At 51.1% G+C, this 57671-nt stretch carries 51 protein-coding genes, 1 tRNA gene, 3 pseudogenes and 1 other annotated feature (1 of these 56 running past the window's edge); of the genes and pseudogenes, 20 read left to right on the plus strand and 35 right to left on the minus strand.

Features of this window, described 5'->3' with window-relative positions; all coding sequences use genetic code 11:
* Positions 1-445: 445 nt before the first annotated feature.
* Entirely contained in the window at positions 446-1291 is an 846-nt protein-coding gene (locus PsB1_RS08695; protein WP_284360497.1) for a class I SAM-dependent methyltransferase, read from the minus strand.
* A gap of 199 nt (positions 1292-1490) precedes the next feature.
* On the opposite strand from PsB1_RS08695, the gene PsB1_RS08700 reads away from it, so the two are divergent.
* From PsB1_RS08700 to PsB1_RS08710, 4 genes and pseudogenes are all read left to right on the plus strand, one after another.
* Positions 1491-1799, plus strand: a complete 309-nt coding sequence (locus tag PsB1_RS08700; RefSeq protein ID WP_284360499.1) for a hypothetical protein — start codon at positions 1491-1493, stop codon at positions 1797-1799.
* Positions 1754-1870 (plus strand) — a sequence feature (AL1L pseudoknot). It overlaps the preceding gene by 46 nt.
* Positions 1808-2068: a hypothetical protein gene (locus PsB1_RS12015; RefSeq protein WP_284360501.1), complete on the plus strand. Its 261-nt coding sequence runs from the start codon at positions 1808-1810 to the stop codon at positions 2066-2068. It overlaps the preceding feature by 63 nt.
* Positions 2050-2142: pseudogene (locus PsB1_RS12020) on the plus strand (hypothetical protein); the annotation flags it as partial. The gene PsB1_RS12015 and the pseudogene PsB1_RS12020, both read left to right, overlap by 19 nt.
* Positions 2111-2601, plus strand: a pseudogene (locus PsB1_RS08710) (integrase core domain-containing protein); the annotation flags it as partial. The pseudogenes PsB1_RS12020 and PsB1_RS08710, both read left to right, overlap by 32 nt.
* Before the next feature lie 657 nt (positions 2602-3258).
* On the opposite strand, the gene guaA reads toward PsB1_RS08710, so the two are convergent.
* From guaA to PsB1_RS08755, 8 genes and pseudogenes are all read right to left on the minus strand, one after another.
* Positions 3259-4824, minus strand: a complete 1566-nt coding sequence (gene guaA / locus PsB1_RS08715; RefSeq protein ID WP_284360502.1) for a glutamine-hydrolyzing GMP synthase — start codon at positions 4822-4824, stop codon at positions 3259-3261.
* A 59-nt stretch (positions 4825-4883) separates the two neighbouring features.
* Positions 4884-5288 (minus strand): annotated as a pseudogene (locus PsB1_RS08720) (SgcJ/EcaC family oxidoreductase); the annotation flags it as partial.
* A 178-nt stretch (positions 5289-5466) separates the two neighbouring features.
* The gene (locus tag PsB1_RS08725) at positions 5467-6357 is read right to left on the minus strand and encodes a helix-turn-helix domain-containing protein (RefSeq protein ID WP_284360503.1); all 891 of its coding nucleotides are present in this window, start codon (positions 6355-6357) and stop codon (positions 5467-5469) included.
* Between the two features lie 87 nt (positions 6358-6444).
* Positions 6445-7767, minus strand: coding sequence for an RsmB/NOP family class I SAM-dependent RNA methyltransferase (locus PsB1_RS08730; RefSeq protein ID WP_284360504.1), 1323 nt, complete (start codon positions 7765-7767; stop codon positions 6445-6447).
* An 80-nt stretch (positions 7768-7847) separates the two neighbouring features.
* Positions 7848-9356 carry an IMP dehydrogenase gene (gene guaB, locus PsB1_RS08735; protein ID WP_284360507.1) on the minus strand — a complete coding sequence of 503 codons (1509 nt, stop codon included), beginning with the start codon at positions 9354-9356 and terminating at the stop codon, positions 7848-7850.
* Between the two features lie 281 nt (positions 9357-9637).
* On the minus strand, positions 9638-9928 hold the full coding sequence (locus tag PsB1_RS08745) for a hypothetical protein (RefSeq protein ID WP_284360509.1): 291 nt from the start codon (positions 9926-9928) through the stop codon (positions 9638-9640).
* A gap of 112 nt (positions 9929-10040) precedes the next feature.
* The gene (locus PsB1_RS08750) at positions 10041-10190 is read right to left on the minus strand and encodes a hypothetical protein (protein WP_284360510.1); all 150 of its coding nucleotides are present in this window, start codon (positions 10188-10190) and stop codon (positions 10041-10043) included.
* Between the two features lie 169 nt (positions 10191-10359).
* A complete protein-coding gene (locus PsB1_RS08755) occupies positions 10360-11649 on the minus strand; it encodes a dicarboxylate/amino acid:cation symporter (protein WP_284360605.1) in 1290 nt (429 codons plus the stop codon).
* A 342-nt stretch (positions 11650-11991) separates the two neighbouring features.
* On the opposite strand from PsB1_RS08755, the gene PsB1_RS08760 reads away from it, so the two are divergent.
* Both PsB1_RS08760 and PsB1_RS08765 read left to right on the plus strand, forming a co-directional pair.
* The gene (locus tag PsB1_RS08760) at positions 11992-12249 is read left to right on the plus strand and encodes a hypothetical protein (RefSeq protein ID WP_284360511.1); all 258 of its coding nucleotides are present in this window, start codon (positions 11992-11994) and stop codon (positions 12247-12249) included.
* Between the two features lie 819 nt (positions 12250-13068).
* Positions 13069-13461, plus strand: a complete 393-nt coding sequence (locus PsB1_RS08765) for a sensor histidine kinase (protein WP_284360512.1) — start codon at positions 13069-13071, stop codon at positions 13459-13461.
* A 206-nt stretch (positions 13462-13667) separates the two neighbouring features.
* Here PsB1_RS08765 and trhO read toward each other — a convergent pair whose 3' ends face one another.
* The gene (gene trhO / locus PsB1_RS08770; RefSeq protein ID WP_284360513.1) at positions 13668-14384 is read right to left on the minus strand and encodes an oxygen-dependent tRNA uridine(34) hydroxylase TrhO; all 717 of its coding nucleotides are present in this window, start codon (positions 14382-14384) and stop codon (positions 13668-13670) included.
* Positions 14385-14930: 546 nt separating this feature from the next.
* On the opposite strand from trhO, the gene PsB1_RS08775 reads away from it, so the two are divergent.
* From PsB1_RS08775 to PsB1_RS08800, 6 genes are all read left to right on the plus strand, one after another.
* On the plus strand, positions 14931-15974 hold the full coding sequence (locus PsB1_RS08775; RefSeq protein ID WP_284360514.1) for a rod shape-determining protein: 1044 nt from the start codon (positions 14931-14933) through the stop codon (positions 15972-15974).
* Between the two features lie 42 nt (positions 15975-16016).
* On the plus strand, positions 16017-17156 hold the full coding sequence (mreC, locus tag PsB1_RS08780; protein ID WP_284360515.1) for a rod shape-determining protein MreC: 1140 nt from the start codon (positions 16017-16019) through the stop codon (positions 17154-17156).
* A 107-nt stretch (positions 17157-17263) separates the two neighbouring features.
* Positions 17264-17650, plus strand: a complete 387-nt coding sequence (locus PsB1_RS08785; RefSeq protein ID WP_284360516.1) for a hypothetical protein — start codon at positions 17264-17266, stop codon at positions 17648-17650.
* A complete protein-coding gene (gene mrdA / locus PsB1_RS08790; protein ID WP_284360518.1) occupies positions 17647-19563 on the plus strand; it encodes a penicillin-binding protein 2 in 1917 nt (638 codons plus the stop codon). The genes PsB1_RS08785 and mrdA overlap by 4 nt, the downstream gene beginning before the upstream one ends.
* On the plus strand, positions 19560-20720 hold the full coding sequence (rodA, locus tag PsB1_RS08795) for a rod shape-determining protein RodA (protein ID WP_284360519.1): 1161 nt from the start codon (positions 19560-19562) through the stop codon (positions 20718-20720). Before mrdA ends, rodA begins: the two co-directional genes overlap by 4 nt.
* A gap of 89 nt (positions 20721-20809) precedes the next feature.
* A tRNA-Arg gene (locus tag PsB1_RS08800) sits at positions 20810-20886 on the plus strand.
* Between the two features lie 646 nt (positions 20887-21532).
* Here PsB1_RS08800 and PsB1_RS08805 read toward each other — a convergent pair.
* Positions 21533-22258 (minus strand): hypothetical protein, encoded by a 726-nt coding sequence (locus PsB1_RS08805; protein WP_284360520.1) that lies wholly within the window; start codon positions 22256-22258, stop codon positions 21533-21535.
* A 145-nt stretch (positions 22259-22403) separates the two neighbouring features.
* Here PsB1_RS08805 and ubiA point away from each other — a divergent pair, with 145 nt between their 5' ends.
* Genes ubiA through PsB1_RS08820 form a run of 3 tightly spaced genes read left to right on the plus strand, consistent with a single transcriptional unit; the run spans position 22404 to position 24586 of the window.
* Positions 22404-23348, plus strand: coding sequence for a 4-hydroxybenzoate octaprenyltransferase (ubiA, locus tag PsB1_RS08810; protein ID WP_284360521.1), 945 nt, complete (start codon positions 22404-22406; stop codon positions 23346-23348).
* 24 nt (positions 23349-23372) lie between these two features.
* Complete coding sequence (locus PsB1_RS08815) at positions 23373-23987, plus strand: DNA-3-methyladenine glycosylase family protein (RefSeq protein ID WP_284360522.1); 615 nt, start codon at positions 23373-23375, stop codon at positions 23985-23987.
* Positions 23988-24025: 38 nt separating this feature from the next.
* Positions 24026-24586 carry an NnrU family protein gene (locus tag PsB1_RS08820; RefSeq protein WP_284360523.1) on the plus strand — a complete coding sequence of 187 codons (561 nt, stop codon included), beginning with the start codon at positions 24026-24028 and terminating at the stop codon, positions 24584-24586.
* 46 nt (positions 24587-24632) lie between these two features.
* Here the strand turns inward: PsB1_RS08820 and PsB1_RS08825 are convergent, their stop codons facing one another.
* The gene (locus PsB1_RS08825) at positions 24633-25052 is read right to left on the minus strand and encodes a PEGA domain-containing protein (protein WP_284360524.1); all 420 of its coding nucleotides are present in this window, start codon (positions 25050-25052) and stop codon (positions 24633-24635) included.
* Positions 25053-25246: 194 nt separating this feature from the next.
* Here PsB1_RS08825 and PsB1_RS08830 point away from each other — a divergent pair, with 194 nt between their 5' ends.
* The 4 genes from PsB1_RS08830 to PsB1_RS08845 are packed head-to-tail and all read left to right on the plus strand — an operon-like array spanning position 25247 to position 28792.
* Entirely contained in the window at positions 25247-25939 is a 693-nt protein-coding gene (locus PsB1_RS08830; RefSeq protein WP_320412731.1) for a class I SAM-dependent methyltransferase, read from the plus strand.
* Between the two features lie 36 nt (positions 25940-25975).
* Positions 25976-26854 (plus strand): alpha/beta hydrolase, encoded by an 879-nt coding sequence (locus tag PsB1_RS08835; RefSeq protein WP_284360525.1) that lies wholly within the window; start codon positions 25976-25978, stop codon positions 26852-26854.
* Positions 26841-27233, plus strand: a complete 393-nt coding sequence (locus tag PsB1_RS08840; protein WP_284360526.1) for a DUF2237 family protein — start codon at positions 26841-26843, stop codon at positions 27231-27233. The genes PsB1_RS08835 and PsB1_RS08840 overlap by 14 nt, the downstream gene beginning before the upstream one ends.
* Positions 27234-27250: 17 nt before the next feature.
* A complete protein-coding gene (locus tag PsB1_RS08845; protein ID WP_284360527.1) occupies positions 27251-28792 on the plus strand; it encodes a UbiD family decarboxylase in 1542 nt (513 codons plus the stop codon).
* A gap of 811 nt (positions 28793-29603) precedes the next feature.
* Here the strand turns inward: PsB1_RS08845 and PsB1_RS08850 are convergent.
* Complete coding sequence (locus PsB1_RS08850; protein WP_284360529.1) at positions 29604-29759, minus strand: hypothetical protein; 156 nt, start codon at positions 29757-29759, stop codon at positions 29604-29606.
* Between the two features lie 721 nt (positions 29760-30480).
* Between PsB1_RS08850 and PsB1_RS08855 the strand changes: the two genes are divergently transcribed.
* Complete coding sequence (locus tag PsB1_RS08855) at positions 30481-31032, plus strand: PAS domain-containing protein (protein ID WP_284360531.1); 552 nt, start codon at positions 30481-30483, stop codon at positions 31030-31032.
* On the opposite strand, the gene PsB1_RS08860 is transcribed toward PsB1_RS08855, so the two are convergent.
* The 22 genes from PsB1_RS08860 to PsB1_RS08965 form a co-directional block, all read right to left on the minus strand.
* Positions 31029-32843, minus strand: a complete 1815-nt coding sequence (locus PsB1_RS08860; RefSeq protein ID WP_284360532.1) for an ABC transporter ATP-binding protein — start codon at positions 32841-32843, stop codon at positions 31029-31031. The two genes, PsB1_RS08855 and PsB1_RS08860, sit on opposite strands and share 4 nt — an antisense overlap.
* Positions 32844-32859: 16 nt before the next feature.
* The gene (locus PsB1_RS08865) at positions 32860-33120 is read right to left on the minus strand and encodes a DUF4170 domain-containing protein (protein WP_284360533.1); all 261 of its coding nucleotides are present in this window, start codon (positions 33118-33120) and stop codon (positions 32860-32862) included.
* A gap of 7 nt (positions 33121-33127) precedes the next feature.
* Positions 33128-33916: an inositol monophosphatase family protein gene (locus tag PsB1_RS08870; protein ID WP_284360534.1), complete on the minus strand. Its 789-nt coding sequence runs from the start codon at positions 33914-33916 to the stop codon at positions 33128-33130.
* Between the two features lie 3 nt (positions 33917-33919).
* Positions 33920-35257 carry a TldD/PmbA family protein gene (locus tag PsB1_RS08875; protein ID WP_284360536.1) on the minus strand — a complete coding sequence of 446 codons (1338 nt, stop codon included), beginning with the start codon at positions 35255-35257 and terminating at the stop codon, positions 33920-33922.
* Positions 35258-35359: 102 nt separating this feature from the next.
* A complete protein-coding gene (locus PsB1_RS08880) occupies positions 35360-35659 on the minus strand; it encodes a hypothetical protein (RefSeq protein WP_284360537.1) in 300 nt (99 codons plus the stop codon).
* On the minus strand, positions 35656-36249 hold the full coding sequence (locus PsB1_RS08885) for a sigma-70 family RNA polymerase sigma factor (RefSeq protein WP_284360538.1): 594 nt from the start codon (positions 36247-36249) through the stop codon (positions 35656-35658). The genes PsB1_RS08880 and PsB1_RS08885 overlap by 4 nt, the downstream gene beginning before the upstream one ends.
* 17 nt (positions 36250-36266) lie before the next feature.
* A complete protein-coding gene (locus tag PsB1_RS08890; RefSeq protein WP_284360540.1) occupies positions 36267-37001 on the minus strand; it encodes an EF-hand domain-containing protein in 735 nt (244 codons plus the stop codon).
* A 92-nt stretch (positions 37002-37093) separates the two neighbouring features.
* Positions 37094-39892, minus strand: coding sequence for a bifunctional [glutamine synthetase] adenylyltransferase/[glutamine synthetase]-adenylyl-L-tyrosine phosphorylase (locus PsB1_RS08895; protein ID WP_478210049.1), 2799 nt, complete (start codon positions 39890-39892; stop codon positions 37094-37096).
* Complete coding sequence (locus PsB1_RS08900) at positions 39889-41319, minus strand: sensor histidine kinase (protein ID WP_284360542.1); 1431 nt, start codon at positions 41317-41319, stop codon at positions 39889-39891. Before PsB1_RS08900 ends, PsB1_RS08895 begins: the two co-directional genes overlap by 4 nt.
* A 41-nt stretch (positions 41320-41360) precedes the next feature.
* Positions 41361-42032, minus strand: coding sequence for a response regulator transcription factor (locus PsB1_RS08905; RefSeq protein ID WP_284360543.1), 672 nt, complete (start codon positions 42030-42032; stop codon positions 41361-41363).
* A gap of 24 nt (positions 42033-42056) precedes the next feature.
* Complete coding sequence (locus PsB1_RS08910; protein WP_284360545.1) at positions 42057-43697, minus strand: Do family serine endopeptidase; 1641 nt, start codon at positions 43695-43697, stop codon at positions 42057-42059.
* A 144-nt stretch (positions 43698-43841) separates the two neighbouring features.
* On the minus strand, positions 43842-44324 hold the full coding sequence (locus tag PsB1_RS08915) for a cytochrome c-type biogenesis protein (RefSeq protein WP_284360546.1): 483 nt from the start codon (positions 44322-44324) through the stop codon (positions 43842-43844).
* 23 nt (positions 44325-44347) lie between these two features.
* Positions 44348-46381: a heme lyase CcmF/NrfE family subunit gene (locus tag PsB1_RS08920; RefSeq protein ID WP_284360547.1), complete on the minus strand. Its 2034-nt coding sequence runs from the start codon at positions 46379-46381 to the stop codon at positions 44348-44350.
* A gap of 79 nt (positions 46382-46460) precedes the next feature.
* Positions 46461-46997 carry a cytochrome c maturation protein CcmE gene (gene ccmE, locus PsB1_RS08925; RefSeq protein WP_284360549.1) on the minus strand — a complete coding sequence of 179 codons (537 nt, stop codon included), beginning with the start codon at positions 46995-46997 and terminating at the stop codon, positions 46461-46463.
* A gap of 74 nt (positions 46998-47071) precedes the next feature.
* Complete coding sequence (gene ccmI / locus PsB1_RS08930; RefSeq protein WP_284360551.1) at positions 47072-48262, minus strand: c-type cytochrome biogenesis protein CcmI; 1191 nt, start codon at positions 48260-48262, stop codon at positions 47072-47074.
* A 94-nt stretch (positions 48263-48356) separates the two neighbouring features.
* Positions 48357-49793, minus strand: a complete 1437-nt coding sequence (locus tag PsB1_RS08935) for a hypothetical protein (protein WP_284360553.1) — start codon at positions 49791-49793, stop codon at positions 48357-48359.
* Positions 49794-49931: 138 nt separating this feature from the next.
* Entirely contained in the window at positions 49932-51314 is a 1383-nt protein-coding gene (locus PsB1_RS08940; RefSeq protein ID WP_284360554.1) for an ATP-binding protein, read from the minus strand.
* A 5-nt stretch (positions 51315-51319) separates the two neighbouring features.
* The gene (locus tag PsB1_RS08945; protein WP_284360556.1) at positions 51320-51997 is read right to left on the minus strand and encodes a response regulator transcription factor; all 678 of its coding nucleotides are present in this window, start codon (positions 51995-51997) and stop codon (positions 51320-51322) included.
* 28 nt (positions 51998-52025) lie between these two features.
* Positions 52026-52316: a PepSY domain-containing protein gene (locus tag PsB1_RS08950; RefSeq protein ID WP_284360558.1), complete on the minus strand. Its 291-nt coding sequence runs from the start codon at positions 52314-52316 to the stop codon at positions 52026-52028.
* 176 nt (positions 52317-52492) lie between these two features.
* The gene (locus PsB1_RS08955; RefSeq protein WP_284360559.1) at positions 52493-53212 is read right to left on the minus strand and encodes a gamma-glutamyl-gamma-aminobutyrate hydrolase family protein; all 720 of its coding nucleotides are present in this window, start codon (positions 53210-53212) and stop codon (positions 52493-52495) included.
* Positions 53213-53238: 26 nt separating this feature from the next.
* A complete protein-coding gene (locus PsB1_RS08960; protein WP_284360562.1) occupies positions 53239-54183 on the minus strand; it encodes a DnaJ C-terminal domain-containing protein in 945 nt (314 codons plus the stop codon).
* Between the two features lie 139 nt (positions 54184-54322).
* Positions 54323-57671, minus strand: the 3' portion of a protein-coding gene (locus PsB1_RS08965) for a baseplate multidomain protein megatron (protein ID WP_284360563.1). Its footprint extends 431 nt past the window's final position; only the last 3349 of its 3780 coding nucleotides appear in the window; the start codon falls outside the window, past its right edge; the stop codon is at positions 54323-54325.

Here is a 57671-nt window from a genome sequence, read left to right on the forward strand (position 1 = left end):
CAAACATTGACCTATTTTGGTTTGTTCAAAACCCATATCTGGATAGGATTTTCAGCGACATTTGGGCTAACTTTATTGCTAGCCCTCATATCTTGGCACTTGATTGAAAAAAAAGTGTTGAAGAAGTCTTCCCACTATATAGCGGCGACAAAGGGCTCAACATCAACAACCTAAACCATGTTAATGAGGTCTTGTTTTAGCTTTGATCAAGCCCGAACAATTTCTTGGTTGGCTTTTACTCCCACTCAGTAGTTACTCGACGAAAACAGTCAACAAAGTCAATAGCTTGCGTGCGTTGATTTTGTATGTGTAACTTTTGTGGGAATTTTTTCAAACAATTCTGATTCCTATCATTTTGCTTAAGATGCTTTGATTTCAGCGATTTAACGTAGGTTAACTTACACATCGCGCAAGGGCGTAAGACGCACAAAAAAACACAATTAACTCACTTCAGAGCTAAAAACTGTAGTTGTGGCGTAAAGTAACAAAACTCATTCGACCATCCCAGAATGCCAAAAGCATCACGAAAACCTAAACTTTTAAGATCTTCCAACATCTCCCAAGCAAAATGTTGATAGCATAAAATTCCTTCTCCATCTCCTACTGGATCACCGTGATACTCCGGTTCTAACAAATGGGTAATTTCACCAGATTGTCCAATTGTGGCTCGAATTATATTTTTATTTGAACTGGAGTTAAAGGGAACGCTGAACAACAATCTACCCCCTTTCTTTAACACCCTAAAGCATTCTTCAAATGCCTTATTAAAGTTGGAAATATGCTCAAATACATCGTAGCTCAATATAGCATCAAAAGATTCTTCCGCAAATGTTAAGGCGGTTGCGTCCTCGTTTCTAATGTTCAAGTTATTTACAGACCCAAGCGCTACCGAATTTCCCAAATACTCGCTTCCAACGCAGTTAGTGTAAGAATCACAAAGAAAGCGATACATCGGAGTTACTTGCTCCATAACGTAAATATTTGAAATAGAGTTAAGGTTAAGAAAGCTATCAATTAAATGAATTGAAAATCTCATTCTATTGTTAAACCCAGACTCTGGACAAACTAATCTCTCTCTCCAATTAACATTAGGAAATCCTGAGCAATACATAAAATCACACAAAAAATCAACCTGCTTTTTAGCTACATAAGAATAACCGTTGACATAGAATATTCTTTTGGTGCCTGGAATTTTCTGATTTATATATTGACTGTGAGCGTCAATTTTATGTTTTTCAATCTGTAAAAGGGCATCGAACTCATTTTTGTTGCGGACAAAATAAAACTTCACTTCAAGCTCCTTAGACAAAGCTAGATCGCCTTGACGGCACTTGCTTAGCCTTAGCGACGGGGTAGAATGTAAAAACTTCTAAAGATTATATCTTTAGATGACAACAACCATCAACCAAACGCAGCACGACTATGAGGTGGACCCCGTTTGAACCGCACTGGATTTGCCGGAGGCTCTAAAACCTGAGAAGGGTAGAGCCATGGATAAGCAACGGACAAGGCAGACATTTTCGCCTGAGGTGTGTGAACATCGCGGTGAGTATGGCGCGCAGTGGAACACGATTGTGTCTATAGCAGCTAAGATTGGCTGCTTGGCCCAGACCTTGAACGAATGGGTCAAGCGCAGCCAAGTCGACAGCGGCGAGCGGCCGGGTGTGAGCACGGATTTGCTGGAGAGGCTGAAAGCTCAAGATCGGGGGATCCGTGAGCTCAAACAAGCCAATGAGATCCTGCGCAAAGCCAGCGCGTATTTTGCCCAGGCGGAGCTCGACCGCCCGTTCAAGAGGTGATTGATTTCATGGAGGATCATCATGATAACTTTGGGATCGAGCCGATGTGCAAGGTTTTGCGCATTGCCCCATCAACTTGGTACGCTCGCAAAGCGCAGAAAGCGGACCCCAGAAAACGATCAAACCGCGCTAAAGCTGACGACGCCATGAGCCTCAAGATCAGACAGGTCTTTGAGGACAATTTTGGTGTCTATGGCGTGCGCATGTCTGGCACCAACTCAGGCGTCAAGGCGAAGATGTTGGGCGTGACACTGTGGCTCGCCTTATGAAAGCTATGGGATTGCAGGGCGTTATACGCGGTAAACCTGTACGGACAACAATCCGAACAGTGTCCGGTTGTTGACACGTTCACACGCTTCTCGCCCATCATCGACCCAAGATTCAGCTATCGATCAGAGGACGTCATAGAGGCTTTGGAACAGGCTTGCTCACAGATCGGCTATCCAAAAGCCATTCGCGTTGACCAAGGTTCTGAGTTTATCTCCCACAATCTGGACCTGTGGGCCTATGCCAAGGGTGTCACGCTGGACTTCTTGCGTCCCAGCAAACCACCGATAACGCGTTCATCGAAGCGTTCAACAGCAAGCTCCGGAGCGAATGTCTGAACGCTCACTGGTTCTTGTCCCTGCAAGATGCTTGCGAAAAGTTGGAGGACTGGCGTAGATACTACAACGAGGAAAGACCTCACAGCGCAATCGGGAATATCCCACCGATTATGTTGGCAATCTCAGCCGGTGACACCAGCCCACCGGACACGAGCAAGGCCAAAGACTCTAGGCCAAAGCGGCCCAACGATGGGTAGCAGTGCAAAAGGCGAACAGACTCTCCTTATAAATGGCTCGGATCAAGGGGCTAGGTCAGATCAGCTCAACTCGTCGCCTTTGGCAGCCTGATCCCGCCAGCCAAACTGGAAGCCAACTATTACCCCAGCCTTGCAACGCTAAAACTGGCAGCGTAACTATGATTAAGCAGCCTCCGACAATCCCAGTACGGTTCACTTTACAATTAAGCCAGCTTCAATATCCTTAGTACGTTGCTTAATGTACTCATCAACAGCTTGCTTAGCTGCCATAGAGAAGTAGGTTTTGCCAGCCAATTGCTGTGCCATTAGCTCGTGATAGCGTTTCTTAGCTTTTGCCTCAGCCGTATCTCTATTTCTCTTACGCAGACTAAAACGTGCGTACTTTTTTCCTCAGTTAGCCACATACGCATCTGCCATTATTCACCTCTTTGGTAAATTAAGGCTTCGTCGTATATGGCTATTTCATTGGAATCAATTGGCTGTTTGTTGAGAGGCATTTGGCGCGGATGTTACGTACGATTTTGAATAGCTACAGCTTTGTGAAGCTCTACGTGTAACTGTAATTCCAACACCTAATAAAATCAACGACTTATTTGATTTGTGAAAGTTTTGTGTAACTGCAAAATCCTTATAAATCAATGATTTAACTAAAGAAAACTACTCCCACTCGATGGTCCCCGGCGGCTTTGAGGTGATGTCATAGACCACCCGATTGATGCCCTTAACTTCATTGACGATGCGGGTGGCGACGCGGCCTATAAACGCCATGTCGAAGGGATAATAATCGGCTGTCATGCCATCGGTGGAGGTTACAGCACGTAATGCGCAAACATGGTCATAGGTGCGAAAATCCCCCATCACCCCAACCGTCTTGACGGGCAATAGGACGGCAAAGGCCTGCCAAATCTGGTCATAAAGGCCATTGCTACGCAATTCTTCGAGATAGATTGCGTCAGCCTTGCGCAAGATATCAGCTTTTTCTTGGGTGATTTCACCTGGAATGCGAATGGCAAGTCCGGGCCCTGGAAACGGATGGCGGCCAACAAAAGCCTCGTTTAAGCCAAGCTCGCGTCCAAGCGCGCGCACTTCATCTTTGAAAAGCTCACGCAAAGGCTCAACCAGTTTCAAATTCATCCGTTCGGGCAAACCGCCAACATTATGGTGGCTCTTGATGGTGACCGATGGACCACCGTCGAAGGAAACACTCTCAATCACATCTGGATAAAGCGTGCCTTGGGCAAGAAAAGCGGCCCCACCGACCATCCGCGCTTTTTCTTCAAAGACATTGATAAAGAGCTTGCCGATTGTCTTTCTTTTAGTTTCAGGATCGCTGATACCTGCGAGAGCACCTAAAAAGCGGGCGCTTTCATCGGCATGGATCAAGGGGATATTGTAATGGTCGCGGAAAAGCGAAACGACCTGCTCACTTTCACCCGATCGCATCAGGCCATGATCAACATAGACGCAGGTTAATTGATCGCCGATGGCTTCATGGATCAATACCGCTGCGACCGAACTATCAACCCCACCTGACAGCCCACAAATAACCTTAGCCGATCCCACCTGCGCCCGAATACGGGCAATCGCCTCTTCCTTGAAGGCTGCCATGGTCCAATCGCCGCGCAGCCCCGCGATTTTGCGGACAAAATTATGGATGAGGCGCGCGCCGTCAGGGGTATGAACCACTTCTGGATGGAACATGACGGTATAAAACCGGCGTGCTTCGTCGGTCGCGATGGCAAAGGGGGCATTCTCACTGGTGGCTTTAACGCTAAATCCATCCGGCAATTGGGTGACGCGGTCGCCGTGGCTCATCCAAACGGGATAGCGCTGATTAAGCGCCCAAACGCCGTCAAAAAGCGCACTTGGCGCTACGATTTCAACGTCTGCCCGGCCAAATTCGGCGGCGTGGCCACTTTCGACAATGCCGCCGAGCTGCACAGCCAAAGTCTGCTGCCCATAACAAATCGCTAAAACTGGAACGCCCAACTCAAAAACGCTTTGTGGCGCGCGGGGAGAACCTGCGTCGCACACACTCGCAGGCCCACCCGATAGGATCACCGCTTTGGGGTTAAAACCGCCGTCCAAAACGGCCTGGGCTCGATTATAGGGGTGAACTTCGCAATAAACCCCCGCTTCGCGGACCCGACGTGCGATCAATTGGGTCACTTGGGAGCCAAAGTCGATGATCAGGATTTGTTCGTGGGATGTCTGCGCCATCATCGCGGTTTAGCGAGATGCGCGCACAGGGGAAAGACCCAAGCCGTGCGCGCAAACAGTGGCTAGCTGGCCCGTCCCTTCATGGCCGTGCCGCGTATCGGATCAAATTGAGCTGCCAGTGGATCCACATCAATGTTTGCGCCATGCGCGATCTTCCATCCAGTTGCTGATTTCACATAGACAATGGTCATGCGGCTTTCATGTGGGGGGGCGACTTCGCCGCTCGGTGTTTTAAAGGCCTCCATGGCCCAATGGACAACGGCAATGGTAACATTTGGCGCGATTGGGGTGATCGATTCAACCTCCAACAGCTTTTGCTGCACACCCTTAAACATGATGTCAAAATAAACGCGGTGTGCACGGTCCACTTCTTCAAAGCCGCGCCAATGCATGCCCTTTACATTCACCCAATGCACATTGGGGGCATAGAGCCGGCCCATGGCGTCTAGATCGCTGATATTCCAAACCTGCTCATATTTTTTATTTCATCACGGATCGCTGCTTCATCGGAATTGGTCAATATTAGTTCTTGAGCTTGCGCGTTTTTTGTTATGGCCAAACCTCCAACTACACCGATCAGCGTCAATAATGATCGTCTATGCATCCTCATCCTCCTTGGATAATGCGACGATCCTTAGCGTTAACTTAGGCCCTAGACTTGAATAAATCAGACATGACAGGGGTTGGCAGGATAGCTTTCGCAACGCCGTGCATCTCTGCCGCAAAGGCGTTGGGCGTAAGGCCCGTTAAGGCGCGCGCTTCACGCGAAAGATGGGCTTCATCGGCATAACCACATGCGGCGGCCAGCGCTGCCCAAGTCATATCTGGGTATTTGGTTCGTTGTTTGACGGCGGCTTCAAAGCGATGCAGGCGGGCGTAGAATTTTGGGGTGACGCCCACATCTTGTAAAAATCGGCGCTGAAGCTGACGCGAACTTAAGCTGTCATAATCAGACATTTCAGAGACGCCAAAACGCCCTGCACTGCGCGCCATAAGCCCTGCCACATGATCAATGGCATCAAGTGGGCGGGCCTGATCGAGGGCTGCACCAAGCCAGATTTCGGTTTGAACGACCCGCTCTTCAAATGTTGTACTTTGGCGCAAGTCATCCTCAAGCGCGGCGGTCTCCCGCTTTAAAATGTCACTCAAAGCGATCCCTTGATCGACCGTTTCATGCATCGGCACACCAAAAAGGCACGAAAGGCCCGTGGGCTTAAAGCGGATCGTGAAAGTCTCAAGTTCACCCAATATGCCAAGGTCTTTGCCGGGTTGGCTGGTCACGCCTACCAATACACTTGCATGAGTCGGATCAAAGCGAGTGCCCGATTGGCGCACGCAGTAGGGATCGCGGAAATAAAACTCCATAAACTGATCAGTGCGCGCATTGAGAGGGCGTATCACTTTAAGGGTATAAAAATGGCCGCGTCGCTCCCCATAAGCGCTAACGATTGCGCGCAGCCGTGGATGCGGCAAAGCTTGTTTCAACTGAACAGACCTAGGAGCTGGGCGTTCAAATTGTTCTTGCCAATCGGCCATGCGCAAAACCCGCCCGCTCAAACACCCAATTGGTAAGATCTATCACCAAATGGCACAATCCTGTGCCGGCCTAAATCTTGGATAACCCTAAATGCGCTCAAGACCGCAAACAAAAAAGCCATCGGTCCCTGTAGCTAACGGCGTCATTTGTAAGCCGGGGCCCGCCTTATGGCACCTAGACAAAAGACCTTTTAGCCCGCCATCTTGAACCAATTGTGAAGGCACAATGGGCTTAAAGTCGGGATTGGCCTGCAAGAAGGCTTTTACGCTATCCTCATTCTCCTCAGGCAGAATTGAGCAGGTCACATAAATCAACCGCCCGCCGGGCTTCACCAAGGGGGCACCCAGCTTTAAGGCCAATGCCTGTTCCTGTTGGCGCTTTTCTAGAGCGCCAGGACGTAAGCGCCATTTGGTGTCGGGCGCACGCCGCCACGTCCCTGATCCGGTGCACGGCGCATCAACAAAGACGATATCCATCAAACCTATTAAGTCCGCCAGCACATCTACGTCGCGCCGTGGGGTACGGACTTGGCAATTGCGCACGCCGGCACGTTCCAAGCGTTCATACGCGTTCGCCAAGCGGCGGCTATCCACATCATAAGCGTAGAGCTGGCCTTTATTCTCCATCAGAGCCGCAAGGGCCAAAGACTTGCCCCCACCCCCTGCGCAGACATCCGCGATCTGCATACCTGGCTTGGCCCCAGATAGGCGCGCTGCCAATTGGCTGCCTTCATCTTGAACTTCAAAGCCGCCCTTGACGAAAGCTTCTTCCTTGGCCCATGGAAACGTGCGGCCCTGCTGCCACGCTATGCGAATGCCATCAACGGACAATTCGGTTAGAGATGCTGATGGCAAGGCGTCGCTACGTTCTTTGAGTTGGGTTGAGGCTAAAAGATCGACCAAGACTTTATCGCGCCTAGCTTTTAGGCGATTAACCCGCAGATCTAAGGGCGCAGGTGCGGCAAGCGCTGCCCCCTCAGTACCACGTTCTGCGCCAAAAACCCGCTCTAAACTGGCGTCTAGCCACTCAGGATAATCCCCGATGACATAGGCAGGCGCACCATCCAAACTTGCCTGCTCTAGGGCGGCCCGCTCACATTCCGTCAATGGGCTATAGGCATGGGTTTCTTCATAGGCATTATTTTCGAGGCTTTGACTATCTTCGCCAAACCCCCAGCGAAGGGCACCCAGCACCCAAGCGCGGGGATCATCGGTGCCCATCCGATATGCACTTGAAGCTTTCCACCTTAACGCCCCAAACACGATATCGCCAATGTGGGCGCGATCGCCAGAGCCCGCGAAACGATGATGGAGCCCCCACTCTTTAAGTACATCAGCCGGGGGGCGCTTGCGCGTTTCAACCTCGGTCAAAACTTCAATAGCAGCTTGCGCTCGGGCACCAGGTCGCATGGCATTAATCTTTTCAAAAGCGCAAAACAGTGTCGACCCACTGAATGTCAGCAGTTAATGGACTTGCAGGAGCACACAACCTACCCGCCAACTGGATAATTGGGAGCTTCACGTGTGATCGAAACGTCATGGACATGGCTCTCACGCAGGCCAGCACTGGTTAGCTTCACAAAACGGGCTTTCGACTGAAACTGGGTGATATTGGCTGCACCAGTATAGCCCATGGCGGCGCGTAAGCCACCGACCAATTGATGTAAAATTGGTGCGATCGAGCCCTTATACGGCACTTGACCTTCAATACCCTCGGGCACCAATTTCAATGCGTCAGTCACATCTTTTTGGAAATAGCGATCGGCTGAGCCTCTCGCCATGGCTCCAAGCGAGCCCATACCGCGATAGGATTTGTAAGAACGGCCTTGATATAAAAAGACTTCGCCGGGGGCCTCATCTGTACCAGCAAACAGACTACCGAGCATGGCAACATTGGCACCTCCTGCAATGGCTTTAGCAAGATCGCCCGAAAACTTGATCCCACCATCGGCAATGATCGGCGTCCCGGAGGCGTGGGCGGCGTCCACACAATCCATAATTGCGGTCAATTGGGGTACACCGACCCCTGCAACAATACGCGTGGTACATATAGAGCCGGGGCCAATCCCGACTTTAATCGCGTCAGCCCCTGCCCCAATCAAAGCCAAAGTCGCTTCACGCGTTGCCACATTGCCCGCGATCACTTGCACGCGGTTAGACAAGCGCTTGATGCGCTCGACTGCTTCAAGAACTGAACGCGAATGCCCATGGGCGGTATCGACAACAATGACGTCGCAACCCGCATCGAGCAAGAATTCGGATCGCTCAAAACCTGCATCCCCTACGGTGGTCGCCGCCCCGACGCGCAACCGGCCTTGATCATCCTTGCACGCATTGGGAAAGGCCTGAGCCTTTTCCATATCCTTGACCGTTACAAGGCCGACGCAGCGATAATCATCATCGACAACAATCAAGCGCTCAACGCGGTGCTTGTGAAGAAGCTGGCGCGCGGCATCCTTATCGGTTCCTTCGCGCACTGTGAACAAAGCGTCGCGCGTCATCACATCTGAGACTTTTTCATGGTCGCCAGCAAAGCGCACATCGCGATTGGTCACAATGCCAACCAATTTGCCGGGCTTGCCATCCGGCCCACGTGCAACAACCGGAAATCCCGACACACCACGATGGGCTTTGATCGCTTTAACTTCACCAACGCTTATATCTGGAAAAACGGTGATGGGATTAATAACCATACCGCTTTCAAAGCGCTTGACCTGACGCACTTGCTCAGCTTGCTCTTCATTGCTGAGATTGCGATGAATAACGCCAAGCCCACCTGCCTGCGCCATAGCGATCGCCAGCCGCGCTTCGGTTACTGTGTCCATGGCTGAAGATATCAATGGAATATTGAGGGCGATTTCGCGGGTAAGCATCGTGCTTACCTCTACCTGCCCCGGCATGACTTCCGACGCGCCAGGCTCCAGCAAGACATCGTCAAAAGTGACAGCTTCTCTGATCGGCGGAGCGATGCGGGGTGATTGGGCGATGGATTGGGACATGTCGGCTGATAGAGTAAGGGGGATCGATCTGTCAACGCTGTCGCTGTAGGTTCACATTCTCGCAACCCCCTAATTAATGCCCCGTGTGCTAGTCCTTAAGGCCACACCCTTATCAGTGCAAACCTCATAGGTTGGAACCAATATCGGCTCGGCAATGATGTTTTCAAGATTTCGTCAGTTCCACCGACTATCCGTAAACCCGCCGCCCACATGTAGCTTTGCTGAAAGACCCCATCGAAGGGTGTTGTTAAAATGCATAATTCAATCGTGCCAGCCTCAGTTTAAGACGCGTTACATTTTTTCAGGCTTTGGACCAATTTTTTCATACATAAGGCCGGTGCGCCAGCCTGCACGGCTAAAAGTTTGGTTCGGCGATAAATGAAGTGGTAATCGACCTCCCACGTAAAGCCCATTCCGTGCTGAACCTGAATAATGGCTTTTGCTGCAAGATAACATGCATCAAAGGCACCAATGCGTGCTCTAGCGGCGGTTGATGGCAGTTTTTGTAAATGACTGCCAGCTATTTTGATGGCTTGCGCAAAAAAGTGAGGACGCGCAAGGTCCAGGTGCAAGCGATCGACCCATGTCTTCTGCCAGTACGCATCATTCCAATTCCCCTAAACAAAGTCCGCTAAATTCTTTTGAAAGTGTGGTACCCAGCCAAACCATGTCGGCAATGGCTTGTCACAAATCTGGATCCAGTGGCGTAGCATTATCCTTTAGGACAGCTTCATTAAGGACAGCGCGCACATGGGCCATACTCGATCGGTTGGATACAAATTGAAGTATTTGAGCTCGTAAGAAATTTAACGCGTCTGAAATATCATAATTCATGCGAACTTCGTCCTGTCTCGGATTGATTGGAGCTTAGTTTGGTTCACAGTGACAAAAAAGCGCCAATCGTCTTTCCATGTGTCTCTAGATGCCAAGCGGTCTGACCAGTTTAGACAACCCAATGAAAGACCCCATAAGCTGAAAAGGGGACTTCCAAGCGCGCTGAATTCTAACTTGCATGTGTAGATGGCTTTTTTAGGTCTAAGTTGAGGGCAGCATGAAGTTTAGTGCTATCAAGCGCGCCTTCCCAGCGTGAAACAACAATGGTGGCAACCGCATTGCCCATCAGATTGGTTAAGGCACGGCACTCACTCATAAAACGGTCGATGCCTAGGATCAGCGCCATACCTGCAACTGGAATGCTGGGCACGACCGATAGAGTGGCGGCTAGGATGACAAAGCCCGCACCGGTTACCCCAGCCGCCCCTTTGGAACTGATCGCCGCTACACCAATCAGAAGCAGCTGATCATGGAGCGATAAATCAATCCCAACCGCTTGGGCGATGAAGGTTGCGGCCAAGGTCATATAAATATTGGTACCGTCTAAATTGAATGAATAGCCCGTGGGCAAAACAATCCCAACCACTTCTTTGCGACAGCCCGCCCGTTCTAATTTTTCCAGCAAAGTTGGCAATGCCGCTTCTGAGGAGGAGGTACCCAAGACTAAAAGCAATTCCTGCTTGATATAGCCCACAAGCTTAAAAATCGAAAATCCTGCCAAGCGGGCAATCAGGCCTAACACGAGGATAACAAACAAAAAGGAAGTGACATAAAAGGTCACAATCAAGGTTCCAAGGCTAACAAGGCTTGCCAAACCAAACTTGCCAATTGTGAAAGCCATAGCCCCAAACGCCCCAATTGGCGCCAGTTTCATCAGAAGATGAACCAGTTTGAACACCACATGACTCGCTGATTCAAAAAAGGTCAAAACAGGCTTGGCTGGTGCCCCGACCCCTGCAATGGCAATGCCGGTTAAAACCGCCACCAGGAGCACTTGCAATATTTCGCCATTGGCCATGGCACTTATCGGCGTTTTGGGAATGATATTCATCACAAAGCCCAACAAGGTCTGTTCGTGGGCTTTTTGTGTATAGGTTTGAACCAGTTTGGCATCCAGTGTGGCAGGGTCAATATTCATGCTGGCACCAGGCTCTACCAAGTTGCCAACAACAAGACCTATGACCAAAGCAAAAGTTGAAACCGCGATGAAATAGGCCAGCGCTTTGCCAAACACGCTGCCAATCTTGTTGACTTGGCTCATGCCCCCAAGGCCAGTTGCCACGGTTAAAAAAATGACCGGTGTGATGATCATTTTGACCAAATTGATGAAGGCGTCACCCAGTGGCTTAAGCGCTGCTCCAAAGTCTGGAAAAAACGCACCCACACCAATGCCAGCTAAAACCGCAATCATAACTTGGGTATAGAGATGGCGATACCAAGGTAGCGCCGCTGCGGTCATAGGTTGCGATGCCCCAATGGCTCCGGATTTTAGGCTTGCCATTTCAACCCCCAGCTTATGTTCCATCCATGGACAGGTTCACCCTAATGACCCTTATGATAGCCGCTTACACCTAGAACACAAACCAGTCACGAAGTCATGAAATTATATTTCAATTCAGTCTTTTAATCTGTAATAATCTTTTATATGTGCGACTTTTCGCCGTAAGGATGTGGGAGTTGTGTGATTTTCCGCCACCTCTGACTGGCATGGGGAGGTGACAAGAGCGTGGTGAACAAACCAATGATTTTGAGAATGATGCCTCGGTTGATTGTTGCTCGGCAATTACAATAGCTGGCGGGGGTGTTGGGGATTGTTCTCCATGTGGTCATGGTGATAGTCATTGACATATTGGCCCGTCATCACGCCGTCTTGGAACTTGGAAAGCAAGCTCAGATCTCGTCAGAAATCCTATCTTCCACGCTGGAGGGTGAGCATGAAAAATATCGACTGGCGTTATTGGTACTAGCACAATATGCCGATGCCATAGCCATTTTACGTGGTGCACGTGGGCCACGTCTATCCATATTTAACATGAAATTAGAGGAATTAAACCAATAAATGGGAGCCGCCGCCATTTACCTACTCGATACCCAAGGCACCACTTTGGCTTGCAGCAATTGGGCGATACCTCAAACCTTTGTCGGGCAAAACTACGGCTTTCGTAGTTCTTTCGCAAGGCGATAACCACGGGCGGTCATGAACAAATTGCTTTGGGAACCGTGTCACGCAGGCCTGGGCTTTATCTCTGACGGCGACAGATCGGGGATGGACAAGCCTTGGGCGTGATCGTCTCAAAAGTTGAATTTGATGCTCTAGAGGATGAATGGAAAAAAAACAGGGATTGAGGATTTTGTGACCAATAAGGATTAGGTCATTATGGTCACAAGTCAGGGGGATTGGGGATTTAGAACCATCGGCAAGCTTACCGAAGAAACTCAATATAAAATTTTGAAAAATTTAGATTATGGTAAAAGTTCTCTGCAAGTTTTACCGGGCTATCGGGACCATAAAATTGGCTAGGTATTGGATAGCGCAGCCATTCACAAGCCGCTGATCGAAAGTAAGGTGTCGCTTCAAAATGGGTGGGTTTTGCATGTCTTACGCCGCACCGATCCAGCAATTGAACCTGCTGGTTTCGAAGGACGACTAGGGGGGTTGCCTTTGCGATGGTCCTTTTATCTTTGTGCACATTTTGGGTTTTAATACGACGCTCTGCTGCCTTTAAGGCCGAGCGCGATTTAGTCCAGCGTCAACAGCTAGTCCAAGAGCGTTTGGTTCAGTTAGAAAACTGGCCGCTTCGGGTCAAATAGCAGCTGGGGTCGGCCATGAGATAACCCGCCAATAGCTGCCATCAGCAATTATGTGCAAAATGGGGTATTGTTTCTGGCACGTGGCAATTTGAAAGGTGCGTCTGAAAATTTTGCTTTAATTGGCCAATTATGCGCCAGGATCGGAGCCATCACAGGAGAATTACGCGGCTTTGCGCGCAAAGCAACAGGAACCATAACCGCCATCTCTATGAAACAAGTTTTGGATGGCGCATTATTACTGATGCGCGATCGGATTAAGACTGCAGAGGCACTGGTGAATGAACCAAAGACTGACGTATTAGTCCAAGCCGAGGCGGTACGTTTGGAGCAGGTTTTGGTCAATCTGATGCAAAATGCGCTTGATGCGCGTGGGCAAGGGTTGGTCATTGATATCGACTTGATGGTCACACCATCTTTTGCGGAATTCGAGATGCGCGATAATGGTCCAAGACTAACATAAGCTGCACGCCTTGCCCTGTTTCAACCTTTTTCTACCACCAAACTTGACGAATTGGGCTTAGGCTTGGTCATTTCACGGCAGATCAAAGCCGACTTTGGGGGTGAGTTGGAGGCTTTATCACCCAAAACCCTATCACCCAGAAACCTATCATCCACAAGCGGAGCCAGTTTTCTCATTCGGTTGCAACCAGCAGCTTGTCTAACCACTTAAAGTGGCGCAACAGCCCCACGGGCATCAAACACAAAGCATGCCCCTTCAAATTGGCTCTCATCGGCTGGGACTTTATCCATATATGCCAAAATACCACCTTTGAGTTGGTACACATGTTGGAAGCCTTGATTGAGTAGATAAGCCGAGGCTTTCTCGCACCTGATGCCGCCTGTGCAATACATGGCAATTTTTTTATCGCGATCTGGGTTCAGATTTTCACTAGCCCATTGCTTAAACCCAGTAAAAGTCCGGATTGATGGGTCAACGGCTCCACGAAACATACCCGCCTGTGTTTCATAAGCATTGCGTGTATCAACCAACACAATCTCAGGGTCCTCAATTAAGGCGTTCCAATCTGTTGGTGTCACATAGGTTCCGGTACGTTGACGGGGGTCAGCATCAGGTGCCCGTAAGGTAACAATTTCACGCTTGAGACGCACTTTCATGCGCACAAAAGGATTGTGCTCCGCGGTGGCATATTTGATTTCCGCATGGGCAAACCGACCTGCAAAAATGGGATCATGGGTCAAATAAATCACAAAACGATCAATGGCATCTTGCGTGCCAGAGATCGTTCCATTTAGGCCTTCTGGGGCCGCCAATAAACTCCCCTTAATCCCTAATTGCCGTGTCGTTGCGAGTAAATCAACACGCAAGACTTCAAAGTCAGGACAGTCAGCAAACTGATAAAGGGAACAAATTGTAGCAGTCATAATCTGGTCTTAGCAAAAGCCAGCATGGCTTGGCACCCCTGGTGTGCATAGGCAAATTCATTTTTAACCATTAAGGTGATGATGACGCGGATCCAAATTCACATCAACCTGGGGAGCTTAGGCTTGGTTCAGCCATGCCATCTTGACCCAATCGAGACACGAATGTAGGGGCACGGTAGAATAATGACCCCCTGTGGCAATTTTGTTCACACATTCTAATTTCATTTTAGCCTTAGATGTACTAGTTGTCTGAGGCTAACTATAGTAGGTAACTCTGCGTAAGTAATTAAACTACTATTTTTGTCCCCGGTTCTAAAACCTTCAGTCTCAAGGGTAACACAATCATGAAGAGCATAAACCAGTAATGCGAGGATTAGGCACGTTTAAAACGAACAAAACAATTGTGAATGTTTATGCGCTCACCGCAAAAAAATCGCAGAAATAATTGACTTTTTAGCCTTGATTTGGTCGCCATCAAGGGGCACTGGCTAGATCTACACGCAGCGAATCATCGCAGATTACAGACTTAGACACGCGGGAGAGAAAATGTTCGGACGCCTCTTTAACTGGTTTTCCAGCGATATGGCTATCGATCTTGGTACAGCCAACACCCTTGTGTATCTTAAAAATCAAGGGGTTGTACTCAACGAACCTTCCGTAGTGGCCTATCGCCAGCGTGGCGGCCGCAAAGAAGTTCAAGCTGTGGGTCATCAGGCCAAATTAATGCTGGGCCGCACACCTGGTGAAATTCAAGCCGTACGTCCTATGCGCGACGGTGTTATTGCCGATTTTGAAGTCGCAGAAGAAATGATTAAGCACTTCATTCGTCGCGTTAATTCCAATAAGGGTTTCATGCGCGGTCGCCCTCGGATCATTATTTGTGTGCCCTCTGGGGCGACCCCTGTTGAGCGGCGTGCTATACAAGATGCAGCCCTCAACGCTGGTGCGTCAGACGCATTTTTGATTGAGGAGCCGATGGCCGCAGCTATTGGGGCCGGCTTGGCTATTGACCAACCTTCTGGCTCCATGGTGGTTGATATTGGTGGTGGGACCACAGAAGTTGCCGTTTTATCGCTTGAAGGTATTGTTTATGCCCGTTCAGTCCGGGTAGGCGGCGACCGCATGGATGAGAGCATCATCAATTATCTACGGCGTACCGAGAACATGTTAATCGGTGAAACCACAGCTGAGCGGATTAAAAAGGAAATCGGCTATGCTTTACCACCAGCTGATGGGTATGGCCTATCACTTTCGGTTAAGGGACGCGACTTACTCAATGGCGTGCCACGCGAAATTCAGATCTCAGAACAATTAATTTCTGAAGCTCTATCTGATCCGGTTGATGAAATCATTGAGGCTGTCCGCGTGGCTCTCGAAACTACCCCACCTGAACTTGCGGCCGATATTGTCGAAAAGGGCATTATGTTAACTGGCGGGGGGGCATTATTGCGTAACTTGGATGTCGTGCTGCGAGAGCGCACCGGGCTACCTGTTTCGGTTGCCGATGATGCCTTATCTTGTGTTGTGTTGGGTACAGGCAAATGTGTCGATAATTTTGAACAATGGAAGGGCGTTTTGTCCAAAGTGTGATCGCACACGATCAGCGAAAATCCGGTTTAGAGGTAGTAAATTATGGCGCGAAGGGGCAATCGGCGAACCGGTGGAGCAGGGCCACTCATAGGTGTGGCAGTATTAACGGCTTTGGTTTCCGTGTCCGTGACTATGGTGCTCACCAACGGTCGATCAGGATTACTGGCAGAGATTGGCTCGGAAATATCTGGGGCCTTTGGCCGTGTGATGATGGTGCCTGTGCGCTGGGTTGAAGAAGTACAGTCTTCTGTCACCTCTTTTTTAGGTGGCGCGGTTTTAAATCAACAGCTCAAAGAAGAAAATCGCGCACTTTTGCAATGGCGTGATCAGGCCCGGGCTATGGCTGAACGGCTCGATGCTTATGAAAAGCTGCATGGGGTTAGATCTGAAAAACTACCCCAGGGCTTGACCGGGCGGCTGATTGCTGAAAGCGATGGGCCCTTTTCACAGGCTGGAGTCATCAATATAGGCAGTAAGGCCGGCGTTAAAGTGAATTGGATCGTTTTGAACCAAAATGGCTTGGTTGGCCGGGTGATTGCCATTGGACCTGAAACCGCCCGCGTTCTCTTTTTGGCCGATGGTGATAGCAAGGTGCCTGTGATGGGCGAGATAACACGCGCCCGCGCGATTGCCAGCGGTGACAAGAGCTTAGCCCCAAAACTTGCCCATTTGAATACGCCAATTTTGATGCGCGATGGGGAGCGAGTGATGACATCAGGTGATGATGGTATATTCCCGCGCGGGATTGCCGTCGGTCAAGCAGGTATCGCTCCCGATCGGCAATGGCGTGTCCGTTTGGCTTCAAGTAACTCACCTATTGATTTTGTTCGGGTTATACCGCCTTCCAACTTCCCACCCCCGCTTGATCCGGTGACTCCACCCATTTTACCGCCATCGCCCCGTGAACATGGTTCGACTTCTTCTGTCCAAGGTGCTGTCTTACCCTTGGCTGTGGGGGCAGCAGCTGTACCCTCGGCACCAACCCCCGAAGCCATTCGCGCCGCTCAAACAGGCGCAAATCGGGACTCTGATAGGGTGCCTGACGTAAAAGCGCGCCTGGCTCAAAAGCGCAAAACACCTGACAAAGCCGCTCAATCTAAGGCGGTTCCAGCCGATGAGGGGGTAAGTCCCACGCCAACCAGTTCTCCCCCTGTGCAACCGGCCGGGGTAACCACCCCGTGAGCACGCTTTTGCCTGGCCGCCCATCGACCAGGCCTCGACTATGGATAGGGACCGGTTTAGTAGCCACGACCAGCCTGTTGAACCTAATCCCATTCGGGATAGGGCCTTTGCAACCGCTTTGGCCTTCGGCGCTGTTATGGGCATCATGCGGCTGGGCCAATCAGGGCCCTAATGCGGTAATCAGTGCTCTGCTGTTTGGACTTGGACTTTGGGTAGACGTTTTGACCGGTGGTCCATTCGGGGTTTGGGCGATGATTGGCCTTATCGCATACGGACTAACGATGACCTCGGCCCAATTTAGTGTCGCTTTGGCTGCTACGGCGCGTGGTCGGGCAACCATCACTGGCATTTTCTTCTTTCTTGCCGCCCTGATTTTTGGTATTTTCAGTGGTAAAGGTATCAATCTTTTTGCCATTTCATTACCTATTCTTACGGCGATAGGTTTATATCCCTTTGTCGCGCAATGGTTTGATCTGTCGGAGAATGAGGTGTGAACTTAGGTGACGATCCCGATTTATTCAGCCGCCGCGCCGTGATCTTATCCACATTTGGCGGACTTTATTTTGCCGTTCTGGGTCTACGTATGGCCCAACTGCAAATTTTTGAGAATGATGAATTCCGCGTCGAAGCTGCTGCAAATCAGTTTAACTTGGTCATCAATCCAGCTTCACGTGGACCCGTTTATGATCGCTTTGGGGTGCCGCTGGCTGTTAATCGGCGTGACTTTCGGGTCTCCATCATGCGCGACGATGTTAAGGATTTACCATCTACGATTAACGCCTTGGCGGCCATTTTACATTTATCTCCTGAAAAGGCGGCTGCCTGCCTTCGTGAAGCTAAATCTGCCCCCCGTTTCATGCCGGCCATGGTTGCTGAAAACCTATCTTGGGAGGAGTTTTCGCGGGTTAGTGTCTTTGGCGCATCTTATCCCGGTGTTCGATGCGAAATGGGTGAGGCACGTAATTACCCTTTAGCAGAAACCATGGCCCATGTGCTGGGCTATGTCGCGCGGGCCAATGACAAAGACCTTCTCAACGATGCTCAAGCCCGCCACCCAGGAATCCGTGTTGGGAAAGAAGGCATTGAAAAATCACAAGAACTTGGATTGCGTGGCACGCACGGCGCGACGAAGGTTGAGGTCAATGCCCATGGCCGGGTTATCCGCGAAGTTGTGGATCCACGCCTAACGGCAAAAAGTGGCTCCCCCATCGTCCTCACCATTGATGCTGAGATCCAGCAAATTGCCTATGATCAGTTTCAGGCAAAAGAAAAGCGCCCCGCAGAAGCTGGCTCGGCCGTCGTCATGGATATTCGTACGGGAGAATTACTGGCTTTGGTATCTGCCCCAGCCTTTGACCCCAATAAATTTGTCGATGGAATTAATCGAGCCGATTTCGCTGACTATAATCAATCTGAAATGCGCCCCCTTTATCACAAAGCGGTTCGCGGCATATATCCGCCAGGTTCAACTTATAAGATGGTCACAGCCTTAGCAGCTTTGGAAGCTAAAGTTACCAAACCTGAAGAAATCATCAATTGCCCAGGATATTATATGTTGGGCAATCACCGTTTCCATTGTCATTCAAGACGGGGACACGGGAGGGTCAATCTTCACACTGCGATTAAAGTATCCTGCGACGTTTATTTCTACGAAATGGGCCGTCGTATCGGTGGGGAACACATGGCCGAAGTTGCACGCGGATTTGGCTTTGGACAACGCTTTGATATTGGTATCCCTGGAGTAGCATCCTCGGTGGTACCCGACAACGCTTGGAAACTTGAAAATCGTGGCCAGTCTTGGCAGGATTACGATTCGCTCAATGTTGCGATCGGCCAAGGGCTCATCACGGCAACCCCGTTACAATTGGCGATCATGACGGCAAGGATCGCGTCACAAGGATTGGCTGTTGAGCCACGTTTAATCCGTGAGGGGCCAGGTTCTGTCCCTTTAACTCCCTTTAAGCCTTTGCCCTTTAACCATGAAAACATGCATCTGGTGCATCTAGGTATGATCGCCGTTTCCAACGAAGCAGGCGGTACTGGACGAGGTGATTTAGGCATAAAGGGTGTGACCATGGCCGGAAAAACTGGCACAGCCCAGGTTCGCCGGATCAGTATGGCGGAGCGGCGGGTGGGGGTGCGCTCTAACGCATCCTTACCATGGCGCCAGCGCGACCATGCTTTGTTTGTATGTTACGCCCCCGCCGACAATCCTAAATATTGTTGCGCCGTCGTTGTAGATCATGGGGGCGGTGGGGGTGCTACCGCCGCACCACGGGCGCGCGAGATCATGAAAGCTACCTTGTTAAAAGACCCATCTGCACGTCCAGCTTTTACGACTAAAGCCAAGACCGCCGAACTGAATTCCACTCCCAACTTGCAACAAACCAAGGATGGGAAGGCATGACATTCTTACCTGATCTGGAAGGAAGTCGTGATAGCTTTTTTGGTAAATTGCGGCGCGTCGAATGGGGGATGGTGTTTATGATCGCAATGATCAGCGTGGTTGGCACCATATTATTGTTTGGAGCAGCAGGCGCACAATGGGAGCCTTGGGCTGGTGATCACGTGATCCGATTTTGTTTTGTTACTTGCTTGATGCTTGTGGTCGCAACTGTGGATGTCAGGTTTTGGTATTATTTTGCCTATCCTGCCTACATCGCTGTATTCGTCCTGTTGATTGGAGTTGAATTGTTTGGAAAAGTGGCTTTGGGGGCGCAGCGCTGGCTTGAAATTGGACCGATCCGTATTCAACCTTCCGAATTTATGAAAATCGCGCTGATTTTAGCTTTGGCACGATTTTATCAAGATGCCGATTCAGATCGCATGTGGACGTTGAGGGCGCATCTAATCCCCTTGTTGATGTTAGCCGCCCCGGCGGCTTTGATTACCTTGCAACCTGACTTGGGTACAGCGATCATGGTGGCTGGAGTTGGGGCCACCATGGTGATATTGGCGGGTTTATCATGGTGGTATATCGCCGCCGCCGGAGCGGCTGTGGCCAGCTTTGCTTTGATTGCATTTTTTGGCTTTATGGCAGAATTTCAAAAAAACCGCATTTTGACTTTTCTAGACCCTTCCCGCGATCCACTTGGAACCGGCTATCACATCACCCAATCAAAAATCGCCATTGGATCGGGCGGCCTGTTTGGCGTAGGCTATATGCAAGGAACCCAAAGTCAATTGGATTTCTTGCCTGAACGCCATACCGACTTTGTGTTTGCTATGTTGCTGGAGGAATTTGGCATGGTTGGTGGCGTATTTGTTTTGGGGCTCTATATGGCCGCTATGGCATATGGTATCTCGATTTCAATTGGGTGCAGACACGTATTTGGTAAGTTTTTGGCAGCCGGTGTTACCATGTTGATGTTTATCTATGTCGGCATCAATGCGGGCATGATTATGGGCCTGATGCCAGTAGTTGGTGAACCTTTGCCCTTTTTGAGTTATGGCGGCAGCGTAATGCTGTCTTTAATGTTTGGTATTGGCTTGGTGCAAAATGCCAGAGTCTATCGCGACAAATCCCTAGGCTCTGGCTTTAAATCTTCATCACGCTTGAGGTAAAATCACCCCATTTGGCCGCTACCCAACTGCACAGATGATTGGGAACCCCCTCCCCAAAAGAAGTAAGCTTAGTTAAACAAAAATAGAGCGGTCCCGTAGCTCAGCAGGATAGAGCAATCGTTTCCTAAACGATGGGTCGGGGGTTCAAGTCCCTTCGGGACCGCCAGATTGTGCGCATCACCGTGGCGATACATTCTATGCCGATCGAAGGGCCAAGGGAGGTCTGAGTGATGAAACCAGATCGACGTTTCAATATTCGGACAATACTAATTGATTAAAGCCAGACATTCGTCAGTCTTGGGTCTTGCCCGACATGGCCCCATTGAATGGGAGAAGTCGCCTGCCTTTATGGTCAGGGTGCACCATGGGATGGACAAAGCCAATGCGCGCTTAATCGATGGATACAACATAGTCAGGCTCATAATGATCCCTAAATGTTAACTTTAAGCTGAACGAGGGATATAGCATGGCCGCTATAGGCTTTGAGTTTTAAAAATTGTATGTGATCATGCATTAAAAAAGGTCAGGGCGAGAATAAGGCTTTCAATAAAATGGAGCGCGCAGCACAAGCTGCGCTTATTAGTCTCGATGCGGACCTCGTGGTCCGCGCTCCTACCTTGCTTTATCTTGTGGGCTGAAACTCGAATGCGGCCTTAGCATAGGCATAGCGTGGCGCAAGGGCGCACCGAAGCGAAATAGCCAATATATTCGCTATGGAGATGGTGCATTGCTAACGGAATGAACACTACGGCGCGGCGCGCATTGCTACGCGCAAGTAGCGTTGTAAAATGACATCGGCTTTTGGATTAACCTTACTCTGTCTTTGCGGGCGGTTTAGCTCGGATAGCATTGATCAAACGCGAATTCCCTTTATCCATCGTCGATTGTAACATCGCGTTAAATGCTGGCGACGGTCTTACGCCGGGATAAGCTATCTTCATTTCTGAGGAAGTCGCCGCATTTATTGAATAGTCCTGTCCAAAGATGTTTACATCAATCTCAACCGTTATGGGCGGGAAATTATTGGTAAGTTCGCTTGGATCAAACCAGCCACTATGCATGCGGTCTCGGCCACATTTTGGGGCGCGCCAGATTTTTGGAGCTTTCACATCCTCCATCCAATAACCGCCATAGAGACCAAAGCTTGCTGTGACTACCGACCAGGTTAAAGCACTGGATTCTGCTTCTTGGTTAAGATAAATATCGTATCGTCTGATAATGAGGTTGCCCGCCTGCCCTGGAAATGCCTCTGCAAGCGCATTCTCGAGCCGGGCGATTCTGTCGGCGGCAAAGACTGAGTCGCCAAGCTGCGTGACCCCATCGAAACAAGAAAAGCCCCCAGCCCAACCGGTCAGATTGATATCGAATTTGGTCGCATCTCGCTTTCTCTGATCAACAATTGAAAATGTACCCGAAAGGGTTGCAGGCGGCTTAAGTCGGCTTGCAAACATGTCCAAACGAGACTGCTCTTCTGGTGACAGTGGGGTGGAGACACATCCAACGACACACAATGCTAAGCCAATAAACCAAAACCGCATCGACCCCTCAAAAATTATCATAAAACGAACTAAACGCAGAGTTAAGGTCAGTCAATAACATTCCAAGATTGCGCTGCACGCTAAAGGGCACCCCGTTGCGCGCAACCCTCTAGCGCCCACCACAAGGCACGGCTAGAGAATTTGGGTGACTATTCCTTTAGACGCAGAACCCATCGGCTTTGTTGACCATGCACCCAGCGCGTGGCGGCCGTATTTGCGTTTATCGCGGTTTGATCGCCCGATTGGGTTTTGGCTATTGGCGCTTCCTTGCTTCATGGGGCAGTTTTTAGGCCGCGCTGGCATTGGGTTTTCGAGCTTAGACTTGGTTTTAATGCTGGCTTGGATCGTGGGGTCCATTGCCATGCGCGGGGCGGGGTGCAGCTTCAATGACCTCATTGACCGTGATATTGACAAATGTGTTGTGCGCACAAGCGGCAGACCCCTGCCCGCAGGTATGATTACCCCGCGCGAAGCATTCATCTGGACATTGGTTCAGTGCGGCGTGGGTCTTGGGGTATTGCTGATATTACCTACCCCGGCCCAGGTAGTGGCCTTATGCGCCATTCCTTTGGTTGGGGCCTATCCCTTTATGAAAAGGATCACCTGGTGGCCGCAAGTGTGGCTGGGTCTTACTTTCAATTGGGGAGTATTGGTCGGCTATGTTGCAGTCATGGGCAGCTTGGATGTCGCGGCGCTATGCCTTTATGGCGCATGTGTGTGTTGGACCATCGGCTATGACACAATTTATGCGCAGCAAGATGTTGAAGATGATGCTTTGGTTGGCGTGAAATCAACCGCGCGTCTATTTGGTGATCAAACCAAGATCTGGGTCAGTGGTTTTTATGGCGCATGCACGCTGTTGGTGCTGCTGGCATGTAGTTTAAAGGTGCACAGCGTGATCGCTTGGACTGTGGGCTTGGGTGCAAGCTTGGCCTTTGGCGCTCATCTCTTCGGACAAGCCCGGGCGTTACCTTCGCAGGGTGTGGCGCAAAACCCGCTTAGACTATTCAAATCAAACCAAATGGCGGGCTTGATTTTGGTCGTGGGGCTTGGCATGCAAGCATTGGTTGGCTGGATCATTTTCCCCTAGCCTTGGACGGAACGGAGCCTTGATATGAGTGAAGCCTTGGCCCAATGCGATCCAATTATGGCCAAATTGGTCGCCGCCCATGGCCCCTGCCCCATCCCCACGCGCGAAGAGCAAACCGCCTATCAAAGCCTATTTCGCGCGATTGTGTACCAGCAATTATCTGGCAACGCCGCAGGCACCATTTTAGGCCGCGTGCTGACTTTATGTGGCGATCCCACCACCGCACCCGATCCCGCCCATCTAATGAAACAGAGTGATGAGGATTTGCGCGCGTGTGGCCTGTCGCGTCAAAAAATTGCTGCCCTCAAAGACCTGTCCGCCAAGCGGATTGAAGGCATTGTGCCCGATAGCAAAGAGATTGACCATCTGCCCGACGAAGACATCATCGCACGCCTTACCGCCGTGCGCGGCGTGGGCCAATGGACGGTGGAGATGTATTTGATGTTCACGCTTGGTCGCCCCGATGTGTGGCCGGTGGATGATTTAGGTGTCCGCAAAGGTTGGATGATCGCCTATGGATTGGACGAAATGCCCAAACCGAAGGCCTTCAAAACCATGGCCGATCATCTACGCCCCTATCGCACCCAAGCGGCTTGGTATTGCTGGCAGGCTGTGGATTCGGTACTGCCTGATCTTTAACGCACTTAAGAAAGACTGACGGACAAGGATGATTGGCGATGATTTGGCTTTGTACTGGACTAATCCTTTTTTTAGGCGCTCATGGCTTTGTTCGCTTGATTGGTCCACGTGAAGAATTGATCACGCGATTTGGTCCCCAAGCCTATCGAGGCCTTTTTTCCTTGATCAGTTTAGCAGGCTTAGTGCTTCTAATTTATGGCTATAGCCTTTACCGCGATCAGGGCATGATCGAGGTGTGGGAGCCCCCGCGTTTTTTGGCTAATGTGACCTTGCTTTTAATGCTACCTGCGATGATTTTGCTGATTTCGACTTATGCACCGGGCAAAATCAAGGCCATGGTCGTGCATCCAATGTTGGGTTCGGTGAAGATTTGGGCGCTCGCGCATTTATTGGCGAATGGTGATTTGGGCTCCATGCTGCTGTTTGGCGGCTTTTTGGCTTGGGCGCTCTTTGCGCGCATCCGGCTGGGTAAGGCTGTGCGTGTTTCGATGCCTTGGGGCAGGGGCGATATGATCGCGATTGGCGGCGGTATTGCCGTCTGGCTGGGCTTTATGGTGGGCCTACACAAGCTGCTGATTGGTGTAGCCGTGGTGGGGTAAGATGCGCATCTTTTCCCTCAGACAAAGATGCACACCTTTGACGAGATTAGCTGTACGGCTTGTCAGCTGACGCCGCTGGGTCCTCTGCCTCTAGCGTGACAATCAATGGATTTGGAACAAGATCCAACATAGCGCCAGAGCTGGCATCAACACCTACCCCAATAATGCCGCCCACAATCACATTGCCAGCCATTCCAGCACCACCGGCACCTGAAATTTTGTTGATCACATTGCCAGTATAAGTCTTGTAGCCAGGCTTCGTGATCGTCACAGAAAATTGCGACTTACGAGGCATTTTAAATGAACAAGGCGTGGCAGCGCAGCTAAAGCCATTGGTTGTAGAAACCGCTGCACCGCCAGGTGTTGTTTGAACTGTAAAGTCGGTTTTAGTACCACGGGTAATTGTTGCGCAACTTGCAAGCGCCAGCACCGGAATGGCAATGGCTATGATTTTAGTGATTCTCATAAGTTTTCCTCATTGTTATGGTGCCAGTTATCAAGTTGGGCAAATCAGCGAAAGATAAATAAGTAAACATTTCAACATGTAAGCTATCCCCCTAGCCCATTCTGACTCTTGGACATTAAATAAGCTTAATCTCATGTCAATCTAGGGAAGCTCATCATAACTAAGTGTTTGAATGTGCAGGGGGGTGATTGGGGATGGTTGGTGTCTTGACGCTTCAACTCAGTATGGACTCAAAAGAGCACATTCTCCCAAGATTGCTAGCCTTCATCCTTGCTAATACGCGCCGTACTCACCCTGCCCATTGCCCTGAAATTCAATTGCATTTGGCCGATCACGCTGTAGCGCTTTGGCAATTGACGGAAGTGGAGCTGGCCAAACAAGGCTTGCCTCTGCCCTTTTGGGCCTTCGCTTGGGCGGGTGGGCAGGCTTTAGCGCGTTATGTGCTAGATCACTGCGAACTGGTCGCAGGAAAGCGGGTTTTAGACCTTGCCTCAGGCTCAGGCTTAGTGGCGATTGCAGCTACAATGGCAGGAGCCGTACACGTGACAGCTGCCGATATCGACCCTTATGCCATAGCAGCCATCGGCCTTAATGCCAAGGTGAACCGACAAGAAATTGACTGCCATTTTGGTGACTTGATTGGCCAAGAAGTTGACGCAGATATCATCTTGGTTGGCGATTTTTTTTATGAACGCGACATTGCCTACCCCTTGTTTAACTGGCTATTAGCGTGCCAGGCCAAGGGTATTATGATCTTGATCGGTGACCCAGGGCGCACCTATCTGCCCAAAGCCCATTTGAAGGAAGTTGCTTGCTATACCATTGAAGTATCTCGTGAACTGGAAGATAGCGATGTAAAGATGACAAGCGTTTGGGCACTCAGATAAGCGAGAGGGCAAAGCCTAAAACGAAGGAGTGTGTGGATGAGAAATTGGATTATTGTTTTGATCGCTTCTGCCTGCCTTGCAGGTTGCGCAGGCCCACAGCTATTAAACATGGCAGCCCATGTCCCAGGCAAAGTCGAACACAATATCAGCTATGGTCCCCTAACGCGCCAGAAGCTGGATATATACAATCCCAAAACGCTTCTACCTGACACACCGGTATTGGTCTTCTATCATGGTGGGTCTTGGCAATTTGGCTCAAAAGAAGACTATAAATTTTTTGGCACGAGCTTCGCGGCGAGTGGAGTACAAACCATTATAGTCAATTATCGGCTATATCCAGAAGTAGGATTTCCAGGTTTTGTAGAAGATGGTGCGAAAGCATTGGCTTTCATCCAACAATCCATCGCCAAGGATCGTCCTATTTTCATCGCTGGGCATTCAGCAGGTGCCCATATTGCGGCACTGATTGACCTTGATCCAAGATATTTAGCCGCAGAAGGTACGAACACTTGTGCCGGGGTCAAAGGGCTGATTGGTATCGCTGGACCTTATTTTTTTACCCCAATCGAGCCAGTCTATAAAGAAATTTTTCCAGCCACTACCCTAGACATCTCAATGCCTCTTCAATTTGCGGCTACACGTGCACCGCCAGCCCTGTTTTTGCATGGAACAGACGATACCATCGTAGAGCCCAAGCTGAGTGAAGAAATGGCACAAGCCCTGATCCAACATGGAAATTCGGCAGAATTAAAGCTTTATCAGGGGGTTGGGCATAATTTTATCCTTGGTGCAATCTCGCCTCTATTACGCCAAACCGCACCTACTTTGCGTGACACGCTGGACTTCATGCGTGCTCAAAAAGCACAAGGCTACCCTGGTTGCGCCCGGAAGGAAAAATCAGATGCGCCGCTTTGATCCAAGATCCCGCAACGTCTTGGGTGGGAAATTGGAACTTTGTTCGCTTGACCCCCTCACCGGTTGGTTTCGCAATGGCTGTTGCGAAACCGAGGGCCTTGACCATGGCACCCATGTTGTTTGCGCTGTGATGACCGATGCTTTCTTGTACCACCAGAAACAAGTCGGCAATGATCTTGTAACCCCGCGCCCAGAATTTGGCTTTCCTGGCCTTGTCGCAGGCGATCAGTGGTGTGTGTGCCTAACCCGCTGGAAACAGGCGCATGATGCAGGCTGTGCACCCCCTATCCGGCTCGAAGCCACCCATGAAGAGGCTTTGGTGGTGGTGCCACTCGAAACGCTGCAAACCTATGCAGTCAATTCGCCTCGCACGACATGAAAGGTGATGAAACACACATGGCCTATAAAAGCATGCGCGAGTTTATGGCGCGCCTTGAAACCGAACAAAAACTGGTGCGCATACAAGAGCCCGTGTCCACGGTTTTGGAAATGACCGAAATTCAAACGCGTTTGCTGGCAACAGAGGGGCCTGCGACCTTATTTGAACATGCGCTGATCGGTGATGGAAGTCGCGCGACCATGCCGGTTTTGACCAATTTGTTTGGTACCGTTGAACGCGTCGCCATGGGTGTGACCATGGGTGGCAAGGACCGTCGTACCGCCCAGGATTTACGTGAAGTGGGTGAGCTTTTGGCTTTCTTGCGCCAGCCAGAGCCACCTCGCGGTTTAAAAGAGGCCTTTGACCTCATCCCATTGGCCAAAACCGTGATGCAAATGCGGCCCAATACGATCAAAAGCGTTCGATTTGGTAAAGCACCCTGTCAAGAGATTGTTTGGCAAGGGGCCGATATCGACTTGTCGCGCCTGCCCATTCAAAGCTGTTGGCCGGGGGAGCCGGCACCTTTAATCACTTGGCCTTTGATTGTGACGAAGGGCCCCAGCGACAAGCGCGAAGATAATTACAATCTTGGCATTTACCGCATGCAGCAGATCGGCAAGGACCGCGCCATCATGCGCTGGCTGGCCCATCGTGGCGGCGCACAACATTATAAGCGGTGGAAAGATACCAAGCCCGAGCCTTTGCCTGCCGCAGTCGTGCTTGGTGCTGATCCTGGCACGATTTTAGCGGCTGTTACCCCCGTTCCTGAGACATTGAGCGAATATCAGTTCGCGGGACTAATGCGGGGCACGAAACTGGATTTAGTGGCGTGCAAAACCATTCCTATTGAAGTTCCTGCCCACGCCGAAATCATCCTTGAGGGCCATGTGCTCCTTGATGAATATGCCGATGAAGGCCCTTATGGCGACCACACAGGCTATTATAATTCAGTTGAAAAATTCCCTATCTTTCAGGTTTCGTGCATCACCATGCGCAAAGATCCGATTTATCTGTCAACCTTTACAGGCCGCCCACCTGACGAGCCCAGCGTGCTGGGCGAGGCGCTAAACGAAGTATTTATCCCCTTATTGCAGCAGCAATTTCCAGAAATCACCGATTTCTGGTTGCCGCCTGAGGGTTGCTCCTATCGCATTGCCGTTATCTCGATGAAAAAGGCCTTTCCGGGCCATGCCAAGCGGGTGATGATGGGGGCTTGGTCATTCTTGCGCCAATTCATGTACACGAAATGGATCATTGTGGTGGATGACAATATCAATGCGCGTGACTGGAAAGACGTGATGTGGGCGATTTCAACGCGCATGGACCCAGTGCGTGATATCACTTTGGTGGACCGCACGCCGATAGACTATCTCGATTTCGCGAGCCCTGAAAGTGGCCTTGGTTCGAAAATCGGACTGGACGCGACCAACAAAATTCATCCAGAAACCCACCGCGAGTGGGGCCTAGAAATCCGTATGGACGCCAAAATCATTGAAGCGGTCACCGAAAAATGGGGTCGCTTAGGCCTGCCAGGAGAAGGCAAGCCGATCTGGAAATAGGGCGTTGTCAAGCGACAAGATCTAAGCGTTGTAGCCGCTCTCTCACCATTTGGCAGGGTGCACCAGAAAAAGGGTGTATGCCCGCCACGCACCTCCAAACCCAATTGCCGTTGCGGTAAAGTTGGTCACCAGTGCGCGTACTATAGTGTTAGGTGTGACTTTGGGGTGAGCAGGATCGATGTTTTTCTTGGTAAAAGCGACATCGTTACAACCCCCGCAAAGATAACCATTGACGATTTCCATACTCATTCTTGCCTGTTCTAAGTCAACTAACCTTAGATGTCCCGGCACTCATTTTTGGTTACACTTGAATTTGTATGGACGTGCTTGGGAATGTATCCAATCAAATCCCAATTGGATTAGCCCTGGCCATTGTTTGGAGAGATTGATCTATTGGACACTGGCATTTCTTGCTTACAAAAGCTGAAAATTTGGGTCCAAAAACCAATGGGTTGATGGACGTAAACCCTATGGTATAAAAAAGCTCGCCCGCTGCCCAGCCTGCCAAAGCGATACCTAAGAGATCTTTCTTAAGGGCTTACCTAATCTGCCTCATCAACAACTGCAACTACCCCAACGCGCTTAGCTCAAAAATGTCTTAGGTGACAACACTTCACCTATATCCCAGCTAATGGCGATCTAATCATTGGCAATTTCAGATCATTCTTTTACCAAATGCACGCAACAAAGGGTGGGCAGGCATCTGCCATAAGGCATTCACAACAACCTAGATATACTAATCAAAAAAAACTACCACCTAATAAGCATCATCCTTGCAACAAGCGCAGCATCACGACTGCAACTTCCTGATTTATTTGGGGAACTGAATAAACCCTGATAAATCAACCATGCGCTGCGGCAACAGTTCGTCAAATTGCTCGCCCATCACGCGAACGAACGCTATACCTACCGATAATGCGACCAAGCCTAGAGCTATCAAGATTAGTCCCACGATCATGATTGCCATCGGCTTTCCCTCCTTGATTGAAACACGCTAACAGGCGAATACTGAAAACATATGAATAGATAGGTTCGCGTTCGCGCGTGCCTATTCACCAATTCTTAAACGCTACTTCGATGACGATTTGATGGTGAGAAAGTGGCAGACCAGTGATTATTGTGGAGACCCTAACCCACAGATGCTTTTAGCGCGGCTGCCCTTTATGTCAGGCTTAATAGTTTCATCATTTTTGGCTTGCTTTGGCAGATTATCAATCTGCGTCGACGCGAGTAGATTGTAATGAGAGACGGTGGATATGCCCCATTGATTCGGGCTAATCGCGCCCATGGTAATGCCATTGAAATAGCCCCAATTGCTTTTATTGGTCTATGTGCGTTAGCTTTCATTGGCAGCGCAATCTAGATTATAAATTTGGGTGGATTTTGTCTGACAGTGGGGTGGACCTTGCACGCTAAGGCCTGTCGGGTTTTGAAGGAACCTCCTTCGGCCGCACAGTCGGCATGCTTCTTTCGCTTATCGCCATGCTCTGGATCGGTGGCCCCTGTGTCCTTGGGGCTTTGTGAGGCACGTGACCGGCTCTCCAGGTTCAACAATCGTTCAATCACGCCTATATACGCGCTAAGCGTACTTTGAGATGTAGTTTGGGTTTTCCATTTACCTAATCTGGCACAAGTCCTGCGTTACCCACGGGCAATCAGTCCAATTGGCCCAAAATGGGGAATTCCAGATGAATTACGGCGCGTTGCATCCAGAAAGTCAGGCGTTTTTGAGCTCTTGGCAGGCTTTAAGCGACCTTGGATCCCACCATGGTGGGGATTCTGTTTTAACAAGGGACGCTTCAACCATCATTGATCGGATATTCCTGGCCCAACGGGTTGGCGAAGGGGTGTTTACATTTAAAACAATTGGCACAGAACTTAAATTCTGGACCGGGCGCGATTTACGCGACCATGAAGTGTGCAGCCTGTTTCACGGACCCGATCAAGCTTTGGTTCGCGCACTACTCGAATCTGCCATGTCAGCCCCAGGCCCTGCATTGGCGCGCGCTATTGCTTTTGGTGCAGGGGTTGGGCAGCGCGCCGAAATTGAACTGGCATTTCTGCCCTTGATTGAAAAAGGTGTCGGGGACAGGGTTTTAGGACTGTTTCAGCCTCTCTCCATGGACAACAAAATTTCCAAGCCTGTCTTACGCATTGCCCTCACCTCCCTATCACCACCTGCACCTAACATGCCCATTCGTCAAGGTTTACGATTGGTTCGTAACGAGAGTGAATGCTAAGTTGATCTGGTCTGAAATTGTAGAGCTGCCAATTCTTTATACAGGCCACCTAGAGCCATTAAGCATTCATGATTACCCCGTTCAACGATTTTGCCATGATTGAGCACTAAGATCAGATCTGCGCGCCGGACAGTGGATAGGCGATGGGCAACCACAATCGTGGTGCGCGTGCTCGCAAAACGCTCTAATGCTTCTTGAACGCGCGTTTCAGATTCTGCATCAAGTGCACTGGTCGGCTCATCCAACAATAGGATTGGGCAATTGCGTAAAATGGCACGCGCGAGCGCTACACGCTGGCGCTCTCCGCCCGACAAGCGCGAACCGCGCGGCCCGACTTGGGCCAACATCCCCCCGTCCAAGCGATCCACAAAGTCGCACGCTGCCGCATCTAGGGCCGCACGGACCGCCTCTGGACTAGCTTTTGGCATCCCCATGGCAACATTTTGGGCGATTGTGGCGTCAAACAGGGTCGCTTCCTGGCTGACAAGGGCAATGGTGTGGCGCAGACTGGCTAGGCTAACAAGACGGGTGTCAAACCCATCAACGCGCACATACCCAGAAGTTGGATCGAACAGACGAGGCACTAGATTCAAGATTGTTGACTTACCCGCCCCAGAAGGGCCAACCAAAGCGAGTGTTTGCCCGGGCTCTGCGGTAAAGCTCACATTATCAAGGCCATTACTGCCATCGGGCCAAGCAAAGGTTACTTGTTCAAACTCAATACGCCCTGGCCCTTTGGGTAAATGCATGGTCGGTTCGCGGTCGCGAATGCTGGGTACTTCATCTAAAACCGTGAAAAAACGCGCCAAGGCCGACAAACCCTCTTGGATGACGCTATTGAGGCCACCAAGGCTTCGCACAGATTGGGCCGCAAGAAGCAAAGATGCAATAAAGGCCGTTAATGTGCCCACACTTGCCGCACCTTGGGCGATCCGTAAGCCCGCAAATGCAAAAACGCCAGCAATAGCAAGCCCCCCCAAAACTTCTAATATCGGGTCAACGCGGCCTTTTTGCTCAGCCATTTTCAAAAGCAGCTTCATGCGAGTTGTGAGAGCACGCCCCACGCGCATGGCCTCAAAACCTTCCAATCCGTAGGACTTAACAAGCCGAATGCCGCCCATGCTTTCTTCAACCACCCCAGCTAAATCGGCGGCCTGTTGCTGAGCCTGCGCTGAGGTTTTTCGCAAGCGCGCGCCAATCATCGATACCGGCCCAATCGCCAAGGGCAGGATGATCAGGCACACAAGGGCAAGCTGCCAATCGCCCAATATCATCACGACGATGACGCCAACCAAGGTCAAACAATCGCGCACAAAACTATTGGCGGCGCGCAAGACCGCTTCACGCACTGCATTTATATCGTTCAAAAACCGTGCCGCGAATGCACCGGAAGGTTCGCTGTTGAGACGTGAAAAATCTAAGCTTAAAAGCTTAGCAAATAAGTCTTGCTGAATCTTAGTGGTCGCCGATAAGGCCACTTGATTGGTCAATAGGGTAGAGGCGTATAGGGCCAGCCCCTTGATCAGAGTCGCTGCGATGATCGCCAAAGGGCCAAGGATGGCAATAGTGGCTGGGGTCAAACGTCCAAAGACTTGCGCTTTTAAGGGGGCTGCCCCGCCGCTCAATTGGGCCAAGGCGTCAATCACCTGACCAAAGAGCCACGGATAAGTCGCCGACGCGGCTGCCACAATTGCCATTAAGAAGGTTGCCAAGGCCAAGCTAACCCCATCATGGCGCAACCAAACAGACCAAAACCGCTTGAGCAAATTGGCACTGGTTTGAGGTCTTGGATTTGTTTGGTCTGTGGCCACCAATGGCTCTGCTAGATTAGTGATCTTCATCGTCTGGTATAGGGCCGTTGGGATCGATCAACCGATGCGCGTGAATGACAAAATAGCGCATATGCGCATTGTCGACGCTGCTTTGCGCCGCATGCTTCCAAGCGTCGCGGGCCTGAGCATAATTTGGGTATGCCCCTACATAGTCCAGCTTCGTGAGGTCACGAAACTCAACAGAGTCGAGATTGCGCATCTCACCGCCAATGACAAGGTGTAATAATTGTTTTTTAGGGCTGGATGTGGTTTCCATTAGATCCTCAAGCAAGCTTTACATGGTGAACACGGCCTATCAATAAGCTATGCAGCCCCCTGCCAGCCACCACAAGGCTTATTTGACGTGGATTGGGTTGATTGTACATCAAGGCTGCCCCTTCATGAGTGGTTGCAATGGCCCCAGCCTCATCGACAATAACCGACGCGGCTACTAAGTCCCAATCCTGTTTTGCCGACAAAGCTATGGCCGCATCATACTGACCGCATGCGACAAGGCACATGCGGTAAGCAATCGAATTGCGGCTGACCACATCCATCTGCGGCCAAGGCGGTTGCCAAGCTGGGTGGCGAAACATGGCTGGATCCCCAAGCATCGCGCACCCTTCGATCGCATCACAAGTGCTTGGCGCAATCTCAACCCCGTTTAAGCGCGCACCGCCACCTTGTATGGCTTCAAACATTTCACCCGTCGCAGGGTTAAATACAACACCCAAAACCGGTACATTATGGTCTAACAGGCCAATACAAATGGTAAAATGGGGCTTGGCTTTAATAAAGGCGCGCGTCCCATCAATTGGATCAACTACCCAGCAAAAACGTGCGGAATGCCGCGAATGGTCATCGACACTTTCTTCAGACAACCAACCATAATTAGGACGTGCCTCTCTCAATTGCGCTTTTAAGAACGCATCTATGGCAATATCTACATTGCTCACAGGGTCATTGGGCGATTTATTGCTGACATCAAGCTCTTGGCCATAAAAGCGCATGGCCATGGCCCCAGCCTCGTTAGCTGCTGCCACTGCTAGGGCTAAATCCGCAGCAAGCGCCATCGCTTAAGCCCCAGCAATCGTCATCGAAGGGATCAAAATACTAGGGCACTCAATTGATGAGCGGCCTTCATAATCATTTCCAGGAATAAGGACGGCATACATATCAAGCAGATTGCCTGCCACCGTGATCTCATGAACAGGGCGCACAATCTGGCCTTGTTCAAACCATAGGCCCGAAACGCCAACAGAATAATCGCCCGTATTGGCATTAAAGCTAGGCGACATCGTTTCGATGACGAGCAAACCCTTACCGGCCTCGCGTTGCAGACCCACCAAATCATGCTCTCCGGGCATGAGTTTCACATTGCTTGTGCTAATTCCAGGTGCACCTCCAGGATTAAGCGCTGCGTGGCCTGTTGAACGCAACCCTAATTGGCGCGCACTAGCAGAATTGAGTAACCAGGTTTGCAAGACACCTTCGCAGATCAAATCACGGGGGGCGACTTGGCAGCCTTCCCCGTCAAAAGGGTGCGATGACCAACCACCCACCAAGTGCGGATTATCGGTAATTTGAATGCCTTTGGCGAAGACTTGGGTGCCCATTTTCTCGCGCAGAAACGAAACACCCCGTGCAATGGATGCACCAGAAATCGCGCCGAGGAAAAATCCGATCAAACGCGGCGCAACGCGGTTCTCAAATATTACCGGAGCGGTACAACTTTCTAGTTTCGTAGCACCTAAACGCAGGACTGCACGTGCTCCTGCGCGCTGGCCAATGAAAGTGGCATCGCGAAGCTCATTTAAAAATCGACTTGAATCGCTATACCAATCGCGTTCTTTTTGATCATCTCGTTCGGCAATGGCAGAGAGGCCCAAACCCCATGATGTGCCACGATAGCTGCCCAAAAAGCCATTGCTGGCCCCATAAACCACTTGGCTAGCCCCCCATTCAGCGCCAGAGCCAGCAGAATTGGTAACGCCCTTCTCTGCCAAGGCCGCTGCTTCGCTGATCAATGCGCGGCTTTCCAAATCCTCGATAGAAGGCGGTGTATCGTCCCACATGGCCAGATCGATACAATCTTTTGCAAGTGCCTCAGGCTCCGGCAACCCACACCATGGGTCTTCGGCGGCGGCCTTGGCCATAGCCACTACCCGCGAAGCTAGAGCGTCCAGCGCCGCTAAGCTGAAATCACTGGTTGAAGCACCAGCTTGCTTTTTACCTATCAGGACGCGCAAACCTACCGAAGAACTTTCTTCACGCGCCACCGATTCCAATTTTCCCATGCGCACTGAGACCGATAGGCTTTGACGCTCAACGCATGCCGCGTCAGCTTCTTGTGCCCCCAAGGATTTGGCGCGCGTTAACAGCCGATCTACGGCTTCATCTAGTTTAATCGTCATAGCTGACCTCTAGAGTGCGTTTTCACGGATGCGAAGCCACTTTCGCATCAAACGGGACAAGCTTCACCACATCCCGCAGCAGCTACCACCCATGCCGTACTTTTAATAAGTTGGATCCAGATTGGCGGTTATGAGCTCTTCGGCAAAAGCATCGGCATCGGCCTGCATGGCCTTTTGATTGCTCTGCGAAGTCTGCCAAGACTGAAAGGCTATAAATCCACCAAATCCAACAATCACCAGTGCAGCCAAAGCAGCTAAACGAACAGGCCATAGAGGGCGTCCTAAATTCTGTGCTTTATAAGCTGCCATCGCCGCCGCCTCAATCCTGGCTAAGGGCGGTGTAGGCACAGGTCCTGCTTGCTCCAACAGCGAGGCAAGGGGATCGCTAGAGATCTGGGTCATGCGGCGGTTCCTCCTACAGATGGTTGAAAAAATTCTTGTTTGTCGTCCTTGAGAGCCAAGCGCAAAGCGCGCCTTGCACGCGCCAATAAGGATTCGACCGCTTCCACACTAATCCCCAAAATCACACCAACTTCTCTGGCCGGTAAAGCATCATAATGGGTGAGAATAATCGCGGCACGTTGACGATGAGGAAGCCCTCCAAGTGCCCGATCAACCCGGCTTTGCATAACTTCTTGTAGTAAACCTGCATCGGGCAAAGGACTTGGGTCGCTTTGCTCTGGCAGGGTCTCCCCATAGACAAAACGTCTAGACTTTCTGAGCCTATCAAAGCACAGATTGGTCGTCACAAGATGGAGCCAAGTTTGAATACGCGCCTGACCTGGTTTCCAACTTGGTAAGATTTTCCATAGCCGGATCAGGGTTTCTTGGGTGACATCTTCGGCCTCTGCTGCATCATGGAGTAAACGCCAAGATAGGTTCCAGATACTTGGTGTAACCGCTTTCACCAAAGCACGGGCGGCAAATGTATCGCCGCGCCGTGCTTTTTCAACCAAACCAGCTAAAGGATCAAAATAATGCGGTTTGGACATGTGACCTTGACCAAGGGTTACTCGCGGTGCTCTTCACGCTCATGGCCCCTCTGATGATGGCCACCCTTCCGCCCAAGGCGGGCAGCTGCAGCGGCTTCCTCGCGCGTTAAGCGACCATCCTTATTCGTATCGGCACGTTCAAAAAGTGGATCTGGGCTGGCCATCCATTCATCCTTACTGATTTTTCCATCCTTATCAGTATCGAGCTGAGGTGGGAAAGGGGGTCGCTTCGTGGGATGTTTCATTTTTGCACGCATGTCCACCAGTTCGCTTTTATCTAAGCGGCCGTCCTTATTGGCATCAAAACGGGTAAATGAGTTATCGCCACGCGCTTGCGCCTCAGATTGCTTTTCTTCCGCCAGGCGGGCCATGCCTGCATCATACTCACTACGGGTGACCGACCCGTCTGCATTGGTATCAAAATCGGCCAGTAGATCGCGCTTCTCCCGCCGTGGCCCTTCGTCCCTAAGTTCGCGACGCACACCTAATTGCTTGGGGGGGCGGGGTGAACGCAAGGCGCGCATTTCTTCTTTAACGATGTAACCATCCTTATTGAGGTCCGCACGCGTAAACATACTGGCCCGCGCGGCCTTGACTTCTTGGATGGTGAGTACTCCATCCTGATTGAGGTCGGCGCGGTCAAATAAGCCCAATCCATGGGGTGGCGGCGGTGGTGTTGTCACTTGCTCTGCCATGATAGGACTGGCCATCAAGGCAAAAGCAGCAGCTATAAACATGAGTTTTAAGTGCATCTCTGATTTCCTTAGATATGTAGTTAACCCCCCAGCCGGGCAAACATGCAGTGATGTTATGGTTTAACGGCTGGGGCGTCCCATTCCGTCGCTTAAACTGCAAACTGCATAAATTGCTCACGAATAAGGGTTTGCGCATCGTCCAGTTTGGCCTGAACGGTGGTAAAGTCTGGCGCATCCAAACAGCGGGCGATGGCGCGCTTTAATCCTGAACCTGCCCGGTCGGCATCAAAATTTGGCCCGGCTGCAACCGCCAGAATCTGACGGACATCATGGAGGACACGTCCCGCTAGGATCAAGCGCCCAGCCGTTTCAAAAGCCAATACACCAAATTCTGCCAGCGCATGGAGCGCTTCAATCGTATTGGCACGAACACAATTATGACCTCGTGAGGCCCCTAAAAGCTGATAATATTGGCTTAAAAACTCAAGATCAATCAAACCACCCGACTGGCGTTTGATATCCCATCGCCCGCGAACAGGATGTGCCAAAGCCATTTTTTTGCGCATCGCAACAATATCGGCCCGTATTGTCCCTAACTCGCGCGGCACTGACAATACCTGCGCCTTCATGTCCATTATTTCAGAGATCAATTCAAGGTCCCCCGCAACAGGGCGCAACCGGGTAAGCGCTTGAAGCTCCCACGTCCAAGCCTGGTCACGGTAATAATGCTTCAAAGCTGAAAACTGCACGGCAACAGGGCCAGCCCGACCAGATGGACGCAATTGCATATCCACATCATAGAGACTGCCTTCTGCGGTTTGAACCGAAAGCGCCGATACCAACCTTTGGGTAAAACGGGTGTGCCATTGCTCAGCACTGATTGGGCGCTCACCGTCGGATTCTTGCAACTCATCATCCACGTCATAGACAATCATAAGATCTAAATCCGAGTCTGCCGCTAATTCCTGTCCACCTAGTTTACCCCAAGCACACACCGCAAAGCGCCCATGAATACGGCCATGGATAGGTACCAAAGACTCTGTTGCAACAGGAATGAGGGATTGAATAGTCGCCTCAGCTAATTTGGAATAAGCCCGCCCCGCTTGATCGGCTCTGGCGCGTCCGTGTAAGACCTGAAAACCGATGCGGAACAATTCTTCACGGTGGCAACGCCGAACGATATCCAAACTGTGTTCAAATTGATCGGGATGGATCACCATATCTGCCATGATATTGTGGTCAATTTCAGAGGTGTCTGGGGCTAAGGGTGCCAAAAAATGGGGCGAAAGCATCGCATCTAATATCGCAGGTCGTTGTGCCAAGACCGTGCCTAATCGCGGGGCAAGTGCCAAGGTTGCACAGGTCTCCTTTAAAATCTTCGGTTCTGCTTTAAATAAAGACAGGATTTGGACGCCTGCTGGAAGGGCCGCAAAAAAATCTTGAAACCGAGCAAAGCCAATCTCAGGTTCCCCAGTAGCTGCTATGGCTTGGAGAAGTTCTGGCGTGAGGGCGGTTAAAAGCTCACGCGCGCGCGCAGTTCGGGTAGCTGGAATATGGCCATGGTGCCAAGCGCGAATAGTCTTGGCGATGGAAGATGGCTCGCTAAACCCTAAGGATGCGATAGTTTCTAAGGTTTCAAGATCATCTTCAACGCCGGTAAACACCAATGATCCCAATGGGCTTGATAGGGGCTTGCTCTCGGGAAAGAGCTCTCGCACACGGGTGCGGACCATGTCCCGACAGGCGCGGATATCGCGGTCCAAGGCGGCCAGATTTTCGTGCCCTGACAAAACCGCCACGCGCGCGCGCCTAGATGGGTCTGATGGCAGTTGATGGGTTTGCTCATCGTCTAGCATTTGAATGCGATGCTCTATCGCGCGTAAAAACCGATATCCATGCGCCAAATCATCGCGCGCAGGGGCATCAATTCTCCCGGCATCCACCAGTGCATCCAATGCATCCAACGTGCCGCGTAGCCGCAGGCTGGCATCACGGCCGCCCAAAATCAATTGCTGGGTTTGGGCAAAAAACTCAATCTCACGGATCCCGCCGCGCCCTAGTTTCACATCAAAAGCTGGATCATCTGAATCTTTGGAGCGGTGCACAGCATGAATTTGCCGCAAAATGGATTGCACATCATCAATGGCCGCAAAATCAAGGTTCTTGCGCCAAATAAAGGGTCGTAAATGATCGAGAAATGATGCCGCAATGGTCAAATCACCACCTATTGCGCGGGCCTTGATAAAGGCTGCCCGTTCCCAATTTTGTCCTACACTCTCATAATAGGCTTCAGCAGCGCGAAGCGAAACAGCAACGGGCGTGGATGCGGGATCAGGCCTTAACCGCCAATCCACCCGAAAGACATAACCATCAGGTGTTACCTCTTCAAGAATGCGCGAAACCGCTTGAACATGACGCACGCATAGACCGCTCGCATTGTCGCGGGCTTCTTCTTCAAAAGCGTCACGATCGTAAAATGCCGCCAAGTCAATATCGCTGGAATAATTGAGCTCTCCTGCCCCATGCTTGCCCATCGCCAGGATAAACAGACCTGGAACGAGGGCCTGCCCTCCCATGAGTGCCTTATCGCGTGATTGCGCCGTGCGACACGCCAATCCCATGGCGCTACAGGTAGCGATATCGGCCAAGCTGGACAAATAATGGGTGACATCTTGTAAGCCAAGTTCACCACTTAAATCCCCAAGCGCGCATCCCAAATGCGTATCAGCTTTGGCCTGGCGCAATGCCGCCATTGCCTCGTGCAATCCAAGCTGATCTGCCGCCGCGGCGTGTGCAAAGGCATTGAGAAAGCCATCACACAGCGAACCATGCACAAAGCCTTGAAAAGCATCTGCACGTCTTTGACACAGTCGTTCCAAATAAGGTGAAACGCTCCGCGCCACGGCCATGGACTCGGGCTTGGGTCCTAGGGGCTTGATGGCAATCATGGTGTCATCATCGGTAAAATCAGACGTGCTAGAAGGCCAAAGCCATCGCCATGTTCATGGGTCAAGCCATCCGATAGCACCAATCGCCCACCGTGTAATTCAGCGATCGCCACGGCCAAAGAAAGCCCAATGCCAGAACCAGGCAGTGACCGTGCATTATCCAAGCGGGCAAAACGCTTCACAACATAATCGCGCTTTTCCAGCGGTATGCCGCGCCCACTATCGCTGATGCTGATCTCGACCTGGTTGGCGGGAAGGTGCTTTGCATGAAGTTGTATTTCACCACATTGGGTATATTTCACCGCATTATCCAACAAATTTGAGATGGCTTGGGCCAACAATGAGCGGTCGGCCAAGATCATCAGACCCGGTTGGATATTAGGCGTAAACACCAAGCCCGCTTCTTCAATCACAGGCTCAAACAATTCAGCCAATTGGGTAACCAAAACACTGACGTCGAGCGCTTCAAGCTTGCCGCCTTCGCCCGCCTCTAAGCGTGACAAGCGTAACACTGCATTAAAGGTTGCCACTACATCATCCAATTGACTGATCGCATCTTCAATGACCTCTCTTAATTCGTCCAGTGTTTGGTCTCTGAGGGCACTATCTTCAAGGCGGGTGCGCAAGCGCGTTAGGGGGGAACGCAAATCATGGGCGATGGCATCCCCCGTTGTGCGCGCAGCAGCGACCAAGCGATCAATGCGCTCTAGCATGGCATTCAAGTCTTCGGTCAGATCGTCAAACTCATCGCCCTCACCGGGTGCGAGGGTACGCACTGCAGCCCGCCGCTTAAGGTCGCCTGCCATCACCGCGCGGGTGGTCATGGTTAATTCATGCACACGTCCAGCAACTTGGCGGGCCACCAAAAATCCACCGATCAAGGCAAAAGCTAAGACCCCAGCGCCGCCCATCCAAATCACCCGCGCCACCTGATCGGCAATCTGTAGCCCAGGCCCTAAGTCGCGCGCAACAAATAGTCCAAATCCGTCTGGCCCCGCCAAAAAGAAGCCACGGGCGCGCCTACGTTCCAAGCGCCCAGTTTCAGGCACGGGTCGTTCATAGCTAAAGCCCGTTGCCACGGCTGCATTGGGGTTTAGGGGCGCATCCGCATCGGGACGGCGTACCTGTGAGAGATCTAAGGGTGCGCTATCGATATTGCCCGAAAGGACGCGACCATCGGGCTTGACCAAGACATAAAGCGATTCACTGGCTTGTGCGGCACGTTGAATGACAGCCATATTGAGGCCATTGATCGATTGCTGCTCCCAGATATTACTCAGCTCAATCAGCTCCTTTCGGGCATAACGGTCTGCCTCCAAGCCAAGGCGGCCGACTGTAGTCGCATACAAAAATCCAAGCAAAAGCAAAGCAAAACCAGCAAACAAACCTGCAAATGCTATGGCCACGCGTAATGTTGTCGTCCGCATCAGCGAACCAAATGGCGTGAGCAGCTTTGTGATCATAGGCGCTATGCCTCTAGCCGATATCCGGCACCTCGCACCGTATGAAGCATCGGCTTGTCAAAATCTCGATCAATTTTGGAGCGCAAACGCGATACATGTACGTCGATCACATTGGTTTGGGGATCAAAATGATAATCCCACACCTTCTCCAGCAACATCGTGCGTGTCACCACTTGGTTGGCGTTACGCATGAGATATTCCAGTAGTCGGAACTCACGCGGCTGAATATCAATCTTCTTACCCTCGCGGCGAACAACGCGGGCGAGAAGGTCCATTTCAAGCTCACCTACTTTTAAATGAGTTGAAGGTGATCCACCCTCTTGGCGGCGACCTAAAGCTTCAACGCGGGCGATCAACTCACTCGCCGCATAAGGCTTTGCAAGATAATCATCCCCACCGGCATTAAGGCCCTCAACCCGATGTTCAACATCGCCTAAGGCCGACAGAAACAAAACCGGCGTGACAATTCCCGCAGTGCGCAAATCAGCAACCACACTCAGGCCATCCTTTTTGGGCAGCATACGGTCAAACACAAGCACATCAAACGCCCCACCTCTGGCCATCATCTCGCCGGTTTCACCGTCTCCCGCTAGATCGACGACATGACCCGATTCTTCTAAGGCCCGGCGCATATATAGTGCGCTTTCGCCAGCATCTTCCACAATCAGGACGCGCATGGCTTATCCCCCCAACAATGACAATTATTTTTTCGGCCTAGACGGGGCGTCTGATTCCTCTGCATCCAAAGGCAAAGCGACAAAGCCGCCGCCACCGGCTTGGCTTTGGATAAACAATCCAATGAAAGCACGTCCCGCTGCTCGGGCTGCTTTTACCGCTGCTTCTAGCTCTTCCGAAGAGCGCACTTCTTTATCATTAGCCGTCAAAATAGCGTCCCCAGCGCGGATACCCCGCTTGGCAGCTTTGGAGTCTGGATCAACCTCTAAGATCAAGACGCCGGCTTCATTTGGCGGAAGGCGAAGGCGGGTGCGCGCTTGGGCTGACAATGGCCCAACACTTAAACCCAGCGCACTCGAAGCTGCCGCTGCTGATGGCGGTACCCCATCAGGGCCGGTAGCATCACCACGGGCGAGTTGTTGTTCAGACGGTCTCGCAGCAATGGTAACTGAAACCGTGCGGCGGCTACCATCAGCACCAGCAATTTCAAGCTTGACCACTTCACCAACATTGGTTTGTCCGACGCGTCGGGTCAAATCGCTGGACCCTTCGATCTTTTGACCATTGAACTTTAGCACAACATCACCGCGCTTAAGACCAGCTTTTGCCGCTGGCGCACCTGGGGATACATTGGCAATCAACGCGCCTTTGGCGTCAGCCCCCAAGCCAAAACTATCGGCCATTTCACGGCTAACATCTTGGATCGTGACCCCAAGCCAGCCATAGGTCACTTTGCCTTGGGCAATAATCTGTTTGGTTGTACGGTCAGCCAAACTTGCAGGAATGGCAAAACCAATCCCAATATTACCGCCAGAGCGCGTGAAAATCGCGGTATTCACCCCGATAACCCGGCCACTCATATCAAAAGTCGGCCCACCGGAATTGCCCGGATTGATTGGCGCGTCAATTTGCATAAAGTCCGCAATATTGCTTTCACCACGGAAATCGCGGCCTAATGCCGAAATGATCCCGGCAGTGGCGGTACCACCCAAATCAAACGGATTACCGATTGCAACCACCCAATCGCCAACGCGAACTTTTGCTTCAGGCGCAAATTGAACATAGGGGAAGCTACCCCCTTCAACTTTTAAGACCGCCAAATCGGTACGCTCATCGCGACCAATGATCTTGGCTTTAAGTTCGCGACCATCTTTGAGGGTGGCTGTAATTTCTTTGGCTTTTTCAACCACGTGATTATTGGTGACGATATAGCCCGTTGAAGAGATGAAAAAGCCTGAGCCACCGCCTATCTGTTCGCGCGGCCTCGCTTGCTGACCATCGCGTTGATTGGGCATTTGCTCAAAAAAGCGACGTAATTGTGGGGGCAATCCTTCCAAATCTTCCATGGATGGCCCACCAGATGGAGCTTCAGATACTGCAACCACTTCTAAAGACACCACGGCGGGGGACACACGCTCTACCAAATCGGCAAAGCTGGGCAACATTGTTGCGGCCTTGGGAGCTTGAGTTGAAATTTGTTGCGCTGAAATCTCGCCCGGCGAAAGAACCTGTCCCACCCCAAAGGCCCCAATAGCCAAAGCAATAGCGGCTGCACCAGTCAGAATGGGACGACGCATAAAAGGTCTTGCCACACTTTGTGGCGTCACTTGTTGCGAGTTGGGTTGAGAGCTTGGGGCAAACTTATCACTTTGAGTGTCCAACGACATGAACTTCATCCTGCGCCTACAAAGGCCCGACCTTCGAGCCTTATTGGATGTAGTATGACATCTCAAACATGGCCAGACCATGACTAAAACATTACAATTCATTTAGAGTAAAGTTGGTGTGAAAAAATCTAATTGGACCATATTTTAATCATTTAAATCAGATAATTGATACTCTTTCAGTGCAGCACGCACCTCATCGTCTTGAAGCTCTGGCGCAATTTCGGGGCCAATTTCTTTGCGGCGGCTAACCCAATAAAGGCCAGCTCCGCCCATTAGCAATAAGGCCAAGGGCGTGCCCCATAGCGCCAAGGTGTCGAGGCCAAGACGGGGACGCAACAGAACAAACTCGCCATAACGTTCGGCAAAGAAACGCCGTACCTGCGCGTCACTATCTCCAGCGGTAATCCGTTCGCGAATGGCTTTACGCATATCCAAAGCGATTTGAGCCGATGACAAAGCGACTGGTTCATTCTCGCACACAACACAGCGGATTTCGCGCGCTAAATTCTGGGCACGCGCTTCTTGGTTCGGATCGCTCAACGCCTGTTCGGGTGTGACAAGCGATCCCTGTGCGGCAAAAACGGGGGCGGCAAGCAAAGTGACAAAGCTTAGGGCCCAAAGGATCATCCACTGTGTCAAACGCCGCACTATCATGGGGTACTGGTTCCTGCTCCCTGCAAACCAAAATCAGCCTTTGGCTCTGGAGAGATCTTGGCACCCTTAAGCCGCGCGGGCTGGGGTGCCCCCACGCGCAAACGACGATCCGTTAAGCTAACAGCACCCCCAAGTGCCATTAAAAACGCGCCACCGAAAATACCAATCACCAGTGGGTTCGAATATAAGCGCACCGTCCAAGCCATTCGGCCAGAGATTTGGGAAGGGTCACCCAAAGCCGCATAGACATCCCCACCCAGGGATGAACGGATTGCTACCTCCGTGGTTGGCATCCGCGAAGCAGGGTAAAATCGCCTTTCGGGCGTTAAGGTGAATTCGCGCGTACCCCTTGTTACCACCAAAAGTGCCCTGTCCGCATAATAATTGGGGCCTTCTTCGGCCGTTACGCTTTTGAGCGTTACACTTGATCCTGCAAATTGGGTGGTTTCGCCAAGACCTAAAGAAGCGGTGTGCTCTTGGCGGAATGCTGTTTCAGAAACAGCACCTAAGACAAAAACGCCCAAGCCCATATGCGCGATGGTCATGCCCCATGCGGCGCGTTGCACCCCTTTAAGCCGCGACCAAACCTGCGGCCAAGCCAACTTGCCAAACTTGGCGCGGTCTAGAACTTCTGAAATCGCGCCACACACAAGCCACGCCCCAAGTCCAATCCCAATGGCGGCTAAAGCTTTGCCCCCCATGAGAGCCCAGGTCAGCGTCATCGCTAAGGCGGCACAAGCCCCTGCGACCCATAGGCGCTGTAAAGCCCCCGCTAAGTCACCGCGCTTCCACGCCAAGAAAGGGGCTATGGGCAATACGATCAGGACCAGTGCCATCAAGGGCGTGAAGGCAAGATTGAAATAGGGCGGGCCAACCGATAGCGCGCGCTTAAACACTGCCTCCCCCAACAAGGGATAAAGTGTTCCGACTAAAACAGTCGCGGTTGCGACCGTCAAAAACAGATTATTGACGACCAAAGCGCCCTCTCGGCTGATCGGCGCGAATAACCCCCGATCCGAACCAAGGCTTGGACCCCGCCAAGCAAAGAGTGCTAACGCTCCCCCAGTAAAAGCCGCCAAAATCATCAAGATCATAAATCCACGCTTGGGGTCGAGGGCAAAAGCGTGCACGGAGGTCAACACACCTGAGCGCACCAAGAAGGTTCCAAGTAGGGACAAGGAAAATGTCAAAATCGCCAGTAAAATCGTCCAGCTGGCTAGACCCCCGCGCTTTTCAGTTACAATGGCGGAGTGCAATAAGGCGGCCCCCAAGAGCCAAGGCATAAAGCTTGCATTCTCAACCGGGTCCCAGAACCACCACCCACCCCAGCCCAGTTCATAATAGGCCCAATAAGAACCAAGGGTGATGCCGATGGTCAAAAACGTCCAAGAAGCCAGCGCCCACGGTCGCACCCACCGCGCCCAGGCCGCGTCCACGCGGCCCTCGAGCAAGGCCGCAACGGCCAATGAAAACACCACCGAAGAACCGACATAGCCCAGATATAAAAAAGGTGGGTGAGCGGCCAATGCGGGGTCTTGGAGCAAGGGGTTTAAGCTAGCGCCTTGTAAGGGTGCTGGATCAAGACGCACAAACGGATTGGAGGCAAAAGCCAGATAGGCCATCATCACCGCCGTCAAAAGGCCTTGAACCCCAACCGCGCGGGCACGCAAATCCCAGCGCAGTCCTTTAGAAAACCGGGCCAACATCCAGCCAAAGCCTGCGGAGATCAAACACCACAATACCATAGAGCCTTCATGACTGCCCCAAGTTCCAGCGATCTTATAGAGGAGTGGCTTTAGAGTGTGGCTGTTGGTTGCCACATTTTGCACCGAAAAATCAGAGCGGATGAAGGCACTCATCAAGGCAAGAAATGCTAAAGCGATGGCCAAAGCGGATACATCCGCCGATGCCCGTGCCATGGCAGCGAAGCGACCGTCATGCGCGTGCCCGCCCCACAGGCCTGATCCAGTTTGGGCAAGGCTGGCTGCAAGGGCTAAAAAGATGAGGAAGTGTCCGAGTTCAGCGATCATAAGCCATTATGTACCCCGCGCCCTGTGCGCTTCAACTGCTTTGGCTGTTGAATCCCGAGCAAACTGACCTGAAGTCCACTCAGTTGGAGCCCGAATACAGCGTTCTAGATGGGACGTTGGTCGAGCCAGAGCTTATCGATGAAAGATCGCTGGTTTTTTGCCCAGCTTGGCTAACCGGCATGGGTGCCTCACGCCATTGACCCGAGGCTTTAAGCGCATCGGCGACTTCCTTGGGCATGTAATTTTCATCATGGCGGGCTAGGATCGTGCGCGCCTCAAAAACATCATTGGATCGAAAACGACCTTCAGCGATCACGCCTTGGCCCTCGCGAAACAAATCGGGCAATACGCCGCGGTAGTTCACCCGCAAGTCTGCTGTGCCGTCTGTGACAACGAAATTGACCACACCGTTTTCGCTGCGCACCACCGTACCCTTTGCGACCAAGCCGCCGATGCGGGCCTGGGTGCCCGCTACGGGCTTTTTCTTCGCGGCATCAGCAGGCGAGAAAAAGAAAGACGCCGTATCCTTAAGCGCCAGACTAGCAACCGCCGTCGCGCCCAAAAGGACGACACCAGCAGCACAAATCAAAAGAAGGCGACGATCACGTCTGCGCATAGGGGACACTCTCGGTTTATAACACCTTACTGTCTGGCGCTTTGAATGGAAAGCAATCTTTCGCTCACAAAAACTCACCTTTTCGGCATTGGTGTTAATGGAGCAGAAGCAACATCGCCAATGCTTGCTAAGCAGGTTTGATACAGCGCCTTTAAAAATGGGTCCTTTTGGGCAATTGTTTCACCGGCTTGAAGCATTGACTTGGCGGCGTTCACTTGCCCGGTCATCATCAGTACGCGCGCCGCAGAAAGGCGTAAGGACGGGTTTGCAGGATCGCTTGTTACGCGGGCGACGCGGGCCGCTACCATTGCTTTAATGAAGGCTTGTTGTGCTTTTGGGTCAGCACCCATCATAGCATTTTTGGGCGTTTGAGACCCGTCCATGTCCGGACCACGGTCTAATTGGGACAAGACATCGATAGCCCGCGCCACTAAAAGATTTTGATTATTGGTTTGGCCAGCATTGCTCTCATAGGCACGACGCCAAATGGCTAGCCCATCCTTGTAGTTGCCGGCGTGCCATCGGGCAAGACCCAAATAGAAAGCCGCAGACGGTGAATTTGGATCAAGGCTCAGGGCCGCTTCTAAAGCTCTTTGAGCATCTGGTCCAAGTTGGTTGTCATTTAGCCGCATTAAAACGCCACCTGTTTCAGCAATCCATTCAGGATTGGTTGGGTTGCGTCGCAATGCTGCTTGATAGGCGCGAAGCGCATCTTGATCACGGCCAGAGCTGACCATAACTTGTGCCATTAAAGCGTGCGGCAATGCATCTTCGGGGTTTTTCTTGGCTTGCTCTTGCAATAAGAGCAAAATTTCCTCTTCGCTTAAGGTTTCAGGGGCTCGGGCTAAAAGCTGGGCTTGACGGACAGAAAAAGGCTGATCAGGAAGATTTGGTGATCCAAATACTACATAAAGTCCGCCCGCTAACACAGCTGTGACAAGGGCTACTGCGCTCACCAAAGCGCGATTCAGGACGATACCTTCCCCAATGATGCGGTCACGGGCAATGATCAAACGGCGACCAATTTCCAAACGACCCGCTTGTGCAGCCTCCATCGATATTCTGCCTTGGTTAACATCACGATCCAGCTCCTGGAGTTGGTCCTGATAGACAAGAAGGTCTGGGCGGTCGGTTTCGTCTTGTCTGATTTTGGCACCAGCCCTCAAGATCCACCAAGCAGCGCCCGTTAAAATCATCAACACTGTGGCCCAGAACGTTGCCGGCAGTACAAGTGGCGCAATAGAACTCAAATTAAGGGCAGACATGCATATTTACCCCAATGATTTCTGGGAAAATTGGTAAAATGTCACGGGACACAATGATGCTAGGGGGCACGATTATAGGATAATATGCTGCAAGTTACACCCCTTTTGGTACCATTTTAGTGGCCTTGATCTGTTTGGACTTCAAGGCCGCAATTCTGCGCTCAAAACCAGTTGCAGCTCGGTTACCATCCAAAGCAGAATAGAGCAGGGTTGTAGCCCAGATATAGTCATCTAAATAGCGTGAAGGATTGTTTTCATAGACTAATTGCACCAAGGCATCGGCAGTAAAATCTAGATAATCAGCGCAGGACTTTATAACTTTTTGACTTACCACAGCAATTCCAGCTTCGTTGGCTAAATGGCGGATTGCGGACAAAAACTCCAAATAAGACCGTGCGACTTGTACGGCTTCTGAATCAATTTTCACCGATACGCGAGGCAGAATGGTCGTCGCGATTTTACCCTTGCGTACCGATTCACGGGGCAACACCTGCTCTAAGGCTGTGACAGCACCCTCACAGATATCTTCTAATATTTGACCTGTACGTGAGCATATCTCGGTCAATTCCTGCTGCCAAGGTCCTAAGTAATTAAGTAATTGACTTTTTGAAAGTCCGTTGGCCAAAAGAATATGTCGATTTAGGGCATTGATCATACGCTGGGCGTTAAAGATGGTTTTGTTATATTCTTCCCAGATCAGCTGGCTTTGCTGATGGATTAGACCCAAAATCCGCCGTCCAATCAACCCATAAGGGGTTGTGTCTATCTTGATATCATCGAAAGTGGGTAATAGTTTTTTTACCACGCGCAAGATGTGAAAAGGCTTGTCCAAGGTCGACATATTAAGCAGCATAAGTTCAACGCCCACCTTGATATCATGCGCTTCTTGTTTGCGGACACATTTAGTGAGATGCATGATTGAGTTTTCATGCATATCACCATATCGGCTTTGTGAACCTGTCCATAATTCATTGTTGAGCTTATTGGCCAAAAGCAATGGACGTAAACGATCGAGGATCAGGCTGCTTTCAGGGGTATCTCCTAGAATAGCTAATTGCTCATCTGACACATCAGAAATGCGTTCAAGGACCACATCGCGATAGCCATTTGCAAGATTTTGTGCCCCCTTCACATCACCCTTAAGACTGGCATCGCGGATCAAGGGATCTAATTCGGTAAAAACATCATTGGCCAATTGCGTCGATATGACATGCCAAACTTGCGCCAACCCTTGGCGCGGCAGAGATCCTGGTACAAGGTTGCTGAGTTCTTGACTTGCAAATAAACCTGAAAAGGGCTCCCAGAACAAACGGTCAAATCCAGGAATACGGCTTTTCCCAACGCCATCAAGGAAATTCGGGATTATTCCAGCCTGACGTAGCGTTTCCAATAAATCTATGATGGCATTAGGGCGGTTTCCCTCAAGTTTGACGCGCTCTAATAATGACCACACTTCATGAGAATTTGCATGCGTAGTAGCAAGGACAATTGTCCTTAAAGCGGCAATCTGTTCATCGGTTAAAACTTTCATGCCCTCAACTTGATAACAGACACTTTATACGCAAACTAGTTCAAGACACCTTATACTATGTTACCAACAAATAAATACTTATAATCTTGCTGACAATCTATACTCTAACGCTTTCCTATGTGCGATAAGCAGGTGTGACTAAACTTTTTCTGCAGCAGGTATTAAGAGTTGTGCCTTTAATCCGCCATAAGAAGATCGACCCAAAATGAGGCTGCCACCATAGACACGCACGAGATCATCGCTAATAGACAGGCCCAAACCCGATCCCGGCAAGGATTCATCTATCCGCGCGCCGCGTTTTCGGGCTGAGAGCAAAGCAAGGTCATCAAGCCCTTGGCCATCATCTTCAATGGCAATTTCAATATGTGTGTTAGAGGCAGCTCTGGCCCTGATTTCAACCAATCCACCGCCATATTTACATGCATTTTCAGCCAGATTGCCAATCATATCCTCCAAATCCTCTCTCTCACCACGAAAAATCAAATGATTATCGTAGGAACATGACACTTTGACCCCATCCATAGCGAATAAGCGGCGCAGAGTTTTGCACATATCTTCCAAGACTGGACCAATTGGCGTCCGGGTACCTAAGGTTTCTGCCCGAGCTGCCGCTGTTGCCCGCTTGAGATAATGCTCAACCTGGCGGGACATGGTTTCACATTGTCTGGCTACTAGATCTTCAAAATCGCCGCTTTTATGGCGCGCCTCGGTGAGCATCACGGATAAGGGGGTTTTGAGTGCATGGGCAAGATTGCCTACATGGGTTCGCGCGCGTTCAACCACTTCTTGGTTGTGGGTCAAAAGCGCATTGAGTTCGCTTGCCAATGGGGCTAATTCACGAGGTACGTCTTCGTCCAAGCGTTCTAAACAGCCAGCGCGGATTTTCCCCAATTGGCGTCCCATCTGACGCAAGGGCTCTAGGCCCAGTTGAACTTGCAAGAAAATCGCACCCAACAATCCAAGCGCCAAGGCGATCAATCCTAGAGTCAAAATCAACGCAAATCGTGCAGCAGCATCGACAGCTTCTTGGGTATCGGCCCCGACCATGATCAATGTGGGATATCGTCGGTTTGGTAATTGCACCAATCGACCCGCAATGCGCAACTTCTCTCCTGCCCTCACGATATCAACGCTTTGAGTCGATCCTGGTGCCGCACGCACCTGATTGAGGAGGTCGGCGCTGGGAATAAAAGGTCTATCCCAAACCGACCTAGAGGTGACGCCCACCTTTTGAATAAGCAAAGGACCTTCGACATCTACTACGCGCCAATAATGGCCTGATAGGGGTTTAACAAAACGGGGATCGGTTGGTGGACGCTTTATACGCAACTGACCCGCTTGATCGGTTTCAACACTTGCCGCCAAAGCATCAATGGAGACGGCCAATTCCTGGTCAAAAGCTTCAAACACCGTTGTGCGAAACAAAGCGGTCAGGCCATATCCTGTCCCTACCAACACAAAGGCAGACCAAATCGCGGCAACCCCGACCAAACGCCCAGCTAAAGAGGAAGATCGTTTCACCCGCCTTACACACCTAGCGGAGCATCAGGGTCGAGCAATTGATAGCCAAGCCCGCGCACTGTAGAGATTCTGTCTTGACCGATCTTTTTTCTAAGTCGGCCCACAAACACTTCAATTGTATTGGAATCACGATCAAAATCTTGATCATAAATATGCTCAATCAGCTCAGAACGGGGAATTACCCGCCCTGCATGATGCATCAGATAGGTCAAAAGGCGCAATTCATGACTTGTAAGCTTAACCGGGTTGCCATCCACAGTCGCGCGTTGTGCGCGTGAATCAAGGCGAAGCGCGCCGCATTCTAAAGCGGGTGTCGCGTGGCCAGCGGCGCGGCGAACCAAAGCGCGCAAGCGCGCCAATAGTTCTTCCATATGGAAGGGCTTGGTCACATAATCGTCGGCCCCGGCGTCAAAGCCTGCGACCTTCTCACTCCAGCGATCCCGCGCGGTCAAGATTAAAACAGGGACCAACTTACCCGCCTTTCGCCAGCGCTCTAAAATGGTCACCCCATCCACCACGGGCAAACCAAGGTCTAAGATTATAGCGTCATAAGGTTCTGTATCCCCTAGAAAATGTCCTTCCTCGCCATCGCTTGCGACATCAACAGCATACCCCGCATCAAGGAGGGCGCGCTCTAGCTGGCGGCGCAAATCAGGATCATCCTCAACAACTAAACAGCGCATATGCAATGTCCTTTTTTTGGGCTCCAGATCATCCCTGTCGTCCCACGATCTGGCCAGTTTGAGCGTCAACTTTGAAGATTATGATCCGCCCACGCGAAGCCTGCCAGCGCACAATATAATAGGGATGGCCGTTTTCACTGATCAGACTGGTATCCAATTGCGTACCAGGCTCAATATCATTGATCCGATCTAGCACCTGCGACAACGGCACCGTTTGACTAACCCGCACGAACAGGCCAGCTGCGGGCCCACGATTGGCTTCAGCGTGCCGGGAACTTACGCTTGCCCCAAGCAAAGCCATAAAGATCAAAAGTGCCATTGAGGGTTTCATAGCGCCTAAACTAATAGGAAGTTGCTGAACCTGGTCTAAACGCCTTTGTTTATTGTCCTGCATCGTTTCAAGCCACCCTGATCGAAATGAGACGCAAAACAAGTATATATGACAAATCAATAGATCGCATCATTTGAAAGGCTGTCTTTGGCGCAAAATGCGAATTATGCACATTGCGCATAAATGCGGCAGGCCTGGACGAAAGCTGAAAATACAGCCTGTGCATCTTCGCTCTCATCGAGGAGACGCTCACCATGCCATTGAATGCCAAGGGCAAAAGATTTATCAGCTCGCTCAACCGCTTCGATAATCCCATCGATGGAATAAGCTGAGACCTTCAGATGCGCGCCGACCTCTACGACACATTCTCGGTGAAAACTATTCACAATCAGGCGATCCTTACCGATTATGGCATGCAGCTTTGTCCCAGCTATAACGTCAATTTCATGCCGGGTCGTCGGATCATCATGAGGGATAGTGCCGTCCGTATAGCGGGCGATATCGCCACTCATTAACGAGCCAGTGAGGCAGGCTAACATCTGCATGCCGTTACAAATTCCCAGATAGGGTCGATCTTCTAGTAAAAAAGCTTCAACCAGGGCGCGCTCTATCTCGAACCGCTCAGACTGGGGCGCTTGGCTTGTTTGATCAGCACGGTACCAATCGGCGGGGAACTGGATGCGAGCCCCTGTCGATAAAAGGCCAGCACATATACGCAAAGCAAAGAGTACTGAATCTGGGCTATAGGACAGGCCTATACCAATACCACCAGCTCGTTCAATCGCTCGGAAATAGCCTTTACCAGCTTCGTAGGCCGTGGCACCCTGACTGGTATTCTCATCCAAAATGATGCCGATGATCGGCTTATGATCGATGGCAAGCACAGCTTTCCCCAAAGCAAAGTGTAGTGCTAACGTTTAGGAGGATCATCTCGGCGGTCCCAATTGGTCAGAACTTCCTTTAAGCTAGCATTATTCCCTTCAGGCAAAGCGATGATTAAACGAATAAATAAATCGCCCGGTGTTCCGGGTCGCGCGACCCCTTTACCCTTGAGCCGCAATACTGTCCCAGAGTTTGATCCAGCGGGAATGTTTAGCGCGACTGTTCCATTGGGTATGGTGGCTTCGATGCGGCCCCCATTTAGCACCTCCTGCAAGGATACAGGCAAATCCATTCGTACATCATCACCGTCACGATGAAATACCGAGTGGGGAGTGACGTTAATCGTGACCATTACGTCGCCAGCGGGCATACCACCACGCCCCGGCCCACCTTGGCCACGCAACCGTAAAGTCCGCCCTGTTTCAACCCCAGCAGGGATCGCAACCTCAATGCTGCGGTCACCAATTTTGACGCGCTGTTTGGCACCAGAAATCGCATCCTCAAAACTGATTTGCAGGGTCGCATGAAGATCTTGGCCCTTAGCGCCTGCTTGAAAGCCAGGTTTTGGCCCGCCGCGTGACCCAAAGGCAGCCCCGAATAAATCCCCAAACATATCTTCAAAATCGACTGCGCCAGGGCCACTCCCGCGTTGGTGCGCCCCACCAGCACCAAAAAACCCACCAGGTCCAAATGGATCGCCGCCACCAAATGGCCCGCGTCCCCCGCCGCCAAAACCAGCAAATTTTGGATTAGCGTCCGCGTCAATTTCACCGCGGTCATAACTGGCTTTACGGTCGGGATCATCGAGAAAATTAAAAGCGGCGGAGACGCGCTTAAACCGCTCTTCAGCAGCTTTATTATTGGGGTTGGCGTCAGGATGCAGCTGTTTGGCGAGCTTACGATACGCTTTACGAACGTCTGCAAACGGCGCGCCGCGCGCGACGCCCAATACGGAATAAGGATCCTCGGCCACGCATTGATCTCCCACCGTCTTGAGTCATAGTCAAACGTCGCCAACGTCAACCGTTGGGATCGCCCAGAACATGACTAGACTTAGGCGCTCCTTGCGCGTCGCGAAAGGGGGCATTTCACCCAGCTACCATTTCACCCCACTACAATGCAAGCTGGTCTACCAAAGGATAACCTACAAGGTCAGACGTACCCAATTGACAAATCTCAACATGTAACAGGGCTTGTTGGGTACCAAAATCAGCCAATTCTTTGGCGCGCGGGTATAGATAGCTTGGCGTGTCGGTCACAGCTTCATGCACCATAACCCCAGAAGAAGTCATCAATCTGATCCGATATTTTTCACTAGCGCAGCCAAGGGGTACAATGGGCACATCCCAACTATCGCCATCACCCCAAGCCCTTCGGATCCAACTCACCATAACACCATCGCTACGGCGTTTAGCTTTAGCATGGCAGGGTGACCAAGGCTTTTGGGCCGAAGCACGAAACCGTGCGTTTAGAATTGTCGCCAATTGTGCTTCGCCAACAGGCTGGCCTGCATAAGATAAAGTCGATCCCCACAAGTTTTGATCAAGACTGCCAATGCCAATGGCTTCGTTGAGCACAATAAAGCTGGTACCCGATGCAATGGCGGGGGCTTGTGCAACTCCCAGATAACCGCGCACCAGTCCGTTCAAGCGCCAAGTCTGTGGTCCGACCAGGTTAACAGCCTGCCAAGTTACGATATCAAGGATCTGGTTGTCCGCTATGAACGCGCCTTTACCCGATGTAGGTGGGGTTTGATCATTAGAAAACACCACTTGACAACCCATGCCAAGCCTGCGTGAAATTGGAGCCGGATCAAGGGTGCTATTTAATTCCCCAGCCAGCATGGGGCGATTAAGGCGCGCGATTTGCTTGTCTCCCAACACAATCTCGATCTCATTAGGCCATGGTTTGGCGTAGGCACCAAAATGGGGTTGGGGTGATTGGGTTGACACAAATGGTGCCGGCAAATCCAACATCACTATATTTGGCGGTGAAACGATCACGGGAAGTTGCGGAGTGGGGTCAACAAAATAGCTGGAAATGCTAGCTAATTGGGCGCTGGGTGCACGCGATGCTGTCAGCTCTTGTCCCCATGCCCCTTCCAAGCGATCCACCCGCCATATCGTGCCATCTTCCCAGCTAAATCGATCACCAACCTCCAACAAAGCGGCCATGCGTCCACTTAAGGATCCACTCAAAACTTCCATTGGTGCGCTTTGAGCTAAATACTCGCTGACGGCTTTGCGACTGGTTGCATCGATCACAACGGGTAAGGTTACATTGAGCTGGTTGGCCTGATTGCTGGTCGACCCTGCTTGATACGTGGCAGGCTGATAATCTCGCTCACTGGCATAGGTTGTGGCCCGGGCAGATCTTGGTTGCTCATGTAGCAAGAGGGCTCTGCTCAATGCAGGTTTAGTTTGGTTGAGGACAAAATCCTTAGGACTTAAATCAATCAATCCAACACTGGGGGGGATGGTTTTAAGCCGCAAACTGTCGAATGCAGGTTGGGCTTCTAGGCCAAACGGCTTTGCCAATTGCTCAAACAAAGTGCGCGCATCGCTTGGGTTTTCTATAAGATAGCCCTCGATATAGCCTTCCACACTTGAGGTGTCCAGGCGCGATAAACCCGCACGCACACCGATATCGGCAAGAATATCCCTTATAGGCAATGCGCCGGCCCGCCCGGCCAGCCAATGGCCTTTAGCAGCATAAGCACCATCGCCCCATACGGATTGCAATTGAGGAAAATGAGGAAACGGCCGTGCATCCCATGTCCATAAATATATATGATCCAGATTAAGCATGGGCTTGCCATAAAGAGGGGAGATGGGATTATTGTCACGCCAATAAGATAATGTCGCTTCAAGGGCTAAGCGTTGTTCGCCATCATCGCGCTGCCCATTAGAAAAAGGTGGCAAACCGGCTTCAGATGATTTGGGGTCCGGGAAGACACTGGGGCGGTTGGCACCCTTATCAACGGCAGGAAACCCAACCTCCATAAGATAGATGGGTTTACTTTTGGGAACCCAAGGTGTTGGCTTGCTGACTCTAACCCCTCCATTTCGCTCATAATGCGCGTTGGACCAAAAGCCACGTAAATCCTTTTGCCGCCACACCCAGGGCTCCTGATATGCGCCATCGGTAATAGGGGTGCGCTGCTTAGCCAGCCTAGCTTGGTCATTAACATAATAAAAATCATAGGCTTCCCCTGCTTCAATCCCAGCTTTATACAGGTTGAGATCGGGCTTTGGGTCGCCTGCACGGCGATCGGTCAAGGGTGGATACCAGTCGATGCCAATGAAGTTGATCTCGGGATCTGCCCATAATGGGTCGAGTGGAAAACGAAGATCGGAAGTTCCAGGCGGGCTATATGCACCATATTCTGTCCAGTCAGCCCCATAGCCTAATTGGACGTTTGGTCCAAGGATAAGGCGTACCTCTGCTGCCAAAGCGCGAAGTGCAGTTACAGCCGGAAAACTCCCGTCAGATGATCGTAACCGTGTAAGACCGATCAGCTCAGAGCCAATCAAAAAGCCATCAACCCCGCCAGCAGCTTTGGCGAGGGCTGCTTGATGGAGAATAAAGCGCCGATAGGACCATTCGGCTGGTCCGGAATAGATCACCTCGCGTCCACGAAGTTGAAACTGCGCAGCCGTGGCTGTACCAAAAAACGCAGCGACTTGATTAGCCGCAGATGCGGTACCGTCCGCAGATCCTTGTTGATGAGGTCCAGGATAGCAGGTGATACGGCCTCGCCAAGGATAAGGCGCTTGGCCGATACCGCTGGTGTTGGTTGCATAAGGATTTGGCAAAGTGTTGGTGGCTGGAATGTCCATCATCACAAAAGGATTATGGGTAACAAAATGCCCCCGTCCTTTTAACTCTTGAATCGCCTCAATCACGCTTTGGTCTTCTGGTGAGCCACCATAAGCGGGCCGATCATCCACTTGCGTGACCAATTCTGCTTTTTGTCGAGATAGGCCCGCAACTTGCCAAGCCCGCGGCTGGGTGACCTTATAGGCTTGATCAACCCGGGGTTGAATTTTGCACATGCCAGCGCGCAGATCAGTACCAAACCAGGCAATAACTAAGGATATGGCGCGAACATTGGGTAAATCGCGCCCCAATTGATCGAGAGAAACCACCAAATCGGTTTGCGCGCTTTTAACATGGAGATTTTCACCTTTGGCCTCCCCCCCGCCCCACCGCGTGGTGATTGGCGTTGTCGCATAGGCAAATTCCCCTGCCCCCGGAATTAAGCAAACCGCGCGCGCTAAATCAGCCAAACGAGGCCCTTTTGAAGATGATGGTGATTGAGCAAAAACTTCAAACGAGAATTGAGGAATGCGATCATTAAACCCCGCCAGTGCCAAATCCTCAAACACAATATAGGCCAAACCGCGAAAGGCCGGTGCAAAATTAATGCCTTCAATAGCTTCAATTATCATATCAGGCATT

It is taken from the genome of Candidatus Phycosocius spiralis, from assembly GCF_030158815.1.
Taxonomy (GTDB): domain Bacteria; phylum Pseudomonadota; class Alphaproteobacteria; order Caulobacterales; family Aquidulcibacteraceae; genus Aquidulcibacter; species Aquidulcibacter spiralis.

Coding starts and splice junctions, on each gene's coding strand:
- PsB1_RS08700 (WP_284360499.1), top strand. CDS start 1,491: ATGGATAAGCAACGGACAAGGCAGACATTTTCGCCTGAGGTGTGTGAA.
- PsB1_RS12015 (WP_284360501.1), top strand. CDS start 1,808: ATGGAGGATCATCATGATAACTTTGGGATCGAGCCGATGTGCAAGGTT.
- guaA (WP_284360502.1), bottom strand. CDS start 4,824: ATGATGGCGCAGACATCCCACGAACAAATCCTGATCATCGACTTTGGC.
- PsB1_RS08725 (WP_284360503.1), bottom strand. CDS start 6,357: ATGGCCGATTGGCAAGAACAATTTGAACGCCCAGCTCCTAGGTCTGTT.
- PsB1_RS08730 (WP_284360504.1), bottom strand. CDS start 7,767: ATGCGACCTGGTGCCCGAGCGCAAGCTGCTATTGAAGTTTTGACCGAG.
- guaB (WP_284360507.1), bottom strand. CDS start 9,356: ATGTCCCAATCCATCGCCCAATCACCCCGCATCGCTCCGCCGATCAGA.
- PsB1_RS08750 (WP_284360510.1), bottom strand. CDS start 10,190: ATGAATTATGATATTTCAGACGCGTTAAATTTCTTACGAGCTCAAATA.
- PsB1_RS08755 (WP_284360605.1), bottom strand. CDS start 11,649: ATGACCGCAGCGGCGCTACCTTGGTATCGCCATCTCTATACCCAAGTT.
- trhO (WP_284360513.1), bottom strand. CDS start 14,384: ATGACTGCTACAATTTGTTCCCTTTATCAGTTTGCTGACTGTCCTGAC.
- PsB1_RS08775 (WP_284360514.1), top strand. CDS start 14,931: ATGTTCGGACGCCTCTTTAACTGGTTTTCCAGCGATATGGCTATCGAT.
- mreC (WP_284360515.1), top strand. CDS start 16,017: ATGGCGCGAAGGGGCAATCGGCGAACCGGTGGAGCAGGGCCACTCATA.
- rodA (WP_284360519.1), top strand. CDS start 19,560: ATGACATTCTTACCTGATCTGGAAGGAAGTCGTGATAGCTTTTTTGGT.
- PsB1_RS08805 (WP_284360520.1), bottom strand. CDS start 22,258: ATGCGGTTTTGGTTTATTGGCTTAGCATTGTGTGTCGTTGGATGTGTC.
- PsB1_RS08815 (WP_284360522.1), top strand. CDS start 23,373: ATGAGTGAAGCCTTGGCCCAATGCGATCCAATTATGGCCAAATTGGTC.
- PsB1_RS08820 (WP_284360523.1), top strand. CDS start 24,026: ATGATTTGGCTTTGTACTGGACTAATCCTTTTTTTAGGCGCTCATGGC.
- PsB1_RS08825 (WP_284360524.1), bottom strand. CDS start 25,052: ATGAGAATCACTAAAATCATAGCCATTGCCATTCCGGTGCTGGCGCTT.
- PsB1_RS08830 (WP_320412731.1), top strand. CDS start 25,247: ATGGTTGGTGTCTTGACGCTTCAACTCAGTATGGACTCAAAAGAGCAC.
- PsB1_RS08835 (WP_284360525.1), top strand. CDS start 25,976: ATGAGAAATTGGATTATTGTTTTGATCGCTTCTGCCTGCCTTGCAGGT.
- PsB1_RS08840 (WP_284360526.1), top strand. CDS start 26,841: ATGCGCCGCTTTGATCCAAGATCCCGCAACGTCTTGGGTGGGAAATTG.
- PsB1_RS08845 (WP_284360527.1), top strand. CDS start 27,251: ATGGCCTATAAAAGCATGCGCGAGTTTATGGCGCGCCTTGAAACCGAA.
- PsB1_RS08850 (WP_284360529.1), bottom strand. CDS start 29,759: ATGGCAATCATGATCGTGGGACTAATCTTGATAGCTCTAGGCTTGGTC.
- PsB1_RS08855 (WP_284360531.1), top strand. CDS start 30,481: ATGAATTACGGCGCGTTGCATCCAGAAAGTCAGGCGTTTTTGAGCTCT.
- PsB1_RS08865 (WP_284360533.1), bottom strand. CDS start 33,120: ATGGAAACCACATCCAGCCCTAAAAAACAATTATTACACCTTGTCATT.
- PsB1_RS08870 (WP_284360534.1), bottom strand. CDS start 33,916: ATGGCGCTTGCTGCGGATTTAGCCCTAGCAGTGGCAGCAGCTAACGAG.
- PsB1_RS08875 (WP_284360536.1), bottom strand. CDS start 35,257: ATGACGATTAAACTAGATGAAGCCGTAGATCGGCTGTTAACGCGCGCC.
- PsB1_RS08880 (WP_284360537.1), bottom strand. CDS start 35,659: ATGACCCAGATCTCTAGCGATCCCCTTGCCTCGCTGTTGGAGCAAGCA.
- PsB1_RS08885 (WP_284360538.1), bottom strand. CDS start 36,249: ATGTCCAAACCGCATTATTTTGATCCTTTAGCTGGTTTGGTTGAAAAA.
- PsB1_RS08890 (WP_284360540.1), bottom strand. CDS start 37,001: ATGCACTTAAAACTCATGTTTATAGCTGCTGCTTTTGCCTTGATGGCC.
- PsB1_RS08895 (WP_478210049.1), bottom strand. CDS start 39,892: ATGATTGCCATCAAGCCCCTAGGACCCAAGCCCGAGTCCATGGCCGTG.
- PsB1_RS08900 (WP_284360542.1), bottom strand. CDS start 41,319: ATGCGGACGACAACATTACGCGTGGCCATAGCATTTGCAGGTTTGTTT.
- PsB1_RS08905 (WP_284360543.1), bottom strand. CDS start 42,032: ATGCGCGTCCTGATTGTGGAAGATGCTGGCGAAAGCGCACTATATATG.
- PsB1_RS08910 (WP_284360545.1), bottom strand. CDS start 43,697: ATGTCGTTGGACACTCAAAGTGATAAGTTTGCCCCAAGCTCTCAACCC.
- PsB1_RS08915 (WP_284360546.1), bottom strand. CDS start 44,324: ATGATCCTTTGGGCCCTAAGCTTTGTCACTTTGCTTGCCGCCCCCGTT.
- PsB1_RS08920 (WP_284360547.1), bottom strand. CDS start 46,381: ATGATCGCTGAACTCGGACACTTCCTCATCTTTTTAGCCCTTGCAGCC.
- ccmE (WP_284360549.1), bottom strand. CDS start 46,997: ATGCGCAGACGTGATCGTCGCCTTCTTTTGATTTGTGCTGCTGGTGTC.
- ccmI (WP_284360551.1), bottom strand. CDS start 48,262: ATGTCTGCCCTTAATTTGAGTTCTATTGCGCCACTTGTACTGCCGGCA.
- PsB1_RS08935 (WP_284360553.1), bottom strand. CDS start 49,793: ATGAAAGTTTTAACCGATGAACAGATTGCCGCTTTAAGGACAATTGTC.
- PsB1_RS08945 (WP_284360556.1), bottom strand. CDS start 51,997: ATGCGCTGTTTAGTTGTTGAGGATGATCCTGATTTGCGCCGCCAGCTA.
- PsB1_RS08950 (WP_284360558.1), bottom strand. CDS start 52,316: ATGGCACTTTTGATCTTTATGGCTTTGCTTGGGGCAAGCGTAAGTTCC.